Origin of the sequence: Buchnera aphidicola (Pemphigus obesinymphae) (genome assembly GCF_026122815.1) — a bacterium.
Taxonomy (GTDB): domain Bacteria; phylum Pseudomonadota; class Gammaproteobacteria; order Enterobacterales; family Enterobacteriaceae; genus Buchnera_C; species Buchnera_C aphidicola_BJ.
On the sequence record NZ_JAIWQW010000006.1, the window covers coordinates 1 to 41,793 of the forward strand.

Below are 41,793 nucleotides of genomic sequence, written 5' to 3' on the forward strand. Positions count from 1 at the left end.
TATGATAAGGTAGATTATACAAATGAATAAATCTATGCTTGATAAATTACAACATTTACAAGATCGTTTCGAAGAGTTAGAGATGATGCTATCTGAAACTAATCCAAAACTAGATAAAGATAAACTATGTGCTTTATCCAAAGAGTATTTAAAATTATCTAATATTAGTCGTTATTTTTTAGATTGGAAAAAAAATCAGCAAGAAATAGAAAATTTAAGTTTGTTGTTAGATGATAATGAAATTCGCGTGTTAGCTGAAGAAGAGTTATTTTTAGCCAAGAAAAAATCGGAAATTTTAAATAAAAAAATAAAGACATTGTTAATACCAAAAGATCCTTATGATTCACGTAGTTGTTTTATTGAAATTCGTGCTGCCACAGGTGGAGATGAAGCAGCGATTTTTGCTGGTGATTTATTGCGTATGTATATCAGATATGCAGAGCTTAATTTATGGAAAACAGAAATAATTAGTATTAGTGAAAATGAAAAAGGTGGTTTTAAAGAAGTTATAGCTAAGATTAAAGGGAAAGGTGTGAGTGGAAAGTTAAAATTTGAATCTGGAGGACATCGAGTTCAAAGAATTCCTAAAACTGAGTCACAAGGTCGAGTTCACACTTCAACATGTACAGTGGCTATTATGCCTGAAGTGTTATCATTAGAAAAAATTGTTATTCGTCCAAGTGATTTAAAAATAGACACATTTCGTTCTTCAGGAGCAGGTGGTCAACATGTAAATACCACTGATTCTGCAATTAGAATTACTCATCTTCCAACAGGTCATGTAGTAGAATGTCAAGATGAACGTTCGCAACATAAAAATAAGGCTAAAGCTTTATCTGTTTTATCTGCTCGTATTCATGCTGCTGAGTCTAAAAAAATTCATGAAAACAATGCATTTGTGCGTCGTAATTTATTAGGAACTGGAGAGAGATCTGATCGAAGTAGAACTTATAATTTCCCACAAAATAGAGTAACAGATCATAGAATTAATTTAACTTTATATAGTTTAGATGAAGTTTTACAAGGTAATTTAGATCTTATCATTAATCCAATAATTCAAGAGAATCAAGCAGAAATACTTTCCTCTTTATCCGATAAATACGATGACTGTTTATGAGTGGTTGCTGTATGCAACGAAAGAATTATCTAGTTGTGGATATTATAAACTTGATGCTGAAGTTTTATTAAGTTTTATTATAAAAAAATCTAAAGCATGGTTAATAATTAATGAAAACTATCGATTAAATACAGAAGAACTAAATCAAATAAATTATTTGCTAAAACGTCGTATGTTAGGAGAACCAATAGCATATTTATTAGGGAAAAAAGAATTTTGGTCACTTACTTTTATCGTTTCGAAATTTGTATTAATTCCTAGAGCAGATACAGAGATTTTAGTAGAACATACTTTGATGAAGTTAACTGATGCACCATCTAAAATATTAGATTTAGGTACTGGATGTGGATCAATAGCCTTATCTTTGGCTACAATGAGATCTGATTGTGATATTACTGGAATTGATTGTATTATGGAATCTATTTATTTAGCTAAACATAATGCTAATAGATTCAAAATAAATAATGTGAGATTTTTCAACAGTAATTGGTTTTCTTTGTTAGGAAAAGAAAAATTTGATATTATCGTTAGCAATCCTCCTTATATTAAGGTAGAAGATATTAATTTGTTGGGAAAAGACATTTTTTTTGAACCTTTTATTTCTTTAATATCATCTAATAATGGATTAGCTGATATTGAACATATCATCAAGTATGCAAAAAAACATTTAAATTATTTAGGTTGGTTATTATTAGAACATAGTCACGATCAAAAAAAAGAAATTCAAAATATGTTTAAACATTATCGTTTTTTTGAAATATCATCTTATAAAGATTATTCAGGTAATGATCGGATTACCATTGGAAGAAATATATGAACACATGTTATGATAGTAATCATTTTTTAATGTAAAATTTTTTTATAAGAAATAAACTAAGTTAATATTTTTTAAAGAAATTAAATTTTAAATCATAAATGTTATGTACTATATTCTTTAATGTCTTTCATTTTTATTAATTAAAATATTTGTGTTATGATAATGTATAATATGTGTTCATGTAAATTATTGAATTGAAAAAAATAAAACTAGTATTTGGTGCGAAGAAAGTAAACGTATTTTAGTTAATTTATTTTTAAAATCATATATTTACAGTAAGTTATAAAAATATTATTATTGGGAATAATATGACATCATTTGTTAATCTTGATTTTTCTAAATTACCACTTTGTGAGACTATTATAACTGCTTTTCGGACTATTCGTAAAGATTTTCCTTCAGAAGATGTTTTTTCTGAATTGCAAGATAGAATAGATGAAGCCAGGTCATATATCTCTAACGAAACTAATAAAACCAATCAGTTAAAAAAACTAATAGAATTATTTTATAATCATTGGAAATTTGGAGGAGCTGATGGTAAATATTTGCTTTCAGATGTACTGTGGTTAGATTACGTATTGAAAACACGCCAAGGAACAGCTGTATCATTAGGAATAATATTATTGCATATTGCTCATAAATTAGAGTTACCGTTAATGCCTGTTATTTTCCCCACTCAATTAATTTTACGTTCTGATAAAAATGATAATGAAGTATGGTTAATAAATCCTTTTAATGGTGAAACTTTAGATGAACATATTTTAGGAGTATGGTTAAAGGGGAACATTAGTCCAACCACAGAATTATATGAAAATGATTTGTATGAAGCTAATTCTTTTGCCGTCATGAGAAAAATATTAGATACTTTAAAGTCAGCACTAATGGAAGAAAAAAAAATGGAATTAGCATTAAACGTTAGCAACGTATTGTTAAAAATTAATCCGGACGATCCTTATGAAATTCGTGATCGAGGATTAATTTATGCTCAATTAGAATGTAATCATATTGCTTTGACAGATTTAATTTATTTTGTAGAGCATTGTCCTGAAGATCCAATCAGCGAAATTATAAAAGTACAAATTCATTCTATTGAACAAAGGAGAATAATATTGCATTAGTTTTTTAATGATGTTTATTTATATGTATTAGTATAATTGGTGAAATATGTTCATAACAGTAATTCAAGTATATATTTTTATATTCGTTTTTTTATAAATATGTATTCTATTAATGTATGCATGCTACTATCTTTGTTTTTTTTAAATAAACATTTATATCAGAATATTAAATTTTTAACATATGTATCTGCGAAATATTATTTTAAAGATTGACAACAATATTTTAAATATACAGATATGAAGTAAGGTTTATTAAGTAATGTTGGTATTTTCCTCCTTGACGTTTATTTAGGTTAGCGATAGGATATATTGATATCGCTTCCTCTATTTTTATCTTTAATAAAATCTTGTTATATTTTCTGCAACGGGTTTATATTCTGCTATATAATACTCTTTTTAATAAAAAAATAGTATTTACTTTTTTATATTTTTTCGCTGAGATGTGATTAAAAATCATATTTTATGATTTTAAATCATATTTATTTTTTAGTATATGATGATTTATTATAACGGTGATTATTTTATACAAGCGAAAAAACTAATAGTGTTAAATAATACTTTATTTGAATATATGTTAATTTTAAGATAATAAAATAATATTAATAAGTAATGATTAATATTGTTTTATATTTTAATTTTTCAGAAATATTTGGTGTATTTTAAATTTTAAATAATTTTTAGTTCTTACTTTTAATATTTTAATAATAATATTTTTAGTTTTATATCTTATTTAAAATTTAAATATTTATTTATTAATGAAATGTTATTAGATTTCAGTATTATTTAATTTACGTCTTATTTAAAATTAAGAATTAATAGTTTCTATTTTTAATAATGTAAAAATTAATTTTTAATTATATTTTTTATGTTTAATATTATTTTTTTTTAATGGGTTAATAAATGTTAAATCAATTGGTATTAGTATTAAATTGTGGTAGTTCTTCTTTGAAATTTTCCATTATTAATCCCAATAATGGTAAAAAATTTTTATTTGGTATAGTAGATTCTTTATTGTTACCAAAATCACGTGTTATTTGGACGAATAATTCTATTCAACATAAACATTTTTTGAATGAAAAAACGTCACATATAATGGCCCTTAACTTTGTTTTTAAAAAAATTCTAAAAAAAGAGGTAAAATTATTTCAGTCTATTGTTGCAATAGGACATCGGGTAGTTCACGGAGGAGAAAAACTAAAAAAATCTGTTCTTATAGATACCAAAGTGATTAATCATATTGAAGAGGCTTCTTGTTTTGCTCCTTTACATAATCCTATAAATATTTGTGGAATAAAAACCACTTTAAACCTTTTACCTAATTTATCTGAAAAAAATGTCGCTGTATTTGATACAGCTTTTCATCAAACTATGCCAGAAACATCTTATTTGTATGCAATACCTTATTTTTATTATAGTAATTATAATATAAGAAGATATGGAGCACATGGTATTAGTCATCAATATATTACTTATCAGACTGCAAAAATATTAAATAAATCATCTGTATCATTAAATATTATTTCTTGTCATTTAGGAAACGGTGCTTCTGTAGCTGCTATTTGTCGGGGTTTGTGTGTAGATACTTCAATGGGATTAACTCCTTTAGAAGGTTTAGTAATGGGGACCCGAAGTGGAGATATTGATCCTGCTATTATTTTTTTTATGAATAATAAGTTAGGTATTTCAATACAAGAAATTTATAAGATTTTAACTTTAGATTCTGGTTTATTGGGATTAAATGGTAAAAGTAGTGACTTACGTTATGCAGAAAACAAATATTATTTTGACAAAAATTCAAAAAGATCGATTGATGTTTTTTGTCATCGATTAGCGAAATATATTGCAGGTTATACTGCTTTAATGGAAGATCGATTAGATGCTGTCGTATTTACAGGTGGAATTGGAGAAAATTCCGTATTAGTGAGAGAATTGACTTTATCTAGATTATCTTTATTGGGAATAAAAGTAGATGTTAAACGTAATTTGCAAGTAAGATCGGGTCTTTGTGGATTTATAAATATAGAAGGGACTACGCCAGTTCTAGTTATTCCTAGTAATGAGGATTTAATTATAGCACAAGAAACGATTTCTTTAATTAATAAGATCAATGAATAACTAAAAGAAATAAATGTTTTTTATATTGTAAATATGATTCAAAATTATGAGAGGTATTTAATGTTACGCAATATAATGTTAATTCCAGTGGGAAGTCATGTTGAATTAACAGCTATTACTATTGGATTAATAAAATCGATAACAGATCAAAATTTAAACGTTTGTTTTTTTAAACCTGTTGTTGAATGTCATAATAATAAAATTAAGCATAATACCACAAGTTTATTTCTTGAGAATGATTCTATATTTTGTGTTAAACCTATTAAATTAGTGTATACAGAATCTTTTTTTAGTATCAATTATACTAATATATTACTAGATAAAATTTTTACTCAATTTAACAAATATAAAAAAGAATATGACATTATGGTGATAGAAGGATTCTTATCTACTGAAATAGGTATAATGTCCAATATATTAAACTACAAGATTGCAAAAATATTAAATTCTGAGATCATTTTTATTATTAAAGAAGATAATAAAATTGATAGTTCATTAATAGAATGCACATATTTTTTAAAAAAAGTTTTTGAAGAGGAAAATGGTCTAAAGAAATCGGGTATTATCATTGATAAAACTAATAAAGAAATTGTCGATAATACAAAATGTTTTTTTAACAAAGATAAGAATGATATAGCAATAAAAAAAATAAGTACCTGTGATAACTTTTATAAGAATGAATATTTGTTTTTTAAAAAAAATAAATTACAATTATTAGCTGTTATTCCATTTAGTAAAAAATTAATTAAAATACCAATTATCTACTTTTTTAAGTATTTAGATGTGCATATAATGAGTATGGGTGAAATAAATTGTTATTTTATAGAAAAGATTATTTTATTTGATCAATATTGTTCTATTTTACAAAACGATAAGATTTTAAATTCTGTTTTAATAATTCCTTTTGATCAATTGCAATGGGTAGCTAGAACATTTTTAGATAAAATAAAAAACAGTAAGGTTGTTTTAATTTTGTTAACTGGAATGAAAGAATGTAAGTATAAGAATACTGTTTTTTTTAAAAATTATAAAAAAATTCGTGTACCTATTTTATCAGTCAGTACGAATACATTAAAAATATTATCAAAATTATATTCTTTTAACTTAAAAGTTAATTTTAAAGATTCTATCCGATTAGAGATGATAAAAAATCATGTTTCTGATTATATTAATCGTGATTGGTTATTATCTTTAAAAAAATCGATAGTATTAAATAAGAATATAAGTCCTACTTTGTTCCTTAATCGTTTAATAAAATTATCGAGCAGAGTGAAAAAAAGAATTATCTTACCTGAAGGTTATGATAGTCGTATAATTAAATCTGCATTTATTTGTCAAGAAAAAGGTATTGCTGATTGTATATTATTAGGAAATCCCAAAAGGATACATGATATAGCGTTGAAAGAAGGGATTTTATTGAACAAATACAATAATATTATTGATCCTGAACAAATAAGAAATAATTATTTAACGCGGTTAGTTAACTTAAGAAGTCATAAAGGAATGACTTTTATACATGCTAAAGAAATGATCAAAGATAACATAGTTTTAGCAACTTTGATGTTAGATAATAATGATGTTGATGGTATAGTTGCTGGAGCTATCAATTCTACGGCGAACACTGTTCGACCTGCATTACAGTTTATTAAAATGAAATCAGGTTTTTCTTTAGTATCTTCTTTATTTTTTATGTTGCTGCCAAACAAAATATTAATATATGCAGATTGTGCAATTAATATTGAACCTAATTCTGATGAATTAGCTGATATCGCTATTCAATCGGCAGACACTGCCAAATTGTTAGGAATAGATCCCAAAATAGCTATGATTTCATATGCAACGTATACATCTGGATCTGGTAAAACGGTCGATAAAGTAAGAAAAGCGACATATATAGTAAAACAAAAACGTCCGGATTTAATTGTAGATGGTCCTCTTCAATATGATGCGGCTACAGTTCCACAGATCTCTATTTTGAAATCACCTAAATCTTGTATTGCTGGTTGCGCAAATATATTGATATTTCCAGATCTTAATACTGGTAATACAGTATATAAAGCAGTTCAACGTTTGGCTAAAGTAATTGCTGTTGGTCCAATTTTGCAAGGTTTTAAAAAACCGGTGAATGATTTATCACGGGGTGCTACGATTGAAGATATAGTTTATACTATTGCAATGACATCTATTCAATCTATATCGTTATAAATGTATTATCATTTTTTTATGTTCATAAAACTAATTGCATTAAAAATTTAAACATAATTTTTATATTTTTATTTCAATATTTTCTTTGATTTTACAACAACAAGGTAAAATTTCTCCCGGATTAAGATAAACTATCGGTTGAGATTTTGGAGATGTAATAACGGTACCTTTAATTAAATCTATTTTACATGATCCACAGTATCCTTGTCTACATTGATAATCAATTTTTATATTGTGAGACTCTAATATTTCTAAAAGGGTTTTATTTTTTTTATTTTTTTTTATTTGATAATTTTTGTTATATATTTTAATGTTCATTTTTGTCATATCTTATAATTTGAAGTCGCTAAATTCAGAATCACTAATTTTAGAATCTATTTGTCCTATTAAATATGAACTAAGTTCTACTTCTTGAGGTGCATTTTGAACATAATCTGAATTTAACCAAAAATTAATCCAAGGAATAGGATTAGTGTTTATTTTGAAAGGGGGTTTTAGTCCTATTGCTTTCATTCGAACGTTAGTAATATATTCTATATATTGGCAAAGAATATCTTTATTTAAACCCAACATAGAACCATCTTGAAATAAATATTCAGCCCATTTTTTTTCTTGATAAGCTATTAATTTAAATAATTCGAATGCTTCTTTTTGACATTCTAATACGATTTTGTGCATTCCTTCATTATATTTTTTATTTTTAAAAATATTTAAGATATGTTGGGTTCCATTAAGATGTAAAGCTTCATCTCTAGCTATTAATCTGATTATTTTTGCATTTCCTTCCATCATTTGCTTTTCTGCAAAAGCAAAAGAACAAGCAAAACTAACATAAAATCGAATAGCTTCTAATGCATTTACACTTATGAAGCACAAATATAATTTTTTTTTCAATGAATTTAAATTAATATTAATTTTTTTATTTTTTATTACATGGATACCTTCTCCTAAAAGATGCCAATAGCTAGTCATTGTAATAAGACTATCATAATAATAAGAAATATCTTTTGCACGTGTGGCAATATTTTCATTAACGATAATATCATCAAATATTAATGACGGTGAATGTATAATATTCCTTATTATGTGGGTGTATGATCTTGAATGAATTGTTTCTGAGAAAGACCATGTTTGTATCCATGTCTCTAATTCAGGAATAGATACTATTGGCAAAAAAGCAACATTTGGACTTCTACCTTGAATAGAATCTAGAAGAGTTTGATATTTTAAATTACTAAGAAAAATGTGCTTTTCATGTTTTGGTAAATTTTGAAAGTCAATAAAGTCTTTAGAAAGATCTATTTCTTCAGGTCTCCAAAAGAAAGAAAGTTGTTTTTCTATTAATTTTTCAAAAATATTGTATTTTTGTTGGTCATATCGAGCAATATTAACTGGTTGTCCAAAAAACATCGGTTCACATAATTGATTATTTTGTTTTTTGGAGAATGTTGTATATGCCATGAGGTTGTTATCCTATATAATATATATTTTTAGTTAAATTTATTATTGCAATCATTTTTGTAAAAAGTGTAATTTTATATTTTACAAGCTCCACCATCGCAATTTCCATCTTGTATAGGAGTTGTAAAAATAGATTGATTATCTTCCGCACCATCTCTGGTATTTTGATAATACAATGTTTTTATTCCTAGTTTATAAGCAATCAGTAAATCTTTTAGTAATTGTTTCATAGGAATTTTCCCGTTAGGGAATAATTTAGGATCATAATTAGTATTAGCAGAAATAGATTGATCTATAAATTTTTGCATAATACCAACAAGTTGTAGGTAACCTTTGTTGTTTGGAATGTTCCATAGTAATTCATAATTTTTTTTTAGTTTTTTATATTCAGGAATTACTTGACGTAACATACCATTTTTTGATGCTTTAATACTAATATAACCTCGAGGTGGTTCTATGCCATTAGTAGAATTAGAAATTTGCGAAGATGTTTCAGATGGCATAATTGCTGATAGTGTTGAATTACGTAATCCATATTTTTTTATTTTTTTTCTGAGCAATTCCCAATTTAAATGCAGTGGTTCATCACATATGGTGTCTATGTATTTTTTATAAGTATCTATCGGTAAAATACCTTGATAATATGTGGTATGATGAAACCAAGGACAAGATCCTTTTTCTTTTGCAAGTTCACAAGATGCACTAAGTAAATAATATTGAATAGCTTCAAAGGTTTTATGTGTCAAGTTATTGGCAGATCCATCAGAATAACGAACTCCATTTTTTGCTAAATAATATGCAAAGTTGATTACCCCGATTCCCAATGATCTTCTTCCTTTTGCTCCTCTTCTAGCGCTAAAAACGGGATAATCTTGATAATCGAGTACTGCATCTAGTCCTCGAACTATGAGAGTAGTAAGATCTGCCAGATCATTAAGATTATTTATACTACCCAAATTTATAGCAGAAAGAGTACAAAGTGCTATTTCACCATTTTTATCATGAATGTCATTTAAAGATTTTGTTGGTAATGTTATTTCTAAACACAAATTAGATTGTCGAATTGGAGCAATATTAGGATCAAAGGCACTATGTGTGTTACAATGATCAACATTTTGAATATATATACGTCCAGTAGATGTTCTTTCTTGCATTATAAGTGAAAACAAATCTATTGCTTTTATATGTTTTTTTCTGATATGTATATCATTTTCATATTGAACATATAATTTTTCAAATATATTTTGATTAGAAAAAAAAGTATCATATAAATGAGGTACATCTGATGGACTAAATAAAGTGATATTTTTTCCTAATATCATACGTTGATACATTAATTTATTAATTTGTAATCCGTAATCTATATGTCTTACTCTATTTTCTTCTATTCCTCTATTATTTTTTAGTACAAGTAAATTTTCTACTTCAAAATGCCAAATAGGATAAAATAGAGTAGCAGCTCCTCCTCTTACTCCACCTTGTGAACATGATTTCACGGCTGTTTGAAAATGTTTATAAAAAGGAATAGAACCTGTATGGAAAGCTTCTCCTGATCGAATAGGACTTCCAATAGCTCGAATTTGTCCAGCATTAATCCCTATACCAGCTCTTTGAGAAACATATTTAATAATAGCACTGCTGGTAGCGTTAATTGAATTCAAAGTATCTGCACATTCAATTAATACGCAAGAACTAAATTGACGACTAGGAGTTCTAACACCAGACATTATAGGTGTAGGTAAAGAAATTTTGAATGTAGAAATAGCATCGTAAAAATTTTTAATGTAATTCATTCTTTTTTCTTGAGGATAACTAGAAAATAAACAAGCAGCAATAAGAACATAAAGAAATTGAGCACTTTCGTAAATTTTTCCATTTACTCTGTTTTTTATTAAATATTTTCCTTCTAATTGTTGAACCCCTGCATAGGAGAAATTCATATCTCTCCAATGATTAATAAAAGAGTTCATAACGATATATTCTTGTGATGAGTAATCAATTAATAAACGTTCATCATATTTTCCTAATTTAACCATTTTTTTTACGTGTGTATATAATGAAGGAGGTTCAAATTGACCATATGCTTTTTTCCGAAGATGGAATATAGCTAATCTAGCCGCCATGTATTGATAATCTGGCGTATCTTCAGAAATCAGATCTGCTGCAGTTTTAATGATAGTTTCATGAATATTAATAGTTTTAATGCCATTATAAAATTGTATTTGTGAGCTTAATTTTACTTGAGATATAGAAATATTATTCAGGCCTATTGCTGCCCAAGTTAGAACTCGGTGAATTTTATCCAAATTAATGGGTTCTTTTCTGCCATCTCGTTTGGTTACAAATAAACTATGATGCATGTGAGACTATATACCTATATTAAATGTTTAATTTTTAATCAAATTAAATATTTGTTATGTTAAAGAAAAAATAGTATTTTAAGGTTAATAATTTATTTTTATAAAATATTTTAATACTTATGAATGTTAAAAATTCAATTATTTAAAAATAAAAAAATATAAAATAAACTTAAATACAACATTTTAATAATAGTATTATAATATTTTAATGTATATTAATTTTATGTTACATGGATAGTATCTATTTTTTCGGATAAATAAGATTCATTTACTTTTTGTAAAGCCACTACTTTTTCTTTTTCTGTAGTACGTATTAAAATAACACCTTGCGTATTTCTTCCTAAAATACCAACTTCCGATACCCTGGTTCTTACTAAAGTTCCGGCGTTGGTAATCATCATAATTTGATTATTTTCTAGTACTTGAATTGCTCCAATCATTATGCCATTTTTTTTAGTTATTTTAATTGCAATTATTCCTCGTGTTGCTCGTGATTTAATAGGGAAATCAGAAATCTTAGTTCTTTTCCCGTAACCATTTTCTGTTACTGTTAAAATATTTCCTTTTCCATTAGGAACAATTAAGGATACTACTTGGTCTTTTTTATGAGTTTTTATTCCTTTCACTCCTGAAGCTGTGCGTCCCATATTCCTGACTGATTTTTCAGAAAAATGAACAACTTTTCCAGTAGAAGTAAATAACATAATATTATTTTTCCCATTAGTTAAAGCTACTCCTATTAATTCGTCATTTTCTTTTAAGTTAATGGCAATAATTCCTGTACTACGAGGTCTGCTAAATTCACTTAAAGCAGTTTTTTTTACTATTCCTTTTGCAGTAGCCATAAAAATATTAATGTTGTTATCTTGATTTTTTTTTACTGGTAGTATAGCTGTAATTCTTTCTTTTTTATTTAAAGGTAAAAGATTAACAATAGGACGACCTCGAGCATGTCTACTTGCTTCGGGTAATTGGTATACTTTCATCCAATATAGTATTCCTGTGCTAGAAAAACAAAGAATAGTATCATGCGTATTGGCAACTAATAAACTTTCTATAAAATCTTCTTCTTTTATTTTTGCTGCTGATTTACCTTTTCCTCCTCTTTTTTGTGCATTGTAATCTGATAAAGGTTGATATTTGACGTATCCCGAATGTGATAAAGTTACTACAACATCTTCTTTGGTAATTAAATCTTCAATATTAATATCTGAGGTATTTTCGTTAATTTCAGTTCTTCTTTTATCTCCAAAAGTATTTTTTATTAAAACTAATTCCTCTTGGATTACAGAAACCATGCGGTCAGGATTATTTAAAATATCAGTTAATTTTAAAATTTCTTTTGTAATAGTATTGTAATCTTCTATTAATTTATCTTTTTCTAAATTAGTTAATTTATTTAAACGTAAATCTAAGATAGCTTGTGCCTGTATTTCAGTTAATAAATATTGATTTTGGTTTGTAGATTTATTTTTTTTTTCATTATTTGATAGTGTGACTGAATCGTTTATTTTAAATTGTAATAAAATATCGTTTTTTAAAGTCCAGTGATTAGTCATTAAAAAATTTTTAGCAACCGACGAATTTTTTGATTTTTTAATAAGTTCAATTATTTTGTTGATGTTACACAATGCTAAGATTAATCCTTCAATAACGTGAACTTGTTTATGTGCTTTTTTTAATTCAAAAATTGTACGACGAGTTACTATCTCTTTTCGATGAGTAGTAAAAGATTCTAGTATTTCCTTTAGAGATAAAATTTTTGGTTGTCCGTGACATAAGGCAACCATATTTATACCAAAGGAAGTTTGTAATTGTGTCAGTAAATATAATTGATTTAACACCACTTCTGCTATTGCGTCTTTTTTAATTTCAATGACGATACGCATACCTTCTTTATCAGATTCATCTCTTAATGCACTAATTCCTTCAATTCTTTTTTCTTTGACTAGTTCAGCTATTTTTTCTATTAAACGAGATTTATTTACTTGATAAGGAATTTCGTTTATGATGATACTGGATTTGTGAGTTTTTATATTTGTTTCTATTTTACTGCGTGCTCGAATATAGATTTTCCCTTTTCCTGTTTTATAAGCTTTTTCTATACCTAAACGACCATTGATTATTCCTGCTGTTGGAAAATCAGGTCCTGGTATATATTCCATTAATTTTTTCAAATTAATGTTATTATTTTCTATATATGCTAAACATCCATTAATAACTTCAGTTAAGTTATGTGGTGGGATGTTTGTAGCCATACCGACTGCAATTCCTGAAGCTCCATTAATTAAAAGGTTTGGTATTTTAGTTGGTAGCACCTCAGGTATTTTTTCAGTATCATCGTAATTAGGTATAAAAGGAACAGTATTTTTTTTTAAATCTTTCAGCAATTCATGCGCAATTTTAGACATTCTTATTTCTGTATAACGCATGGCAGCAGCAGAATCTCCGTCTATGGAACCGAAATTACCTTGACCGTCTATCAACATGTAACGTAATGAAAAATTTTGGGCCATTCTTACTATTGCATCATATACAGCTGAATCTCCATGAGGATGGTATTTTCCTATTACGTCTCCTACTACTCTAGCTGATTTTTTATACGGTTTATTCCAGTCGTTACTTAATATGCTCATGGCAAAAAGTATGCGTCTATGTACTGGTTTTAAACCGTCTCTTACATCCGGTAAAGCTCGACCAATAATAACTGACATAGCATAATCTAGATAAGAGTGTTTTAACTCTTCTTCAATATCAACCTGTACAATTTTTTTAGTAAGGTTTTTCATAGAGGTATCGTCTCTTTATAAATTATTTATAGAATCAAGAGTAACAAATGATACCACAATGGACATATTCAGTGAATGAAAAGATAAACTTTAATTTAAAGAAATATTTTTTATAAATGATAAATAAATTAGCTGTACTTTTATTTTTTAATAAGGAATTATGTTATTATGTTTAATATTTAATTTAATTTTGTATATATTAAAAAATATTTTTAAAAATAAAACATTAATTTTTTAATAAAATGTTATTTTTTGATAAAATTAATATTTTATAATGATGTATTTGAATTTTAATTAAATTATAACATGAAGACTATCGATTACTATGAATAATTTTTAGTAGCGATAAATTTGTTAATATTTTATATTAATAAAAAATGGTATATTGGCATATTCTGTGATGAATTTAATAAAAAATTTATTTTATAGATATATAAAAATATATAAATTATTTTATAATAATATATTATATTAAATAAAAATAATGTTTTTGTACTTTTTTACTATTCGAAATATAAATTAAAAAATGTTTTTTAAGGAACATTGTATATTTATTAAAACATAAAATTTTGATCATAGGTTAATTATGGAACAAAAAGAAAAAATTTTAATAGAAAATCTATTTAATAGATTAGAAAATGTAGAAAAAAAATCTTCGGTTCGAGATGTATCAGCTGAAAAATTAATTCAAGAATTATTAATGAAACAACAGAATGCTCCTTATTATATGACTCAAATTATTTTGGTACAAGAAGAGGCAATAAAAAAACTTAATGAACATATAAATCAATTAGAATCTGAAGTTTCGTTAATGAAAGAAAAAGAAAATAAAAATAATTCTACCAGTTTTTTATCTGGTTTGTTCGGTTCTAGCAATGTGGCATCTTCACCAAATAATATAAAAAACGCTTGGGGTAATACATCAGGTAAACTAGATTATAATTCATTACCAATTAATAATGTACCTACAGGAAATATAACTACACCTGGTAGTTCTGGTAATGTAGGTAGTTTTCTTGGAAGTGCTTTACAAACAGCAACAGGTGTAGCTGGCGGTATGATTATGGGTAACATGTTGATGAATCTTTTTCAACATAAGAATTCTGGAGAAGATTTTTTAAATGATGTAAATATCTCTTCAGAAAAAAAAATAGATTCTAATATAGACAATCATGATGTTAATAATCATTATATTGATAATAATAATTCTAATATCCATGAAAATATTGATAACGATATAATTTCAGTAAATGATGATACTATGGATACGGATATTGATGTATCGGATGATAGTAGTTTTATTTAATAAAAAAAAATAGTATAAATAAATATGCATTATATTTTTTGTTAATAGCTTTTTAGCTTTTTTAACATTTTTATGTTTATAATGCATATTTAAAAAAAATTAAATTATTACAGCGAATTTATATAATTATTTTAAGAACAGTAATTTATATTTTTACTTAGATATTTAGACACTCCAGAAGGAGATGCTTCCATAGCTTCTTTTCCTTTTTCCCATTGAGCAGGACAAACTGAACCGTTTTTTTCATGAAATTGCATAGCATCTATCATACGTATCATTTCTTTGATATTTCTACCAAAAGGTAAATCATTAATTACTTGATGACGAATAATACCGTTTATGTCTATTAAGAAAGATGCTCTTAGTGCTATACCTAAATCAGGATGTTCGATTCCATACATTTGTTGTATATTTCTTTTAATGTCTGAAACCATGGTATATTTAATATTTCCGATACCACCTTTATCGATAGGGGTATTACGCCAAGCATTATGGACAAACACTGAATCAAATGACACTCCAACAATTTTTACATTGCGATTTTTAAATTCTTGATAAAATTGATTAAATGCTATAATTTCTGAAGGACAAACGAATGTAAAATCCATAGGCCAGAAAAATAATACAGCAGATGTATTTGAAGTGTATTTTTTAAAATTGAAGTTTTCGATTATTTCACCGTTGTGTAGTATTGCTGGAGCTGTAAAATCTGGCGCTTTTTGCGTAACTAGAATCATTTTTCCCTCATTTTTTATTAAATAAATATTTAATATGATATATTTTAAATTCATATTATATCTTGAATATGAGCTTAATACTGTTATTTATAATAGTTTATTATTTAAATATTTTCATTATATATAATTATATTAATTAATAAAATTATTTTCACTCGTATTGGAGTAATTATGTCAAATAATAATTTAAATTGGTACGATGTATTAAAAAAAGAAAAAAAAAACTTATTTTTTAGATATAATTCATTTCATATCTAATGAAAGATTAAAAAAAATAATTTATCCACCTAATAAAGATATATTCACAGCCTTTCTATTAACTCCATTTACTTCTATTAAAGTAGTTATTTTAGGACAAGATCCATATTATCATTATAAACAAGCACATGGTTTGGCTTTTTCTGTTAATTTAGGAGAAATTATTCCACCTTCTTTAAAAAACATATATCAAGAAATATCCGATAATTTTTCATCAGATTATATCTTTCAGGATGGTTTTTTAAATAATTGGGCAAAACAAGGTGTTTTTTTATTAAATTCTATTTTAACAGTAGAATCCGGAAAACCAGGTTCTCATTCCCAGATTGGTTGGCAGTTATTTACAGATAAAGTAATTAAAGTCATAAATGAACATTTAAATGGTGTAGTTTTTTTACTATGGGGTAATAGTGCTAAAAGTAAAATTAGTATTATTAATAGAAAAAAACATTATATTTTACAGGCGTCGCATCCATCACCTTTATCAGTTTATCGTGGGTTTTTTGGATGCCGCCATTTTTTTATTGCTAATCAGATATTAATAAAGCAAGGTAAAACACCTATCAATTGGTTTTGTTAATAGTATACTTTTTTAGCAAGATATTTTTTTTTAAAGAGATATTTCTACTTTAGCTTTTCTTAATACAGTACCATTTAACGTATAACCGTGTTGTATTACAGAAATAATATGATTGGATTGTGTGTTTTTAGATTTTTTACTTAGTATAGGTTGATGTAAATTTGATTGGAATATTGTATTTTTGTGTCCTTCTCTTTTTATACCGAATTTTGAAATAACATTTAACATAGATTTTAAAGTTAAACTAATACCTTGTACCATGATTGTTTCTTGATTTTTTTTTTGGTCAGCTATTTTTAATATTTCTTCTAAAGAATCAATAATAGGAAGTATTTTTTTTGCAAATTTTTCTAATTGAGAATTTTTGATCATTTTTATATTTTGTTCACTTTTTTTTCTTATATTTTCTATTTTTGCTTGTCCTCGTAATTGTATATCGGTTATATCATTTTTTACATTTGATATTTTTTTTCTTAAATCTATTATTTGATATTTTTTATTATTTATATCAATTTTATTTTTATCATTTTTTATGTTTAATTTGTTTTTTTTTTCAGTATTTAATTCTAATTTATCTTCATTGATTTGTTTTTCATTTTTTGATTCTAATTTTTGATTATTCATAATGTGTTCTATTTTTTATATTAATTTTGTTAATTAATTTAGTATGAGGGTTATAAGAAAATTTTCAAGATTATTTTATTAAAAAAAATCGCTTTTAACATTAGGAAAATAAAATAGATGAAACCATTTTTAAATTATATTGGTTTAGCAGGTATTCCACGAAATTCTCAATCATTAGAAACACATAAAATACTTTATGATTGGTTAATAAAGAAAGGTTATAAAGTAATGATTGAATATCAAATAGCAGAACAATTATTATCGATTAAGAAACCTAATGTTGGCACATTATCACAAATCGGTCAATATTGTGATTTAGCTATAGTTGTAGGAGGTGATGGTAATTTGTTATGTGCAGGTTATATCTTGTGTGGTTATAACATAAAAATAATTGGTGTAAATAGAGGAAATTTAGGTTTTCTTACTGATTTAAGTCCTGATAAAGTGTTAAAACAGTTATCAGATGTTTTATCTGGGAAATATATATTAGAGAACAGGTTTTTACTGGAGATTCAAATATGTCAAGAACACGGAGAAAGTTATGTTAATACTGCTATAAATGAAGTAGTTTTGCATGCGGATAAAGTAGCTCATATGATAGAATTTGAAGTTTATATTGACGAAAGTTTTGCTTTTTCTCAGAGATCAGATGGTTTAATTATTTCTACTCCTACAGGTTCGACAGGTTATTCACTTTCAGCTGGTGGACCAATACTTTCTGCATCTTTAGAAGCAGTTGTATTAATACCTATGTTTCCTCATACCTTGTCGGCTCGTCCGTTAGTAATTAGTAGTGATAGCAAGATTTGTTTAAAATTCCCAAACACTTATAAAAATTTAAAAATTAGTTGTGATAGTCAAAGAGTGTTATCTGTTAATTACAAAGATAAGATATTCATTCGTAGAAGTCATTATTGCCTTAATTTTATTCATCCCAAAAGTTATAACTATTTCGATAGATTAAGTTCTAAATTAAACTGGTCAAGAAATTTTTTTAATTAGTATCAAATATGTGTATAGTACATGTTTCAATTTTAAATTTTAAATACAAATAAAATGGAGCTGGCGGGAGTCGAACCCGCGTCCAAAATTTCTACAACTTCAGCACTACATGCTTAGTCTATTTTTTAATAAAAAATTATTCTTATTTTTTATAGACTTAAAATAAGATTTTAGCTTAATTTAGTTTTAACGTATATCTCTCTTAAGCAAAGGGTTTATACGAATCTCTGTAGTTTTGACCTTCTTTAATATCTAATTTTAAGAGAATAAATTAGATTGAAGGGCTTTAGATAGTTTATTAAGCTGCTAAAGCGTAATGTTTTTGATTTGCATTTGTTTTTTACGGCTTTTAACGAGGCAAACCGTTCCTCGGCATGCACTTTAGTTTTCGATAATCTTGTCGAATCCAAAACAGCCCCAAAATTATTTTTATATTATTACAAAATAAAATAAAATAGTCTATATATTATTTTTATAATAAAAATATTATGTTTATAAATAAAAATATTATTTTTAATATCAATGAGAAAAATAAAAAACATGAATTTATTTACTTCATTAAACAGTACTATTTTATAATATGTATTATGATATTGATCGATTATTTATACATGTTGAGAAAATAACATTATTAGTCTATTTTATAGACATAGATATAATATTATAAGGGAGTATAAAATGCATAAATTTGTTGATAACATTTTAAGGAATTAGAATATGAATGTTTTAGAAAAAATTAAGAGTCAAATTGAAGAAAATCCAATTTTAATTTATATAAAAGGAAGTCCTGATGCACCAGAATGTGGTTTTTCTGCTCAAGCAGTTCAGGCATTATCTTCATGTGGAGAAAAGTTTGCATACGTGGATATTTTAAAATATCCAGAAATTCGAACTGAGTTACCAAAGTTCGCCAATTGGCCAACTTTTCCTCAATTATGGATAGAAGGAGAACTTATTGGAGGATGCAATATAATTATGGAAATGGTAAGTAACGGTACTCTTAAAAAATTAATCAAAGAAACAGTAATAAAATATAAAAAAAATAAATAATTATTATATTAAAAAATAGATATTAGTCAGTTACTAAAAAATTTTCTAATATTGAATACTATATCTACTATATGTTTTATATGTACTTTGAAATATAAAATATGTAGTAGATATAAAAAATTGATAATTAGATTATTTTAAATAAATTTAATAAGAAATATATGTAAAATTTGTATTTATGATAAAGGCCATCCTCCTAATCTTTTCCAACGATTTACTAATTCACAAAATAGTTCAGCAGTTTTTTGAGAGTCATAGAGTGCTGAATGAGCTTGTTTGTTATCAAATAGTAATCCAGCAGCTTTACATGATTTTGCTAGCACAGTTTGTCCCAATGCTAATCCACTTAAAGTTGCTGTATCAAAAGTTGCAAAGGGATGAAAAGGATGATTTTGTATCCCCGTTCTTTGAATTGCAGCCATGATAAAATTATGATCGAAACTCGCATTGTGAGCAACTATTATACTACGATTACAGTTTTTAATTTTCATACCTTTGTTTATGGCATTGAATATGCAAAAGAGAGCTTCTTGTTCACTGATTGCTCCTCTTAACGGATTAAAAGGATCAATTTTGTTAAAAGCAATGGCTTCTGGTTGAATAAAAGATCCATTAAAAGGGATAATATGAAAATGTAAGCAGGATTCTTTTTTTAACCAACCTTCTGAATCCATGTATAACGTATACATTCCTATTTCTAATATAGCATCAGTTTGTGAATTAAATCCCGCTGTTTCTATATCTATTACTACAGGATAGAAACCACGGAATCTTTTTTTTAATAAATTATCTTCTTGATTTATAGACATTTACATCTCATATAACAATATTAGTAATATATTATTTACACATTTTCATTATAAATTTTTATTAAAAAATAAATAAATTTTTTTTTTATTTAGATATAATAAATTTATATTAATGATTTTTATATATATTTTAAAATAAATAAATGCAGTATATATTTAAAAATAAATGTAGTATTTATTTTATTCATAAATTAATAATGTTATATTCAATATAACATTTTTTTAAAATAAAGAGTAATAAAATCTTGTATTTTAATATTATTAAAAACTTTTGGTGTTAAATATATTTATAAGTTTAAATATTAATTGAACAAGAATTTTAATATTACTAATAAAATATTAAAGGAAGTAAAAAATGATTCATATGTTACCTGTATTACCTTATTCTTATGATTTTTTAGAGCCATATTTTGATAAAGAAACTATGTTTATTCATCATACTAAACATCATCAAACATATATCAATAATTTAAACATAGCTTTAAAAGGAACAAAATTTTTAAATTTATCTATTGATAATTTAATCATCCAATTAGATAAATTATCTTTTGATAAAAGAAAAATAATACAAAATAATGCTGGTGGACATATTAATCATAGTCTATTTTGGAAAGGGTTAAAAATAGGAACAAATTTAAGTCCTATTTTAAAAAAATCTATTGAAAAAGATTTTAATTCTATTTCAAATTTTAAAAAAAAGTTTGAAGAAGCAGCATTAAATCATTTTGGTTCTGGATGGGTATGGTTGATAAAAAATAATTCTACTTTATCTATTGTAACAACTGTTAATCAAGATAATCCATTAATGGGTCAAAATATTGCTGGAGTTTACGGAATACCTATTATATCTTTAGATTTATGGGAGCATGCGTATTATTTAAAATACCAAAATAAAAAAATTGATTATATTAAAGCATTTTGGAACGTGGTAAATTGGGATGAGGCATTAAATCGTTTTACAAATAAAAATTGTTTTTTTAATTAATTTAAGATGCATGTTATTTAATTAGTAATTTTTACATATTGTTCGTATTAATTATATAATTATAAATTAGTTTTATTGTACTTTTAAGTAAGGTGTTTTTTGAATAAAATAAAAATGATGGTAGGTTTAGCAAATCCAATAATTAAATATGGTAAAACTAGACATAATATCGGTTCTCGTTATTTGCAAATGGTTGCTAAACATTATCGTGAACATTTAAAGGAAGAAAAAAAATTTTTTGGATATACTGGTGTCGTTTTTATAAAAAATAAAATTCGTTTATTAATACCAAATACATATATGAATATTAGTGGTAAATCTGTTTTTTCAATGGCTTCGTTTTATCGTATTCCCTTAAACGAAATTTTATTAATTCATGATGAATTAGATCTTTTCCCAGGAATTATTAAATTTAAATATGGTATTGGTCATAATGGACACAATGGATTAAGGAACGTTATTAATACATTTGATAAAAAAGAATCTTTTCCACGCATTTCTATAGGTATTGGTCGTCCTATTCAAAAGAAGGAAGTAGCATGTTTTGTATTGTCTCCACCAACAGAACAAGAAAATATTTTAATTAATCGAGCGATAGGAAAATCAATTAATAAAATTACCAAATTTATTAATTTATCTTAAAGTATAGAAAATATTATGTTCATTTTTTACATTTCTTCAGTAAAATAGGATATTAGTATGAGTTTTAAATGCGGCATAATAGGATTACCTAATGTGGGTAAATCGACTTTATTTAATGCTTTAACTAAAAGTTCTGTGGCAGCTGAAAATTTTCCATTTTGTACTATAAAACCCAATATAGGTATGGTTCCAATTTTTGATAATCGTCTTTACAAAATAGCAGAGATAGAAGGATCTTCACGAATTGTTAAAAATTTTATAGAATTCATAGATATAGCTGGATTAGTTAAAGGGGCTGCTCAAGGTGAAGGATTAGGGAATAAATTTCTAGAATATGTAAAAGACACTGATGCTATTATACATGTTGTACGTTTTTTCCATGATCTTAGAGTAACTCATATTTATGGAAAAATCCAACCGATAGTAGACATTGAAATAGTTAATATGGAATTATGTTTGTCGGATTTAGATTTATGTGAATCACAGGTTTTAAAGATTAAGAAAAAAATAAACATGAAAAATTTATTTTTAAAAAAAGAACTTTCTCTTTTAGAGAAATGTATTGCTCATCTAAAAAAATTTAAGATGTTGAGAACATTAAAAATAAATCAAGAAGAAAATTCATTGATTAGCCATTTAAGATTAATTACATTAAAGCCAGTAATGTATGTAATAAATACCAATGATATGTTACGCAATGAAAACAAAAATATAGAAAAAATTTATGATATAGCTGAAAAAGACGACGCTAAAGTTATTCAATTATCTGCAATGCTTGAATTAAATTCTGTCAATTTCAATCAGATAGGAAATAATAAATTTTCGGATGAATCAGAAGTAAAAAGATCTGGTTTAGACAGAGTTTCTTCATTAGGTTATTCTTTATTGAAATTAGAAACATTTTTTACTGCTGGTATAAAAGAAGTGAGGGCATGGACAATTTCCAAAGGTACTACAGCAATAGAAGCAGCAGGTAAAATTCATTCAGATTTTAAAAAAGGTTTTATTCGAGCTAAAGTAATTAGTTATACTGATTTTATAAAATATAAAGGAGAAAGGAATGTTAAAGAATTGGGGAAAATTAGAGGTGAAGGTAAAAACTATGTTGTTCAAGACGGTGATATCATAAACTTTTTGTTTAATGTTTAACTAAATATTTTTATTTTGATTTATTGATAAATACTTTTTATTTATATAATTTTTTTTTGTAAAAAATGAAATTAGTTTTTAAATATTATTAAATTTAATCAATTTTTAATATAAGAGAGAGAGGATAGAATATATGATTCTCCTCTCTGTTAAATAGAAAATTTTTATATATCTAGTAAAAATTTACGTAATTGAGAAAAATTTGGTAACATGTTGTGTGATAACAAGGGTAAATTATTAATTTTTGCCAATTTTTTAGGTAGTGGTAAAGTGATATCTAAAATATTTTCAATAGTTTTTTTAAATTTTGCAGGATGTGCTGTGCCTAAAAATAATCCAAATTGATCATCTTTTAATTTATTTTTGAGTAATTTATATGCTATTGCAGCATGTGGTTCTGAAATATAACCTAATTTTTTTAGTTCTAATAAAGTATGTTTCGTTTCGGTATCAGATACACTGCCATAACCTAATTTTTTTAAGTTCCATTTTTTACGATGGAATAATTCTTCCACTCTCGGCCAATTGTTAGGTTGACTAATGTCCATTGCATTAGAAATGGTAGAAATAGTGGTATATGGTTTCCATTGACCTGTTGCAAGGAAACGAGGTACGGTATCGTTAGCGTTAGTGGATGCTATGAATGATAAAATAGATAAACCAAGAGATTTCGCTAGTAATCCTGCAGTTAAGTTTCCAAAATTACCGCAAGGAACAGAAATGACTATTTTTTCCCTTTTTTCTTTTGGTATTAATGAAAAAGCTTCAAAATAATAACAAATTTGCGCTAATAATCGACTAATATTAATGGAGTTAGCAGAATTTAATCCTGTACTTTTTTTTAAAACTATGTCATTAAAAGATTTTTTAACGAGTGTTTGGCATTCATCAAAACTACCGTTAATAGCTATGGTGTGAATATTGCCACCTAATGTACAAAATAACTTTTCTTGAAATTCGCTAATTTTACCTTTAGGATATAAAATGATTACACGTACATTTTTCATGCCATAAAAAGCATGAGCTACTGCTGCACCTGTGTCTCCTGATGTTGCAGTTAAAATGGTGATCAGTGAATTGTTTCCATCTTGATTAAGATGCGATAACATTTGAGCCATAAAACGTGCACCAAAATCTTTAAATGCTAAGGTTGGTCCGTGAAATAGTTCAAAACATGCTATGTTTTTTGTAATTTTTACTAATCTTGGAGGAGAAAATAAAAATGCTTTTTTAACACGATTATGTAATTCTTTTTGGTTTATTTCATCACCAATGAAATATGAAAGAATATTACTACTTCTTGTAATAAAATCCATTTTTAAGAGTTCTTCTAATTTTTCTTTTTCAATTTTAGGTAAATCTAAAGGGAAAAAAAGTCCTTGTTTTTGACCTAATCCTAATTTAATAGCTTGAAAGAAATTTACTTTTTCATTACTATCTTTAAGATTATAAAGTTTCATTTATTCTCCTATTTGACGTGCACCAATATTATCTAAATTACAGATATGTACGAATCCTTTTTTATTTTGTAAATAATTAATGGTAAGCCATTTAGCTATTTTTTTTGCAAGAGCAATGTTTTCACATATAGCGAATAAAGTTGGTCCTGATCCAGAAATACCACAACTAAGGGCTCCCATTTCTAAAACATTTTTTTTTGCATAAGAAAAACTGGGTATTAATTTCATACGATGTGGTTCAGCAATTATATCTTTTATGAACGCAGTAGCTAGAAGAGATTGTTGTGTATAAGATGCATGAATAAATCCAGCTAAGTTTTTGCTATGTTGGATACATGTTTCTTTTGTATATTTTTTAGGTAATAAAGATCTTGATACCTCAGTTGATAAATTTACTCCTGGCCAAGCAACAATCCATAACCATTTTTTAAATATAGGAATGGATTGACTAATAATATTATTTTCTTCAATAATTAATTGTAATCCTCCGAGATAGGAAGGTGCAACATTATCATAATGTATACTTCCAGATATATTTCCTTCTAATTTTCCCATTAAATTTAATAATTTTGATGTAGTTAAAGGTTTATTGCAAAATTCATTCATTGCAACTAATCCAGCTACTATAGAGCATGCACTGGATCCTAAACCAGAACCAATAGGCATATTTTTTTCCAATGTAATGGTAACTGGAACATCTTTTTTTATGATTTTACAAAAATGATGCCAACATTGCCATACAATATTTTTTTTATTATCTGATGGTAATTCATTAGCGAATTTCCCTTTATTAATTAAATAGAATTGATTAGATGAAACAATTTTGATTGAATCTCCTAATAAATTTCCGTCTATTGGTGATATAGCTACACCGAGGACATCAAATCCAACTCCTACATTGCCAATAGAAGCAGGAGCGAAAATTTTTATCATTTTTATACTCCTGACTTGCATGGTAATGTACGTAATATATCGGAAAATACACCTGCTGCTGTTACATTATTTCCTGCACCGTATCCTCTTAATACCAACGGTATTGGTTGGTAATATTTGCTATAAAATGCCAATGCATTTTCTCCGTTCTTTATTGTATATAAAGGGTCTTCCTTGTCTACTGCTTCAATTTTTACTTGACATTGACCTATCGGATCTATTATTCCGACGAAACGTAATACTTTCCCTTTATTTTTTTCTTGTCTTACTCGTACAGAAAATAAAGGATCTAATTCTTTTAGTTTTTCCATAAAATTTTTTACATTTGGAATGTCTTGAAATGTATCAGGTAATAAATTTTCTATTTTAATATCTTTTAATTCTATTTCGTATCCCACTTCTCGAGCTAAAATTAATAATTTTCTCGCGACATCAATACCTGATAAATCATCGCGAGGGTCTGGTTCCGTGAAGCCTATTTCTTTGGCGTTTTGAGTGGCTTGAGATAAAGGAATACCTTCTTCTAATTGTCCAAAAATAAATGATAAAGAACCAGATAAGATACCTCTAAAATGGATTAATGTATCTCCTGAATTCAATAAATTTTGTAGATTATCGATAACAGGTAATCCAGCTCCTACATTTGTATCGTATAAAAATTTTTTTTTAAATTTGACAGCAATGTTTCTAATTTTTTTGTAATATGATAAATCTGTGGTATTTGCTTTTTTATTAGAAGTAACAACATGGAAACCATTAGAAAGGAAATTAGTATATTGATACGATAAATGTTCATCTGCTGTACAATCAATTAGAACAGGATTTATTAAAGGATATTCTTTAATGATATTAATTATTTTTTTTACAGTAAAAGAATTTTTTGTATTTTCAAAATATTTTTTCCAGTTTTCTAGTGGAATGCCTTGCATGTTTATGAGTAATTTTTTAGAGTTAGCTATTCCACATATTTTAAGATCTATTTTTTTTTCTTTTAACCAGTTCTTTTGATGATAGATTTGTTGTAATAAAGTGTTACCGATGCCACCAATTCCTATTAAAAATATTTCAATAATTTGATTTTTATTAAATAAAACTTGATGAGTTGTCTTTATTGCATTTGTTAAATGAGAATTACTAATAACTACAGATATAGAATTTTTAGATGACCCTTGTGCTATAGCTACAATGTTAATTTTAGCATTGGCTAAAGCTGAAAGAAAATAGGCAGAAATATGTGGTTTATTTTGTATATCAGAACTTATTATTGACACAATTGATAAATTTTTGATTATATTAAAAGAGTTTAATAATCCATTTTTTAGCTCAAGATGAAATTCATTTTTTAATATAGATTCTACCCGCATAATATTTTTTTGAGGTATACAAAAATTGATGCTATTTTCCGCGGAAGATTGTGTAGTTAGCATTACCCAAATTTTGTTATACGAAATGACAGAAAATATTCGAGCTGTAATTTCTGATGCATTTTCCATACCTGGTCCTACTATGTGAAACATAGATATATTATTCAGATAAGTAATTCCTTTTATATTTTCTTTTTTTTCTTTATTTTCAGCGCAAATTAATGTTCCCATGGCACTAGGTTTGGAAGTATTTTTAATTAAACAAGGAATTTTTAACTTAGCGATTGGGGAAATAGTTCGTGGATGTAATACTTTTGCTCCAAAATAAGATAATTCTATTGCTTCTTGATATGTTAGTGACGTTAATAATTTTGCGTCTGGTACTTTTTTGGGATCGCAAGTATAGATGCCATCTACATCTGTCCAAATTTCGCAATAATTTGCGTTTAAACAAGAAGATAAAATTGAAGCGGAATAATCAGAACCATTCCGACCTAACACCACCAATTCTCCTTTTTTATTACCGGCTATAAATCCAGACATAAGGATAATATGGTCATTAGGAATATTCATTGCATTAATTCGTTTACTAGATTCTATAATATCAATTTCGGATTCCATATAATTACCTATGCCAAGCAAATTTTTGACTGGATCAATTATAGTAATTTTATAATTACGGGACTCAAGTATTCCTTTCATAATAATTACTGATAATATTTCACCACGACAAATAATGTTAGCATAAATGTTGTCAGGACATTGACTTAATAAATGAATTCCATAAAAAATTTTTTTTAATTTTATAAATTCTTCATCGATAATAATTTTTAATTTTTTGTAAGGAAATTTATTTTGTAATAAATTTATTTCTTTTAAAATTTTTAAAAAAATATGTTTTGTTTCATGAACATAGGACTCTATATTTTCTTGTTTAATAGTTTTTTCAATGATTTTAATTAAACAGTTAGTAACTGTTGCAGGAGCAGAAAGAACTATTCCTATTTGTTCGTATTTAATTTTATTTTCAATAATGTTAGCTACATGTAAAAATCTTTCTGCATTTGCGAGTGATGTACCGCCGAATTTTAAAATTCGCATGATTCAAATTCTCCTGAATTTATGCCAAAAAAAAGCCGCATTAGTTATGATGCGAGCTTTTATATTTTTACATATTTAAACCTAAAAATATGTAAAATATTTTTGTATTTAGGTGGTTAATGTAGATTTTTAATCTTGTTAAATATATTTTTTAAATCAGATATTTTTTACGTTAATTTTTTAATATTTTTATTATTTTGAATATTAATATATTATTATATGCATTGATGATGAAAAGGATCTAAATTATAACATATATTTACATATTATTCTTTATTTTACTTAGGATTGTTATTGAATGTAATTTTTATTATGTTTAATTTGATTTTCATAACATTTAATTGTTTTTTTTATATAAATTTTTATGTTATTAAGTTTGATTTTTATGTTGGAGAAGTTTTATAAAATTTTTTTTATATTCAGGGTAAAAAATATGTATCTAATATACAATGGATATTGTAGATTATAATGTAATTTATATTGAATTATTTTTTATAAAAATCAATATATTTGATAAAGTTATATTAAGTATGTAATTGTTTCTTAATTTTTATCAAATTTATTCGAACACACTACATTAATTGTTATGAAACATACAGTGAAAGTTATTATTTCTGAATCAGAATTACATACGAGAATTAATGAGTTAGGTAAACAGATTACTAATAATTATAAAAACAGCAATAGTAATATTTTATTAATAGGATTGTTAAGGGGTTCTTTTATTTTTATGGCTGATTTATGCCGTGCTATTCAAATTTCTCATGAAGTAGATTTTATGACTATATCTAGTTATGGAAGAGGCATGCTATCTAGTCAAGATGTTAAAATCTTAAAAGATTTAAATGAAGATATTTTGGGGAAGCATGTTTTAATTATAGAAGATATAATTGATTCTGGAAATACATTAAGTAAAGTATTAGCTATCTTAAAACTTAGAAAACCTAAATCTTTGGCGGTATGTACATTGTTAGATAAACCTGATTGTCGTGAAAAAAATATTGTTATAGATTATATTGGATTTTCTATTCCTAATGAGTTTATGGTAGGATATGGTATTGATTATGCACAATGTTATCGTCATTTACCTTATATTGGTAAAGTTGTTTTATTTAAATAAAATTTTATTGATAGATAATAGAATTTTTATAAAGACAATATAAATAATATTTTTTATTAACTTTTTATTAAATATTTTTAATATAATTAAATTTATATTTATCCTTAAATAATTTAATTTTTAATTATTTTAAAGAGTATTGATTTTTTAAAAAATTGATAATTATGTAATAAAATTTATAAGTGAAATAGGATTTATTCCCATTTCACTAATAATAAATTTTTATAATAAATTAACCTGACATTTGTTTTTTACGTATTTCTTCTAATGTTTTACAGTCAATACATAGATTAGCAGTGGGACGAGCTTCAAGTCTGCGAATACCGATTTCAATATTACAGGAATCACAGTATCCGAAATTTTTATTTTCAACTTTTTTTAAAGTTATTTGTATATTTTTTATTAATTTTGACTCTCTTGCTCTGTTCCTTAATTCAATACTAAATTCTTCTTCTTGTGTTGCTCGATCAACAGGATCAGGGAAATTGCTTGATTGATCTTTCATATAGGGAGTAATATGATTTGTTTCACTTTGTAATTGATATTTCCAAGCTTCGAGAATTTTTTTAAAGTGATTTATTTGATTTTTATTCATATATTTTTCATCTTTTTTAACTTGATATGGTAAAACTCCAGCCATAGCAAGAACACTTAGTGATGATATTTTTCTATTTTTTTCTTTTTTCATATTTTTCCTATATAATGTATTATATACAATTTAATAAATAGCAAGAGATATTGTTTTTTTATATGTATGATTTTTTATACATAACTTTCACAATACTATATTTCTATTTTAAATTGTAATTTAATCTTGTTTAAGATTATTTTTATAACGTGCATATATTTTTTAATTTTTTATAAAAATAAATAAATTAATTTTTAGAAATTTTATGAAATATTATTCATTAATAATGCAAATATATTTTAGGATGTATAGATATACTTAAAAATTTGACATTATTTTTTTTGTATATAGCAACAAACAGAGAGGTATATTAAAATATTTATTTTATTATAAAATATTTTATATAAAAAATGTATTTTTTTGAGTTTAAAGAAAATGTTTTTTAATGCACATTTGAAATTTAATATATGTTTTTTAAAATTGTGTTTTTGAAAAATAATCTTGCATAGATGGTAAAATAATAATTTTATGAAATTTGCATTAGGAGTTGAATATGATGGTTCTTTATATCATGGATGGCAATTTCAAAAAGAAGTAAGTAGTATTCAAGGAGAATTAGAAAAAGCGCTATCTTATATCGCTAATCATAAAGTCAATGTAATATGCGCAGGAAGAACCGATGCTGGTGTACATAGCACATCACAGGTAGTACATTTTAGAACTTTTTCTATTCGTTCAGAACGTTCTTGGACTATTGGAGTGAATAGTTATTTACCCAATAATATCACAGTTTTATGGATTAAAGAGGTTTCAGAATATTTTCATGCACGTTATAGTGCTTTATCACGTACTTATCGTTATATAATTTATAATCATGTTTTTCGTTCTTCAATTTTAGAAAATAAAATATTAAATTTTCATAAAAAATTGGATGTTGATAATATGAATAAAGCAGGACAATATTTGGTTGGAGAACATGATTTTACTTCATTTAGAGGAAGTTTTTGTCAATCATTTACTCCTTATCGTAAAATAACTCATTTTCAGGTAACACGTATAAATCATTTTGTGATAATTGATGTAACAGCAAATGCTTTTTTATATCATATGGTTCGAAATATAGTGGGTTGTTTGTTAGATATAGGTACTCATAAGCGTAAAATAAATTGGATTGTGTCAGTATTAAATTTAAAAAATAGACAAGCAACAGGATCGATAACAGCTAAAGCGCAAGGTTTGTATTTGGTTTCAGTAGATTATCCTACTTACTTTAATATTCCTCGATTACCCTTAGGTCCGTTGTTTTTTCAAAATTAATAAAATTAATAAAAATATTCATATTGGAGTGTTTTATTAAATAATTTTATTACATTGGATATTTAAATTTAAAATTATGAGTTTAAAAAATATTAATTCTAATGGTATTTAGATTATTTAATCTGTTTTATATATGATAGACATCATAGGAATTTATTTATAATTTTGAATTTTTATTTTTATGACATATCCATACATGATATTAATGTCTTTTTTTTATAAATTATATAATTGGTTTATAAATCAAATTTATTTTTATTAAAAATTATGATTTTTAAATTAAAAATTTTTGAATATAAAAAATATCTGTAATATCGAAAATTATGATTATAATTGTATTTTTATAAAAATCAGATGATCAAAGGATATCATGTTAATATTAAAATATAAATAATAATTTTAAATTATAAAATTATCAATCGATATCAAGTAATTTTAGTAAAATTTTATTTTAGAAAATTTATTCGAAAATAATTTGGTACATATATACAATTTTACACATTATATTCGTTTTTATGAGAATATTGACATGTTAATAAAAACATTAACCAAAATTTTTGGTAATTACAGTGATCGTATTTTAGGAAGAATGCAAAATATTGTTGATAAGATTAATCAAATAGAATCTGATTTTGTAAAAATGTCTGATTCTGAATTACAAAAACAAACTGAAATATTTCGTTCTTCTTTGAGGAAAGGATCAAGTTTGGATAGTTTACTTCCAAAAGCATTTGCTACCGTCAGAGAAGCAAGTAAACGTATATTTGGTATGCGACATTTTGATGTTCAATTACTTGGAGGTATAGTTTTACATCAGAAATGTATTGCTGAAATGCGAACTGGAGAAGGTAAAACTTTAACTGCTACTTTACCAGCTTATTTGCACGCTTTAATTGGAAAAGGTGTGCACATAGTTACTATGAATGATTATCTTGCTCAACGTGATGCTAAAAAAAATAAACATTTGTTTGAATTTTTAGGTTTAACTGTTGGTGTAAATGTGACAGGTATGTCATTTGAATTAAAAAAATCAGCTTATCTTTCTGATATAACATATGGTACAAATAATGAATATGGTTTTGATTATCTTCGAGATAATATGATTTTTCATACTTCAGAGAGAGTACAAAGAAAATTATATTATGCGCTAATCGATGAAGTTGATTCTATATTAATAGATGAAGCTCGTACTCCTTTAATCATTTCTGGACAAGCTGAAGACAATGCTGAATTGTACATTTTAATTAATAAAATCGTACCAAAATTAATTCAACAAGAAAAAGAAGATACAGATTCTTTTCATGGAGAAGGGCATTTTTCAGTTGATGAAAAACAGAAACGAGTTTATTTAACTGAAAGAGGTTTAATTGCAATTGAAAATTTGTTAGTTTGTAACAATATAATGAAGAAGAATGATTCTCTTTATTCTAAAAAAAATATAGTATTAATGAATCATATTATCGTTGCTTTACAAGCACATAGTTTATATATTAGGAACATAGATTATCTTGTAAAAGATAATCAAATATTAGTAGTAGATGAACATACTGGACGAATTGTAAAAGGAAGGCGTTGGTCGGACGGATTGCATCAAGCTATTGAAGCTAAAGAAGGTGTGACAGTAAATAATGAAAATCGGACTTTAGCTACTATCACTTTTCAAAATTATTTTCGTTTATATGATAGATTATCGGGTATGACAGGTACTGCAGAGACTGAATCACTTGAATTTAGTTCTATATATAATTTAGATACTGTCATTATTCCGACTAATTTCCCTATGATACGGAAAGATTTACCAGATTTAGTCTTTATAACTGAAAATGAAAAGATTGATGCCATTATCAATGATATTAAAGATTGTATAAATAGAAAACAACCTGTTTTAGTAGGTACAATTTCAATTGAAAAATCAGAACTAATATCTTCTAAATTAAATTCATTAAAAATAAAACATAATGTATTAAATGCAAAGTTTCATAAAAAAGAAGCTGAAATTATTTCTGAAGCCGGTAAATTAGGTTCTGTTACCATAGCCACCAATATGGCTGGTAGAGGGACAGATATAGTTTTAGGAGGAAGTATAAATTTAGATAAGAATTGTTCTTCTAGAATAAATAATAAGAATAAGGAGATTATTGAAAAAAAATGGGAAAATGAACATAATACAGTTTTATCTGTAGGAGGATTGCATATTATTGGGACGGAAAGACATGAATCTCGTCGAATTGATAATCAATTACGTGGAAGATCAGGTCGTCAAGGTGATAGTGGTTCTTCTCGTTTTTATTTATCCATGCAAGATACTTTGATCAGGTTGTTCGCTTCTGATCATATGGTATCGATTATGCAAAAGTTAAAAATAAAACCAGGAGAAGCAATTACACATCCTTTTTTAACAAAATCTATTTTATATGCTCAAAAAAAAGTAGAAAATTATAATTTTGATATTCGTAAACAAATTTTAGAGTACGATAATGTTATTAACGAACAACGACGTGTTGTTTATGAGCATAGAAATTTTTTAGTAGATTCCGAGGATATCAGTATCATAGTAGTAAATGTTTTAAAAGATGTATTTTATAGAGTTATTAATAATTATTTATTGGAAAAATCATTGAAAGAAGAAAGTGTAATTTTAAATTTAGAAAATAAATTAAATAATATGTTTAATTTAAATTTATCTTTCTCTTGTTTTTTAAATAAAAATTTTTTTTTAGAAAAAAGCAATTTTATTAATGTAATCATAGAAAAAATTAAATCAAATTATGTTAATAAAGAACATATTATTGGTTTTATGGATATGAGAAAATTAGAAAAATCGATAATGTTACATACCTTAGACATATTTTGGCAAGAACATTTGTCGGCTATGGATGATTTAAGACAAGGTATACATCTACGAGGATATGCTCAAAAAAATCCTAAAGAAGAATATAAAAGAGAAGCGTTCAATATGTTTTCTTCTATGTTAGAATCTTTAAAATATGAATTTGTTTTGCTATTACATAAGATTAATATTCTTAATTTAAGAAAAAAAGACGCTATTAATGATTATACTTTATTTAACTTCAGAGATTGGCAAAATGCAATAAATGATTAATTTATATGTAATTGCAGTTTAAAAAAATTGAAAATTAATTTTATGCTTGCAGATTATAAAATTATAATTTTTGTAACTGTTTGATATTAATTTTTTTTATGTATAAGGATTATGAAAAGTTATATAAATATAAAAATTTTTACTAGTGATTAATATTAAGAACAGTAATAATTATTGATTAAAATTATGATTGTCAATAATCATTGATAATTATAGTAAAATAATATTTTTTATTATATTAGTATAGTATACGAATTTCCCTAATTGTAAATTTCGATATGAATTTAATTTAATATTTTAATATATCTTTTTTAAAAGATGATTATGTACATGACTCGTTATTTTTAGTATTTTTATACTAGTATTTTTTGAATTATTAACTAAATTTGTTTTATTAGAAGCGAGATATATATTTTAAATATCATTAATTGTAAGTTTGATTCTATCTAATTAGGAAAAGATTATTGATGCGTATTGAAGAAGATATAAAGTTAGGTTTTAAAGATGTTCTAATTCGTCCTAAACGTTCAACGTTAATAAGTCGATCACAGGTGGATTTATATCGTAAATTTATTTTTAAAAATTCAAAATTAATATGGTCTGGAATTCCTATTATTGCTGCTAATATGGATACTATAGGTACTTTTAATATGGTGAAGACTTTATCTAATTTTCATATATTGACGGCGGTTCATAAATATTATTCTATAATTGAATGGGAAAAATTTATAAATAGTGTGTCTGAAGAAATATTAAGATATGTTATTGTGTCTACAGGTACATCTAATGCTGATTTTTTAAAAATAAAAAAAATTTTTTCTTTATCATCTAGTTTAAAATATATTTGTATAGATGTAGCTAATGGTTATTCTGAACATTTTATTAATTTTTTAAAGAAAGTGCGTGATTATTTCCCTAACAAAACGATTTGTGCGGGAAATGTAGTAACCGGTGAAATGGTAGAAGAATTGATATTATCTGGGGCGGATATAGTTAAAGTAGGTATTGGTCCTGGTTCGGTATGTACTACTCGTCTTAAAACCGGTATTGGATATCCTCAGTTATCGGCTATTATAGAATGTGCTGATGCAGCGCACGGTTTAGGTGGACGTATAATTAGTGATGGAGGATGTGTATTTTCAGGAGATCTTGCAAAAGCATTCGGTGGTGGAGCTGATTTTATAATGTTAGGAGGTATGTTAGCTGCGCATGAACAATGTGATGGGAAAATAATTGAAGAAAATGGTAAACAATTCATGTTGTTTTATGGAATGAGTTCACAGGAGGCCATGGATCTTTATATTGGAGGAGTGGCAAAATATAGATCTACCGAAGGTAAGACGATAAAATTATTATTTCGTGGTTCAGTTGAGGTAACCATAAGAGATATTTTAGGAGGATTACGTTCTGCTTGTACTTATGTTGGAGCGGAAAGTTTGAAAGAATTAACTAAAAGAACTACTTTTATACGTGTTTCTGAACAAGAAAATCATGTTTTTAACAATAAATCATATTGTTTTTAATTTTATTTTTTCATTTATTTAGTAAAATAATTAGTAATATTGATATTATATTTTTTAAAATTATTCTTATTAAATTAAACATTGTTATGTATTTGATATGATATTAAAAATCATTGACAATAAATAGTTAATTTTTAATTTAATAAAAAATTTAAAAGATAATATTTATAAACATTTTTTAAAGAATATTTTCATAAAGAAAGTTTTTTACTAAATAAAATTTAATATTTTTATATGATATTGATTTATCATTATTTTTTATAAATTTAGTTGATATATTTTAATTTTTAGCAACTATTCTTTATTTTTTACCTTTCTTGATTACATATAAAATTAATAATTTTATTTTCATATTTAATTAAGCTTTTATAAAAAAGTTGACTTAATATAATTTTTTAATTGCAAGAATAAGTATATTTATACTAAAAATTTTTATATATGGAAAATATATTTTAGTACGCAAAGAAAAATTTAAAAAGGTTTTTTCTCTATTGTAAAGTAGTTCAAATGTAAATTATCTTGATAGTTATTAAAAAATTAGTTTAATAAAACTTAAAATAAAATAGTATATATACTGTATTATTTATTTTTTATTAATAAATGTTAAATAAAATAAGGAATTATACCATGTCAGAAAATTTAAATCATGACGTGGATCCAATAGAAACTCATGATTGGATACAGGCAATCAAATCAGTTATTCATAAAGAGGGAGTTAAAAGAGCAGAGTTTTTAATTCGAAATGTACTTAAAATAGCAAAAAAATGTGGAATAAAAAATTTTAGAGATATATTAATAAACGATTATATTAATACTATTTCTGTTAAAGATGAACCTCATTATCCTGGAAATCTTATTTTAGAAGACCGTATTTGTTCTTTTATTCGTTGGAATGCCATTATGATGGTTTTACGTGCTTCTAAAAAAAATTTAGATCTAGGTGGGCATTTATCTTCTTTTCAGTCATCAGCTTCTTTATATGAAGTATGTTTTAATCATTTTTTCCGTGCATATAATAAAAAGGATGGTGGTGATTTAGTTTATTTTCAAGGTCATATTGCTCCAGGTGTGTATGCCCGATCTTTTCTCGAAGGAAGATTGACACAAGATCAGATGGATAATTTTAGGCAAGAAATAGATGGTACAGGGTTGTCTTCTTATCCCCATCCTAAATTAATGCCAAATTTTTGGCAATTTCCCACTGTATCTATGGGATTAGGTCCTGTCTGTGCTATTTACCAAGCAAAATTTTTACAGTATTTAAAAAATAGGGGTTTAAAAGATACTTCGAATCAAACAGTTTATGCTTTTTTGGGTGATGGAGAGATGGATGAGCCGGAATCCAAAGGAGCTATTTCTATAGCATCACGAGAAAGGTTAGATAACCTTATTTTCATAATTAATTGTAATTTACAAAGGTTGGATGGTCCAGTTATTGGAAATGGTAAAATAATTAATGAATTGGAAAGTATTTTTAGTGGTGCTGGTTGGGAGGTTATTAAAGTTATATGGGGTGGTAAATGGGATGAATTGTTTAGTAAAGATACTAGTGGAAAGTTAATTCATTTGATGAATGAAACTTTGGACGGTGACTATCAAACTTTTAAATCAAAAAATGGGGCTTATATAAGAAAAAATTTTTTTGGAAAATATAAAGAAACAATGAAATTAGTAGATAATATGACTGATTCTCAAATTTGGGATCTGAACAGAGGAGGACATGATCCTAAGAAAATATACGCTGCTCTTAAAAAAGCTAAAGAAACAAAAGGCAAACCTGTTGTTATTTTAGCTCATACAGTTAAAGGATATGGAATGGGACCTGTAGCAGAAGGGAAAAATATTGCACATCAAATAAAAAAAATGAATTTAGAAGCGATATTATATATTAGAGATAAGTTTAATATTCCTGTTAAAAACAGCGATATTAAAAACTTACCATATGTTACGTTGAGTAAAAAAGATCCTGCATATCATTATATTCATGCAAAAAGAAAAATTTTAGGAGGTTATCTTCCTATGAGGTTATCTAATTTCACTCAGACGTTAAAGTTGCCAATTTTAAATGATTTTAAATCTTTATTAAATGAACAAAAAAAACATATTTCTACAACAATAGCTTTTGTACGCGTATTAAACATTATTTTAAAGAATAGTGAAATTAAAAATTTAGTAGTACCCATAATTGCCGATGAAGCACGTACATTTGGTATGGAAGGACTATTTCGTCAGATTGGTATTTATAGTTTGCAAGGTCAAAAATATATTCCGCAAGATCTCGAACAATTGGCTTATTATCGGGAAGATAAAAGAGGTCAAATTTTGCAAGAAGGAATTAATGAATTAGGAGCGGCTGCATCGTGGTTAGCTTCTTCTACTTCATATAGTACCAATGATTTTCCTATGATTCCATTTTATATTTATTATTCTATGTTTGGTTTTCAAAGGATAGGAGATTTATTTTGGGCTGCTGGAGATCAACAAGCAAGGGGCTTTTTAATAGGTGGTACATCTGGCAGAACAACATTAAATGGAGAAGGATTGCAACATGAAGATGGTCATAGTCATATTTTGTCTTTGACAGTACCTAATTGTATATCTTATGATCCAGCTTACGCTTATGAAATTGCTGTTATTATTTGTGATGGCTTACATCGTATGTATGGTCCTAAACAAGAAAATGTATATTATTATATTACTACATTAAATGAAAATTATCCTATGCCGGCTATGCCTAAAGGTGTAGAAATAGGTATTTGTAAAGGAATATATAAGTTAAAAACCATAAAAGGTACGCATGATTATTCAGTTCAATTAATGGGTTCTGGAGCCATTTTACGTATTGTTTGTATGGCTGCGCAAATTTTGTTACAAGATTATGGTATAGGATCAGATATATATAGTGTGACTTCTTTTACAGAATTAGCTCGAGATGGTCAAGATTGTGATAGATGGAATATGTTAAATCCAAATAAAAAATGTAAAATACCTTATATTGCACAGGTAATGAATTCATCACCAGCTATTGCTGTAACTGATTATATGAAATTATTTAGTGAACAAGTGCGTGCTTATATACCAGCAATAAGTTATCGTGTTTTAGGTACAGATGGATTCGGTCGTTCCGATAGCAGAGAAAAACTTCGTCATTATTTTGAAATTGATGTTAGTTATATTGTTGTTATCTCTTTAGGGGAATTATCTAAATTAGGTAAAATTAATAAAAAAGTTATTTCTGATGCTATTAGTAAATATAATATCGACGTAAATAAAATTAATCCGCGTTTGGCATAATGGGGTATAATGGATGGTAATTGAAATTAAAGTTCCTGATATTGGTTTAGAAAAGGTAGAAGTGACTGAAATTTTAGTTAATGTAGGAGATTTAGTTACATTGGAAGAAGGATTAATTACTGTAGAAGGACAAAAAGCTTCTATGGAAATTCCTGCTCCTGTAAATGGAGTAGTGAAAGAAATTAAGGTTAATGTTGGAAATATAATTAATACTGGTGATGTAATGATGGTGTTTGAAGTTCAAGATAATATTAATTTGAAAAATTCAACATTAGAAGAAGAAAAAAAATTATATAACATTGGAAATGATGAAAACAAAAAAAAAATAGATGAGATACATGCTACTCCATTAATTCGTCGTTTAGCAAGAAAATTAGATATTAGTTTACAAAATGTTAAAGGAACTGGTCCAAAGAATAGAATTTTGAAAGAAGATTTAAAAAAATATAATAAAAACAGTTGTAAAAAGGATGATATAGATTACATTAACAATTATTTAAATTTAAATAATAAAAATGAAATTTTGGAACCAATAGATCAATCTTTTAAAAACCTTAAATTAAATCATGTTCAAATAATTTCAGGTCAGAATTTAAGTCAAAGTTGGAGACAGATACCTCATGTAACTCATTTTTATGAATCTGATATCACAGAATTAGATGAATTTCGTAAGAAATGTAATATGAAGTATCAGGATGATACGTTAAATATTAAATTAACAATATTAGTTTTCGTTATAAAAATAGTTTCTAAAGCTTTGCAAGAATTTCCACGATTTAACAGCAGTATTTCTAATGACCAAAAAACATTAATAATTAAAAAACATATTAATATAGGTATTGCTGTAAATACATCCAAAGGTTTATTAGTGCCCGTATTAAAATTTATAGAAAATAAAAATTTATTAGAAATTTCTAAAGAATTAATTAGTATTTCTAAAAAAGCAAGAGAAGGTAATTTAGCTTTGTCAGATATGCAAGATGGTTGTTTTACAATATCTAATTTAGGGGGGTTAGGAGGAATTGGATTTACTCCTATTATAAATATGCCTGAAGTTGGTATTCTCGGAATTTCTAAATCATCGATAAAACCTATTTGGAATGGAAAAAAATTTGTACCTAAATTGATTTTGCCTTTTTCTCTTTCTTACGATCATCGGGTGATTGATGGAGTATATGCTGCCCATTTTATGGATTTTATAAATACATTACTGTTAGATATTCGTTTTATAATGATGTAATGAAAGTATATAAATTTTTCTATTGGTACAGCTTATGAAGTTATTTAAAAAAGAAGTTTATTATTTACACAATATTTTATTAATAATAATGGATTTATAATGGAAAAAAAATTTTATACCCAAGTAGTTGTTATAGGATCAGGACCTGCTGGATATTCTGCTGCTTTTCGTTGTGCAGACTTAGGTTTAAAAACAACATTAATAGAAAAATATGATGTATTAGGCGGTGTTTGTTTGAATATTGGATGTATTCCTTCTAAGGCTTTATTACATATATCTAAAGTAATAACAGAGTCTAAAGAATTATCTGAATCTGGTGTTTCATTTGATAAACCTATAATAGATATTAATAAAATGCGGATATGGAAAGAGAAAATTGTGGGTTCTCTTAATATAGGTTTAAGTAGTATGGCTAAGCAGCGTAATATCAAAGTGATAATAGGAAAAGCTAAATTTTTAAATACCCAATCTTTGTTAGTAGAATCAAAAAAAGAAAAAGTAATAATTACGTTTGAAAATGCAATTATTGCTACGGGTTCTCGCGCTATAAAATTACCAAATTTTCCGTATAATGATAAACGTATATGGGATTCTACTGATGCTTTAAATTTACAAAAGATACCTAGTCGGTTATTGATAATTGGAGGAGGAGTAATTGGTTTGGAGATGGCTACTTTTTATGGTTCTTTAGGCTCAAAAATAGATGTTATAGATTCGGGTATGCGACTTTTGCCAATTGTAGATAAAGACGTGATTGATATTTTTGTTTCTGCAACTAATAAAAAATTTAATTTAATGTTAAATAAAGTTATATCTAAAGTCGAATTAGAAAATCAAGGTATTGTTGTGACAACAAATGATAACGAAGAAAAAAATTGTTATGATGCGATATTAGTGGCTATTGGTCGAAAACCTAATTATGCAGATTTAAATATTGATACCTTAGGAATGGAAATTGATGAATCAAATTTTATAAAAACAGATAAACAATTACGTACAAATATATCTAATATTTTTGCTATTGGTGATGTTATTGGACAACCTATGTTGGCTCATAAAGGAATACATCAAGGACATATAGCTGCAGAAGTTATAGCTGGGAAAAAACATTTCTTTATGCCTAAAGTTATTCCATGTGTGGCATATACTGATCCGGAAATCGCTTGGGTTGGTATAACAGAACAAGAAGCCATAAAGTTAAATATTAATTATAAAAAGGCAGTTTTCCCCTGGTCTGCATCTGGAAAAGCTGTTACTTCCCATGCTCATATTGGATTAACTAAGTTAATTTTTGATAAGGAGACTAATAGAATAATTGGAGGTATAATTATGGGAAGAAATGCCAGCGAATTGTTGTCAGAAATCAGTTTAGCTATTGAGATGGGTTGTGATGCAGAAGATATTAGTTTAACTATACATGCTCATCCGACTTTGTATGAATCAATAGGATTAGCAGCAGAAGTTTTTCAAGGGAAAATTACAGATCTAATGAATATTAAATAGAAATATTTATATAGATATAAAATTTTAGGAAATAGAGAAAATTAGATATAAATATATATTCTCTATTTCCAAATTTTGATTTT

The 41,793-nt window shown here is 25.9% G+C and carries 29 protein-coding genes, 1 other RNA gene and 1 pseudogene; 19 read left to right on the plus strand and 12 right to left on the minus strand.

From position 1 onward, the window contains the following. Window positions 1–22: 22 nt before the first annotated feature. The 5 genes from prfA to pta all read left to right on the plus strand — a co-directional run bounded on the left by prfA (window position 23) and on the right by pta (window position 7,372). Window positions 23–1,117 (plus strand): peptide chain release factor 1, encoded by a 1,095-nt coding sequence (gene prfA, locus LDP10_RS01550; protein WP_265196987.1) that lies wholly within the window; start codon window positions 23–25, stop codon window positions 1,115–1,117. Next, window positions 1,104–1,934, plus strand: a complete 831-nt coding sequence (gene prmC / locus LDP10_RS01555; protein WP_265196988.1) for a peptide chain release factor N(5)-glutamine methyltransferase — start codon at window positions 1,104–1,106, stop codon at window positions 1,932–1,934. Before prfA ends, prmC begins: the two co-directional genes overlap by 14 nt. 308 nt (window positions 1,935–2,242) lie before the next feature. Then, window positions 2,243–3,052 (plus strand): invasion regulator SirB1, encoded by an 810-nt coding sequence (gene sirB1 / locus LDP10_RS01560; protein WP_265196989.1) that lies wholly within the window; start codon window positions 2,243–2,245, stop codon window positions 3,050–3,052. 900 nt (window positions 3,053–3,952) lie between these two features. Then, complete coding sequence (locus tag LDP10_RS01565) at window positions 3,953–5,167, plus strand: acetate kinase (RefSeq protein WP_265196990.1); 1,215 nt, start codon at window positions 3,953–3,955, stop codon at window positions 5,165–5,167. Between the two features lie 60 nt (window positions 5,168–5,227). Then, a complete protein-coding gene (pta, locus tag LDP10_RS01570; RefSeq protein WP_265196991.1) occupies window positions 5,228–7,372 on the plus strand; it encodes a phosphate acetyltransferase in 2,145 nt (714 codons plus the stop codon). Window positions 7,373–7,432: 60 nt separating this feature from the next. Here the strand turns inward: pta and yfaE are convergent, their stop codons facing one another. The 4 genes from yfaE to gyrA all read right to left on the minus strand — a co-directional run bounded on the left by yfaE (window position 7,433) and on the right by gyrA (window position 13,982). Beyond that, on the minus strand, window positions 7,433–7,690 hold the full coding sequence (gene yfaE / locus LDP10_RS01575) for a class I ribonucleotide reductase maintenance protein YfaE (protein ID WP_265196992.1): 258 nt from the start codon (window positions 7,688–7,690) through the stop codon (window positions 7,433–7,435). Window positions 7,691–7,702: 12 nt separating this feature from the next. Continuing rightward, window positions 7,703–8,833 (minus strand): class Ia ribonucleoside-diphosphate reductase subunit beta, encoded by a 1,131-nt coding sequence (gene nrdB, locus LDP10_RS01580; protein ID WP_265196993.1) that lies wholly within the window; start codon window positions 8,831–8,833, stop codon window positions 7,703–7,705. 74 nt (window positions 8,834–8,907) lie between these two features. Continuing rightward, on the minus strand, window positions 8,908–11,193 hold the full coding sequence (gene nrdA / locus LDP10_RS01585) for a class 1a ribonucleoside-diphosphate reductase subunit alpha (RefSeq protein ID WP_265196994.1): 2,286 nt from the start codon (window positions 11,191–11,193) through the stop codon (window positions 8,908–8,910). Window positions 11,194–11,414: 221 nt separating this feature from the next. Then, window positions 11,415–13,982, minus strand: a complete 2,568-nt coding sequence (gyrA, locus tag LDP10_RS01590) for a DNA topoisomerase (ATP-hydrolyzing) subunit A (protein ID WP_265196995.1) — start codon at window positions 13,980–13,982, stop codon at window positions 11,415–11,417. Between the two features lie 586 nt (window positions 13,983–14,568). Between gyrA and LDP10_RS01595 the strand changes: the two genes are divergently transcribed. After that, the gene (locus tag LDP10_RS01595) at window positions 14,569–15,288 is read left to right on the plus strand and encodes a DUF2076 domain-containing protein (protein ID WP_265196996.1); all 720 of its coding nucleotides are present in this window, start codon (window positions 14,569–14,571) and stop codon (window positions 15,286–15,288) included. Window positions 15,289–15,419: 131 nt separating this feature from the next. On the opposite strand, the gene LDP10_RS01600 is transcribed toward LDP10_RS01595, so the two are convergent. After that, window positions 15,420–16,025 carry a peroxiredoxin C gene (locus LDP10_RS01600; protein WP_265196997.1) on the minus strand — a complete coding sequence of 202 codons (606 nt, stop codon included), beginning with the start codon at window positions 16,023–16,025 and terminating at the stop codon, window positions 15,420–15,422. Between the two features lie 171 nt (window positions 16,026–16,196). On the opposite strand from LDP10_RS01600, the pseudogene ung reads away from it, so the two are divergent. Continuing rightward, a pseudogene (gene ung / locus LDP10_RS01605) lies at window positions 16,197–16,863 on the plus strand (uracil-DNA glycosylase). Window positions 16,864–16,893: 30 nt separating this feature from the next. Here ung and grpE read toward each other — a convergent pair. Next, window positions 16,894–17,487: a nucleotide exchange factor GrpE gene (grpE, locus tag LDP10_RS01610; RefSeq protein WP_265196998.1), complete on the minus strand. Its 594-nt coding sequence runs from the start codon at window positions 17,485–17,487 to the stop codon at window positions 16,894–16,896. Between the two features lie 117 nt (window positions 17,488–17,604). On the opposite strand from grpE, the gene nadK reads away from it, so the two are divergent. Continuing rightward, window positions 17,605–18,489 carry an NAD(+) kinase gene (nadK, locus tag LDP10_RS01615; protein WP_265196999.1) on the plus strand — a complete coding sequence of 295 codons (885 nt, stop codon included), beginning with the start codon at window positions 17,605–17,607 and terminating at the stop codon, window positions 18,487–18,489. 52 nt (window positions 18,490–18,541) lie between these two features. Here nadK and ssrA read toward each other — a convergent pair. Beyond that, window positions 18,542–18,908: a transfer-messenger RNA gene (gene ssrA / locus LDP10_RS01620) on the minus strand. 298 nt (window positions 18,909–19,206) lie between these two features. On the opposite strand from ssrA, the gene grxD reads away from it, so the two are divergent. Beyond that, window positions 19,207–19,539, plus strand: coding sequence for a Grx4 family monothiol glutaredoxin (grxD, locus tag LDP10_RS01625; protein WP_265197000.1), 333 nt, complete (start codon window positions 19,207–19,209; stop codon window positions 19,537–19,539). A 176-nt stretch (window positions 19,540–19,715) separates the two neighbouring features. Here the strand turns inward: grxD and rnt are convergent, their stop codons facing one another. Beyond that, window positions 19,716–20,348 (minus strand): ribonuclease T, encoded by a 633-nt coding sequence (gene rnt / locus LDP10_RS01630; protein WP_265197001.1) that lies wholly within the window; start codon window positions 20,346–20,348, stop codon window positions 19,716–19,718. Window positions 20,349–20,703: 355 nt separating this feature from the next. Between rnt and LDP10_RS01635 the strand changes: the two genes are divergently transcribed. The 3 genes from LDP10_RS01635 (at window position 20,704) to ychF (ending at window position 23,124) form a co-directional block, all read left to right on the plus strand. Continuing rightward, the gene (locus LDP10_RS01635) at window positions 20,704–21,333 is read left to right on the plus strand and encodes a Fe-Mn family superoxide dismutase (protein WP_265197002.1); all 630 of its coding nucleotides are present in this window, start codon (window positions 20,704–20,706) and stop codon (window positions 21,331–21,333) included. 114 nt (window positions 21,334–21,447) lie between these two features. Beyond that, on the plus strand, window positions 21,448–21,975 hold the full coding sequence (gene pth, locus LDP10_RS01640) for an aminoacyl-tRNA hydrolase (protein ID WP_321160493.1): 528 nt from the start codon (window positions 21,448–21,450) through the stop codon (window positions 21,973–21,975). A 57-nt stretch (window positions 21,976–22,032) separates the two neighbouring features. Further along, window positions 22,033–23,124: a redox-regulated ATPase YchF gene (gene ychF / locus LDP10_RS01645; protein WP_265197004.1), complete on the plus strand. Its 1,092-nt coding sequence runs from the start codon at window positions 22,033–22,035 to the stop codon at window positions 23,122–23,124. 164 nt (window positions 23,125–23,288) lie between these two features. On the opposite strand, the gene thrC is transcribed toward ychF, so the two are convergent. Genes thrC through thrA form a run of 3 tightly spaced genes read right to left on the minus strand, consistent with a single transcriptional unit; the run spans window position 23,289 to window position 27,982 of the window. Then, window positions 23,289–24,584, minus strand: a complete 1,296-nt coding sequence (thrC, locus tag LDP10_RS01650) for a threonine synthase (RefSeq protein WP_265197005.1) — start codon at window positions 24,582–24,584, stop codon at window positions 23,289–23,291. Beyond that, a complete protein-coding gene (thrB, locus tag LDP10_RS01655; protein ID WP_265197006.1) occupies window positions 24,585–25,517 on the minus strand; it encodes a homoserine kinase in 933 nt (310 codons plus the stop codon). A gap of 2 nt (window positions 25,518–25,519) precedes the next feature. Then, window positions 25,520–27,982, minus strand: coding sequence for a bifunctional aspartate kinase/homoserine dehydrogenase I (thrA, locus tag LDP10_RS01660; RefSeq protein WP_265197007.1), 2,463 nt, complete (start codon window positions 27,980–27,982; stop codon window positions 25,520–25,522). A gap of 586 nt (window positions 27,983–28,568) precedes the next feature. On the opposite strand from thrA, the gene hpt reads away from it, so the two are divergent. Next, on the plus strand, window positions 28,569–29,102 hold the full coding sequence (gene hpt, locus LDP10_RS01665) for a hypoxanthine phosphoribosyltransferase (protein ID WP_265197008.1): 534 nt from the start codon (window positions 28,569–28,571) through the stop codon (window positions 29,100–29,102). Between the two features lie 232 nt (window positions 29,103–29,334). Here hpt and dksA read toward each other — a convergent pair whose 3' ends face one another. Beyond that, window positions 29,335–29,790, minus strand: a complete 456-nt coding sequence (gene dksA, locus LDP10_RS01670; RefSeq protein ID WP_265197009.1) for an RNA polymerase-binding protein DksA — start codon at window positions 29,788–29,790, stop codon at window positions 29,335–29,337. A gap of 468 nt (window positions 29,791–30,258) precedes the next feature. Between dksA and truA the strand changes: the two genes are divergently transcribed. From truA to lpdA, 6 genes are all read left to right on the plus strand, one after another. Beyond that, window positions 30,259–31,047, plus strand: a complete 789-nt coding sequence (gene truA, locus LDP10_RS01675) for a tRNA pseudouridine(38-40) synthase TruA (protein ID WP_265197010.1) — start codon at window positions 30,259–30,261, stop codon at window positions 31,045–31,047. 529 nt (window positions 31,048–31,576) lie between these two features. Beyond that, window positions 31,577–34,150: a preprotein translocase subunit SecA gene (gene secA / locus LDP10_RS01680; RefSeq protein WP_321160491.1), complete on the plus strand. Its 2,574-nt coding sequence runs from the start codon at window positions 31,577–31,579 to the stop codon at window positions 34,148–34,150. 467 nt (window positions 34,151–34,617) lie between these two features. Beyond that, window positions 34,618–35,673, plus strand: coding sequence for a GMP reductase (locus LDP10_RS01685; protein WP_265197015.1), 1,056 nt, complete (start codon window positions 34,618–34,620; stop codon window positions 35,671–35,673). Between the two features lie 627 nt (window positions 35,674–36,300). Then, window positions 36,301–38,967 carry a pyruvate dehydrogenase (acetyl-transferring), homodimeric type gene (gene aceE, locus LDP10_RS01690; protein ID WP_265197011.1) on the plus strand — a complete coding sequence of 889 codons (2,667 nt, stop codon included), beginning with the start codon at window positions 36,301–36,303 and terminating at the stop codon, window positions 38,965–38,967. 13 nt (window positions 38,968–38,980) lie between these two features. Then, window positions 38,981–40,207: a 2-oxo acid dehydrogenase subunit E2 gene (locus tag LDP10_RS01695; RefSeq protein ID WP_265197012.1), complete on the plus strand. Its 1,227-nt coding sequence runs from the start codon at window positions 38,981–38,983 to the stop codon at window positions 40,205–40,207. A gap of 96 nt (window positions 40,208–40,303) precedes the next feature. After that, entirely contained in the window at window positions 40,304–41,710 is a 1,407-nt protein-coding gene (gene lpdA / locus LDP10_RS01700) for a dihydrolipoyl dehydrogenase (protein ID WP_414734438.1), read from the plus strand. Window positions 41,711–41,793 lie beyond the last annotated feature (83 nt).

Coding starts and splice junctions, on each gene's coding strand:
- LDP10_RS01595 (WP_265196996.1), top strand. CDS start 14,569: ATGGAACAAAAAGAAAAAATTTTAATAGAAAATCTATTTAATAGATTA.
- aceE (WP_265197011.1), top strand. CDS start 36,301: ATGTCAGAAAATTTAAATCATGACGTGGATCCAATAGAAACTCATGAT.
- rnt (WP_265197001.1), bottom strand. CDS start 20,348: ATGTCTATAAATCAAGAAGATAATTTATTAAAAAAAAGATTCCGTGGT.
- grpE (WP_265196998.1), bottom strand. CDS start 17,487: ATGAATAATCAAAAATTAGAATCAAAAAATGAAAAACAAATCAATGAA.
- nrdB (WP_265196993.1), bottom strand. CDS start 8,833: ATGGCATATACAACATTCTCCAAAAAACAAAATAATCAATTATGTGAA.
- LDP10_RS01600 (WP_265196997.1), bottom strand. CDS start 16,025: ATGATTCTAGTTACGCAAAAAGCGCCAGATTTTACAGCTCCAGCAATA.
- LDP10_RS01695 (WP_265197012.1), top strand. CDS start 38,981: ATGGTAATTGAAATTAAAGTTCCTGATATTGGTTTAGAAAAGGTAGAA.
- LDP10_RS01685 (WP_265197015.1), top strand. CDS start 34,618: ATGCGTATTGAAGAAGATATAAAGTTAGGTTTTAAAGATGTTCTAATT.
- pta (WP_265196991.1), top strand. CDS start 5,228: ATGTTACGCAATATAATGTTAATTCCAGTGGGAAGTCATGTTGAATTA.
- LDP10_RS01635 (WP_265197002.1), top strand. CDS start 20,704: ATGATTCATATGTTACCTGTATTACCTTATTCTTATGATTTTTTAGAG.
- prmC (WP_265196988.1), top strand. CDS start 1,104: ATGACTGTTTATGAGTGGTTGCTGTATGCAACGAAAGAATTATCTAGT.
- thrC (WP_265197005.1), bottom strand. CDS start 24,584: ATGAAACTTTATAATCTTAAAGATAGTAATGAAAAAGTAAATTTCTTT.
- hpt (WP_265197008.1), top strand. CDS start 28,569: ATGAAACATACAGTGAAAGTTATTATTTCTGAATCAGAATTACATACG.
- grxD (WP_265197000.1), top strand. CDS start 19,207: ATGAATGTTTTAGAAAAAATTAAGAGTCAAATTGAAGAAAATCCAATT.
- nrdA (WP_265196994.1), bottom strand. CDS start 11,193: ATGCATCATAGTTTATTTGTAACCAAACGAGATGGCAGAAAAGAACCC.
- nadK (WP_265196999.1), top strand. CDS start 17,605: ATGAAACCATTTTTAAATTATATTGGTTTAGCAGGTATTCCACGAAAT.
- thrB (WP_265197006.1), bottom strand. CDS start 25,517: ATGATAAAAATTTTCGCTCCTGCTTCTATTGGCAATGTAGGAGTTGGA.
- ychF (WP_265197004.1), top strand. CDS start 22,033: ATGAGTTTTAAATGCGGCATAATAGGATTACCTAATGTGGGTAAATCG.
- prfA (WP_265196987.1), top strand. CDS start 23: ATGAATAAATCTATGCTTGATAAATTACAACATTTACAAGATCGTTTC.
- pth (WP_321160493.1), top strand. CDS start 21,448: ATGATGGTAGGTTTAGCAAATCCAATAATTAAATATGGTAAAACTAGA.
- sirB1 (WP_265196989.1), top strand. CDS start 2,243: ATGACATCATTTGTTAATCTTGATTTTTCTAAATTACCACTTTGTGAG.
- yfaE (WP_265196992.1), bottom strand. CDS start 7,690: ATGAACATTAAAATATATAACAAAAATTATCAAATAAAAAAAAATAAA.
- truA (WP_265197010.1), top strand. CDS start 30,259: ATGAAATTTGCATTAGGAGTTGAATATGATGGTTCTTTATATCATGGA.
- thrA (WP_265197007.1), bottom strand. CDS start 27,982: ATGCGAATTTTAAAATTCGGCGGTACATCACTCGCAAATGCAGAAAGA.
- gyrA (WP_265196995.1), bottom strand. CDS start 13,982: ATGAAAAACCTTACTAAAAAAATTGTACAGGTTGATATTGAAGAAGAG.
- dksA (WP_265197009.1), bottom strand. CDS start 29,790: ATGAAAAAAGAAAAAAATAGAAAAATATCATCACTAAGTGTTCTTGCT.
- secA (WP_321160491.1), top strand. CDS start 31,577: ATGTTAATAAAAACATTAACCAAAATTTTTGGTAATTACAGTGATCGT.
- LDP10_RS01565 (WP_265196990.1), top strand. CDS start 3,953: ATGTTAAATCAATTGGTATTAGTATTAAATTGTGGTAGTTCTTCTTTG.